Annotated in this window: 44 protein-coding genes, 1 tRNA gene and 1 pseudogene (2 of these 46 cut by a window edge); 29 read left to right on the top strand and 17 right to left on the bottom strand. The window is 72.7% G+C overall.

Features of this window, described 5'->3' with window-relative positions:
• The 8 genes from tssC to E8M80_RS08020 all read left to right on the top strand — a co-directional run.
• On the top strand, window positions 1-1,215 hold the 3' portion of the coding sequence (gene tssC / locus E8M80_RS07985; protein WP_137125154.1) for a type VI secretion system contractile sheath large subunit. Its footprint begins 348 nt before the window's first position; only the last 1,215 of its 1,563 coding nucleotides appear in the window; its start codon lies off the left edge, out of view; it ends in the stop codon at window positions 1,213-1,215.
• On the top strand, window positions 1,212-1,997 hold the full coding sequence (locus E8M80_RS07990) for a type VI secretion system accessory protein TagJ (protein ID WP_137125155.1): 786 nt from the start codon (window positions 1,212-1,214) through the stop codon (window positions 1,995-1,997). Before tssC ends, E8M80_RS07990 begins: the two co-directional genes overlap by 4 nt.
• Before the next feature lie 79 nt (window positions 1,998-2,076).
• Window positions 2,077-2,571 carry a type VI secretion system baseplate subunit TssE gene (gene tssE, locus E8M80_RS07995; protein ID WP_137125156.1) on the top strand — a complete coding sequence of 165 codons (495 nt, stop codon included), beginning with the start codon at window positions 2,077-2,079 and terminating at the stop codon, window positions 2,569-2,571.
• Window positions 2,572-2,575: 4 nt separating this feature from the next.
• Window positions 2,576-4,402: a type VI secretion system baseplate subunit TssF gene (gene tssF, locus E8M80_RS08000; protein ID WP_137125157.1), complete on the top strand. Its 1,827-nt coding sequence runs from the start codon at window positions 2,576-2,578 to the stop codon at window positions 4,400-4,402.
• Window positions 4,399-5,490, top strand: coding sequence for a type VI secretion system baseplate subunit TssG (tssG, locus tag E8M80_RS08005; RefSeq protein WP_137125158.1), 1,092 nt, complete (start codon window positions 4,399-4,401; stop codon window positions 5,488-5,490). The genes tssF and tssG overlap by 4 nt, the downstream gene beginning before the upstream one ends.
• 55 nt (window positions 5,491-5,545) lie before the next feature.
• A complete protein-coding gene (locus E8M80_RS08010) occupies window positions 5,546-7,051 on the top strand; it encodes a class I SAM-dependent methyltransferase (RefSeq protein ID WP_170979272.1) in 1,506 nt (501 codons plus the stop codon).
• Window positions 7,052-7,181: 130 nt separating this feature from the next.
• A complete protein-coding gene (locus tag E8M80_RS08015) occupies window positions 7,182-7,874 on the top strand; it encodes an OmpA family protein (RefSeq protein ID WP_137125160.1) in 693 nt (230 codons plus the stop codon).
• 10 nt (window positions 7,875-7,884) lie between these two features.
• Window positions 7,885-8,880, top strand: a complete 996-nt coding sequence (locus tag E8M80_RS08020) for a hypothetical protein (RefSeq protein ID WP_137125161.1) — start codon at window positions 7,885-7,887, stop codon at window positions 8,878-8,880.
• Between the two features lie 56 nt (window positions 8,881-8,936).
• Here the strand turns inward: E8M80_RS08020 and E8M80_RS08025 are convergent, their stop codons facing one another.
• The 6 genes from E8M80_RS08025 to E8M80_RS08050 all read right to left on the bottom strand — a co-directional run bounded on the left by E8M80_RS08025 (window position 8,937) and on the right by E8M80_RS08050 (window position 31,683).
• Window positions 8,937-11,408: a serine/threonine-protein kinase gene (locus E8M80_RS08025; protein ID WP_137125162.1), complete on the bottom strand. Its 2,472-nt coding sequence runs from the start codon at window positions 11,406-11,408 to the stop codon at window positions 8,937-8,939.
• A 125-nt stretch (window positions 11,409-11,533) separates the two neighbouring features.
• Window positions 11,534-14,539, bottom strand: coding sequence for a CHAT domain-containing tetratricopeptide repeat protein (locus tag E8M80_RS08030; protein WP_137125163.1), 3,006 nt, complete (start codon window positions 14,537-14,539; stop codon window positions 11,534-11,536).
• A gap of 4 nt (window positions 14,540-14,543) precedes the next feature.
• The gene (locus E8M80_RS08035) at window positions 14,544-26,162 is read right to left on the bottom strand and encodes a filamentous hemagglutinin N-terminal domain-containing protein (RefSeq protein WP_137125164.1); all 11,619 of its coding nucleotides are present in this window, start codon (window positions 26,160-26,162) and stop codon (window positions 14,544-14,546) included.
• A gap of 3 nt (window positions 26,163-26,165) precedes the next feature.
• Complete coding sequence (locus tag E8M80_RS08040) at window positions 26,166-27,839, bottom strand: ShlB/FhaC/HecB family hemolysin secretion/activation protein (RefSeq protein WP_137125165.1); 1,674 nt, start codon at window positions 27,837-27,839, stop codon at window positions 26,166-26,168.
• Window positions 27,840-28,160: 321 nt separating this feature from the next.
• The gene (locus tag E8M80_RS08045; RefSeq protein ID WP_170979273.1) at window positions 28,161-28,721 is read right to left on the bottom strand and encodes an OmpA family protein; all 561 of its coding nucleotides are present in this window, start codon (window positions 28,719-28,721) and stop codon (window positions 28,161-28,163) included.
• 67 nt (window positions 28,722-28,788) lie between these two features.
• The gene (locus E8M80_RS08050) at window positions 28,789-31,683 is read right to left on the bottom strand and encodes an FAD-dependent oxidoreductase (protein WP_137125167.1); all 2,895 of its coding nucleotides are present in this window, start codon (window positions 31,681-31,683) and stop codon (window positions 28,789-28,791) included.
• 73 nt (window positions 31,684-31,756) lie between these two features.
• Here E8M80_RS08050 and E8M80_RS08055 point away from each other — a divergent pair, with 73 nt between their 5' ends.
• The 5 genes from E8M80_RS08055 to hydA are packed head-to-tail and all read left to right on the top strand — an operon-like array spanning window position 31,757 to window position 37,163.
• Entirely contained in the window at window positions 31,757-32,668 is a 912-nt protein-coding gene (locus tag E8M80_RS08055; RefSeq protein ID WP_137125168.1) for a dihydrodipicolinate synthase family protein, read from the top strand.
• Between the two features lie 15 nt (window positions 32,669-32,683).
• Entirely contained in the window at window positions 32,684-33,511 is an 828-nt protein-coding gene (locus E8M80_RS08060; RefSeq protein WP_240789942.1) for an ABC transporter substrate-binding protein, read from the top strand.
• Window positions 33,512-33,537: 26 nt separating this feature from the next.
• Window positions 33,538-34,227 (top strand): amino acid ABC transporter permease, encoded by a 690-nt coding sequence (locus E8M80_RS08065; RefSeq protein WP_137125170.1) that lies wholly within the window; start codon window positions 33,538-33,540, stop codon window positions 34,225-34,227.
• A 37-nt stretch (window positions 34,228-34,264) separates the two neighbouring features.
• Window positions 34,265-35,617 (top strand): cytochrome P450, encoded by a 1,353-nt coding sequence (locus tag E8M80_RS08070; RefSeq protein ID WP_137125171.1) that lies wholly within the window; start codon window positions 34,265-34,267, stop codon window positions 35,615-35,617.
• 58 nt (window positions 35,618-35,675) lie between these two features.
• On the top strand, window positions 35,676-37,163 hold the full coding sequence (hydA, locus tag E8M80_RS08075; RefSeq protein WP_137125172.1) for a dihydropyrimidinase: 1,488 nt from the start codon (window positions 35,676-35,678) through the stop codon (window positions 37,161-37,163).
• On the opposite strand, the gene E8M80_RS08080 is transcribed toward hydA, so the two are convergent.
• The 4 genes from E8M80_RS08080 to E8M80_RS08095 all read right to left on the bottom strand — a co-directional run bounded on the left by E8M80_RS08080 (window position 37,153) and on the right by E8M80_RS08095 (window position 40,811).
• A complete protein-coding gene (locus tag E8M80_RS08080) occupies window positions 37,153-37,875 on the bottom strand; it encodes a hypothetical protein (protein WP_137125173.1) in 723 nt (240 codons plus the stop codon). The genes hydA and E8M80_RS08080 overlap by 11 nt on opposite strands.
• Window positions 37,876-37,956: 81 nt before the next feature.
• Window positions 37,957-38,994, bottom strand: a complete 1,038-nt coding sequence (gene arsB, locus E8M80_RS08085) for an ACR3 family arsenite efflux transporter (protein ID WP_137125174.1) — start codon at window positions 38,992-38,994, stop codon at window positions 37,957-37,959.
• A gap of 4 nt (window positions 38,995-38,998) precedes the next feature.
• Window positions 38,999-40,159 (bottom strand): aminotransferase, encoded by a 1,161-nt coding sequence (locus E8M80_RS08090; protein ID WP_137125175.1) that lies wholly within the window; start codon window positions 40,157-40,159, stop codon window positions 38,999-39,001.
• A 46-nt stretch (window positions 40,160-40,205) separates the two neighbouring features.
• A complete protein-coding gene (locus E8M80_RS08095; RefSeq protein ID WP_137125176.1) occupies window positions 40,206-40,811 on the bottom strand; it encodes a DNA-3-methyladenine glycosylase in 606 nt (201 codons plus the stop codon).
• A gap of 291 nt (window positions 40,812-41,102) precedes the next feature.
• Here E8M80_RS08095 and E8M80_RS08100 point away from each other — a divergent pair, with 291 nt between their 5' ends.
• Together E8M80_RS08100 and E8M80_RS08105 are read left to right on the top strand one after the other, a co-directional pair.
• Window positions 41,103-41,819 (top strand): response regulator, encoded by a 717-nt coding sequence (locus tag E8M80_RS08100; protein ID WP_137125177.1) that lies wholly within the window; start codon window positions 41,103-41,105, stop codon window positions 41,817-41,819.
• Window positions 41,812-43,197 (top strand): ATP-binding protein, encoded by a 1,386-nt coding sequence (locus E8M80_RS08105; RefSeq protein ID WP_240789943.1) that lies wholly within the window; start codon window positions 41,812-41,814, stop codon window positions 43,195-43,197. Before E8M80_RS08100 ends, E8M80_RS08105 begins: the two co-directional genes overlap by 8 nt.
• A gap of 290 nt (window positions 43,198-43,487) precedes the next feature.
• Here the strand turns inward: E8M80_RS08105 and E8M80_RS08110 are convergent, their stop codons facing one another.
• Complete coding sequence (locus tag E8M80_RS08110; protein ID WP_170979274.1) at window positions 43,488-43,940, bottom strand: TadE family protein; 453 nt, start codon at window positions 43,938-43,940, stop codon at window positions 43,488-43,490.
• A gap of 344 nt (window positions 43,941-44,284) precedes the next feature.
• Between E8M80_RS08110 and E8M80_RS08115 the strand changes: the two genes are divergently transcribed.
• Both E8M80_RS08115 and E8M80_RS08120 read left to right on the top strand, forming a co-directional pair.
• Complete coding sequence (locus E8M80_RS08115; protein ID WP_137125179.1) at window positions 44,285-44,851, top strand: LemA family protein; 567 nt, start codon at window positions 44,285-44,287, stop codon at window positions 44,849-44,851.
• Window positions 44,852-44,866: 15 nt separating this feature from the next.
• On the top strand, window positions 44,867-46,000 hold the full coding sequence (locus E8M80_RS08120) for a M48 family metallopeptidase (RefSeq protein WP_137125180.1): 1,134 nt from the start codon (window positions 44,867-44,869) through the stop codon (window positions 45,998-46,000).
• 21 nt (window positions 46,001-46,021) lie between these two features.
• On the opposite strand, the gene E8M80_RS08125 is transcribed toward E8M80_RS08120, so the two are convergent.
• The 4 genes from E8M80_RS08125 to E8M80_RS08140 form a co-directional block, all read right to left on the bottom strand.
• Window positions 46,022-46,228, bottom strand: a complete 207-nt coding sequence (locus E8M80_RS08125) for a DUF1059 domain-containing protein (RefSeq protein ID WP_137125181.1) — start codon at window positions 46,226-46,228, stop codon at window positions 46,022-46,024.
• Window positions 46,229-46,317: 89 nt separating this feature from the next.
• The gene (locus E8M80_RS08130) at window positions 46,318-46,968 is read right to left on the bottom strand and encodes an aspartate/glutamate racemase family protein (protein WP_137125182.1); all 651 of its coding nucleotides are present in this window, start codon (window positions 46,966-46,968) and stop codon (window positions 46,318-46,320) included.
• Entirely contained in the window at window positions 46,965-47,405 is a 441-nt protein-coding gene (locus E8M80_RS08135) for a hypothetical protein (RefSeq protein ID WP_137125183.1), read from the bottom strand. Before E8M80_RS08135 ends, E8M80_RS08130 begins: the two co-directional genes overlap by 4 nt.
• A 69-nt stretch (window positions 47,406-47,474) precedes the next feature.
• Window positions 47,475-48,704 (bottom strand): MFS transporter, encoded by a 1,230-nt coding sequence (locus tag E8M80_RS08140; RefSeq protein WP_137125184.1) that lies wholly within the window; start codon window positions 48,702-48,704, stop codon window positions 47,475-47,477.
• Between the two features lie 32 nt (window positions 48,705-48,736).
• Between E8M80_RS08140 and E8M80_RS08145 the strand changes: the two genes are divergently transcribed.
• Window positions 48,737-49,540, top strand: a complete 804-nt coding sequence (locus E8M80_RS08145) for a hypothetical protein (RefSeq protein WP_137125185.1) — start codon at window positions 48,737-48,739, stop codon at window positions 49,538-49,540.
• Between the two features lie 114 nt (window positions 49,541-49,654).
• A tRNA-His gene (locus E8M80_RS08150) sits at window positions 49,655-49,730 on the top strand.
• 4 nt (window positions 49,731-49,734) lie between these two features.
• Here E8M80_RS08150 and E8M80_RS27015 read toward each other — a convergent pair.
• Window positions 49,735-50,202, bottom strand: coding sequence for an HNH endonuclease (locus E8M80_RS27015; protein ID WP_370287288.1), 468 nt, complete (start codon window positions 50,200-50,202; stop codon window positions 49,735-49,737).
• Between the two features lie 204 nt (window positions 50,203-50,406).
• Between E8M80_RS27015 and E8M80_RS08160 the strand changes: the two genes are divergently transcribed.
• The 10 genes and pseudogenes from E8M80_RS08160 to E8M80_RS08195 all read left to right on the top strand — a co-directional run bounded on the left by E8M80_RS08160 (window position 50,407) and on the right by E8M80_RS08195 (window position 56,419).
• Complete coding sequence (locus E8M80_RS08160; RefSeq protein ID WP_137125187.1) at window positions 50,407-51,192, top strand: SDR family oxidoreductase; 786 nt, start codon at window positions 50,407-50,409, stop codon at window positions 51,190-51,192.
• Between the two features lie 84 nt (window positions 51,193-51,276).
• Entirely contained in the window at window positions 51,277-51,813 is a 537-nt protein-coding gene (locus E8M80_RS08165; protein ID WP_137125188.1) for a hypothetical protein, read from the top strand.
• Between the two features lie 315 nt (window positions 51,814-52,128).
• Window positions 52,129-52,998, top strand: a complete 870-nt coding sequence (locus tag E8M80_RS08170) for a CmpA/NrtA family ABC transporter substrate-binding protein (RefSeq protein WP_240789944.1) — start codon at window positions 52,129-52,131, stop codon at window positions 52,996-52,998.
• Window positions 52,965-53,147, top strand: a complete 183-nt coding sequence (locus E8M80_RS26555; protein WP_240789945.1) for a hypothetical protein — start codon at window positions 52,965-52,967, stop codon at window positions 53,145-53,147. The genes E8M80_RS08170 and E8M80_RS26555 overlap by 34 nt, the downstream gene beginning before the upstream one ends.
• An 18-nt stretch (window positions 53,148-53,165) precedes the next feature.
• On the top strand, window positions 53,166-53,339 hold the full coding sequence (locus tag E8M80_RS26560; RefSeq protein ID WP_240789946.1) for a hypothetical protein: 174 nt from the start codon (window positions 53,166-53,168) through the stop codon (window positions 53,337-53,339).
• A gap of 352 nt (window positions 53,340-53,691) precedes the next feature.
• Window positions 53,692-53,952, top strand: a pseudogene (locus tag E8M80_RS27020) (ABC transporter permease); the annotation flags it as partial.
• Window positions 53,953-54,016: 64 nt separating this feature from the next.
• On the top strand, window positions 54,017-54,691 hold the full coding sequence (locus tag E8M80_RS26565; RefSeq protein WP_137125189.1) for an ABC transporter ATP-binding protein: 675 nt from the start codon (window positions 54,017-54,019) through the stop codon (window positions 54,689-54,691).
• A gap of 26 nt (window positions 54,692-54,717) precedes the next feature.
• Window positions 54,718-55,200, top strand: a complete 483-nt coding sequence (gene cynS, locus E8M80_RS08185; protein WP_137125190.1) for a cyanase — start codon at window positions 54,718-54,720, stop codon at window positions 55,198-55,200.
• A 40-nt stretch (window positions 55,201-55,240) separates the two neighbouring features.
• On the top strand, window positions 55,241-55,558 hold the full coding sequence (locus tag E8M80_RS08190) for a hypothetical protein (RefSeq protein ID WP_137125191.1): 318 nt from the start codon (window positions 55,241-55,243) through the stop codon (window positions 55,556-55,558).
• 33 nt (window positions 55,559-55,591) lie between these two features.
• Window positions 55,592-56,419 (top strand): aspartate dehydrogenase, encoded by an 828-nt coding sequence (locus E8M80_RS08195; RefSeq protein ID WP_137125192.1) that lies wholly within the window; start codon window positions 55,592-55,594, stop codon window positions 56,417-56,419.
• A gap of 132 nt (window positions 56,420-56,551) precedes the next feature.
• Here the strand turns inward: E8M80_RS08195 and E8M80_RS08200 are convergent, their stop codons facing one another.
• A protein-coding gene (locus E8M80_RS08200) for an alkaline phosphatase (RefSeq protein ID WP_206035592.1) crosses the window boundary here: on the bottom strand, window positions 56,552-57,671 show its 3' portion. The gene runs 482 nt beyond the window's last position; only the last 1,120 of its 1,602 coding nucleotides appear in the window; its start codon lies beyond the right edge, outside the window; its stop codon occupies window positions 56,552-56,554.

Genomic DNA, 57,671 nt, shown 5'->3' on the forward strand with positions numbered 1-57,671 from the left:
CTGACGGAGCGCGTGCCGTTCGGTGCGCGCATCCGCATCCGCATCATGTCGGCCCGGTGGGCCGAGCTCTGCCGGGACTTCGAGCGATCCATCGAGTTCGACCAGTCCGCCCTCTTCAAGGTCGTCTACGAAGGCGAATTCGGCACGCCCGGCGGCGAGCCCTTCGGCATGCTGCTCGCCGACTACGAGGTCCGCCATGCGCCCGGCCCGGGCAGCCCGACCGACGACATCGCGGGCCTCGACGGCCTCTCGACCGTGGCGGCGGCCGCGTTCGCGCCGGCGGTCATCGCGGCGCATCCCGCGCTGCTCGGCTTCGACACCTGGGCCGGCGTCAACCCGGCGGCCGACCTGACCGACGTGCTGCGCGCCGCGGACCGCGGGCGCTGGCGTGCGCTGCAGGGGCGGGACGATTGCCGGTTCCTTTCGGTCGTGCTGCCGCGGACGCTGGCGCGCGCCCCCTGGCCAGACAGCGGTACGCGGGAGGACCGCTTCCGCTACCGCGAATATGCGCCCAACTCCAATTCGCGCGTCTGGATGAATGCGGGCTTCGCATTGGCCGCCGCGGCGATCCGCGCCTTCGCGCGGACCTCGTGGCCGGCCGACGTGCGCGGGGCCGCCGTCTCGCGCGACCCGCAGGGCGGCGTCATCGAGGGCCTGCCGGCCGAGCGCCTCTGCGGCGACCCGCGCGACGCGCCCCTGCGGCCGCCGGTCGAGGTGGCGCTGACCGACGAACAGGAACGACAGGCGGTCGAGGCGGGCCTGCTGCCCTTCATCGGCCTCGAGCTCCTGCCCGAGGGCTCCTTCGCCGCGACCCCCTCGATCCACCGGCCGCCGCGCATGCAGGGCGACACCGCGACAATCGCCAACGCGAACCAGCGGCTGTCGGCCCAGTTCAACGCCATGCTCTGCGTCAGCCGCTTCGCCCATTGCGTGAAGCTGATGGGGCGGGACATGGTGGGGTCGTTCAAGACGCCGGAAGACATCCAGAGGCGGCTGCAGAAATGGCTGCAGGGCTTCACGAACATCTCGGCCGGCGGCGGCGACCAGGGGGCGAAGTACCCGCTGCGCGACGCACGCGTCGAGGTCGCGGAGAAGCCCGGCGCGCCGGGCGTCTATGGCTGCACCATCCAGTTGCAGCCGCACTACCAGTTGGACGAGGTGGGGGCGGCCTTCCGCCTCGTGACGGATCTCCAGGCGGCGAGGCAAGCAGCATGAGCACGGCAGGCGACGCATTCAAGGCGGGTGACATCGAAGGGGCGGTGGCCGCGGCCACCGCGGCCGTGAAGGCCGCCCCGCGCGAGGCGGGGCCGCGCTGGCTGCTCGCCGAGATGCTGGTCTTCGCAGGCGAACTCGAACGCGCGGACCGTGCGCTCGACGCCGTCATCGAGGAGACACCCTCGCCCACGGTCATGGAGTTCCGCCAGCTCATCCGCGGCGAGGTGGTGCGGCGCCAGGTCCTGCTTGAGGGCCGCGTGCCGAAGTTCCAGGGCGAGGACCCGACCGAGGCGCAGAAGGCCGGCGCGCGCGCCATCACCCTGCTGCGCGGCGGCGACCACGCGGGCGCCGCTGCGGCGGCCGCCGAATGCGAGCAGCTCCGCCCGCGCGTGGCCGGGAAGATCGACGGGGCCGGGTTCGACGATTTCCGCGACGCCGACGACATCTTCGCCGCCATGGTCGAGTGCCACACGGCGGGCGGGGAATATCTCTGGGTGCCGACCGAGCGGCTGCGCATGCTCTCCTTCGATGCGCCGAAGCGCCCGCGCGACCTTTTCTGGCGCCGCTGCACCATCGAGATGAAGGACGGCCAGGAAGGCATCGTCTACGTCCCGACGATCTACCCCTGGACGACCAAGGACATGCCGAACCCGCTGCGCCTCGGCCGCGGGACGGAATGGCAGGACGATGGCGGGCTGGTCCGTGGCCTCGGCATGCGCGAATTCCTGGTGGGCGAGGAGGCGAAGTCGCTCACGGAGATCGAGGAGATCGCCTTCGATTGACCCCGCGCCGCGCCATCGCCGCGATTTCCGCACCGGCCCCCGGCGACTGCCGCGCGCCTTCGCGACCGGAGCCAGCGCCATGAGCGACACAAGATCGAGCCCTCGCATCCGCCTGCCGTTGCTCGACCGGCTGCTCGACGCGGACCCCGACAGCCCACGCGACCCACCGCTGTCGCAGATGATCGCGGTGGAGCAGCTGCGCACCGCCGTGCGGCGCGACCTCGAGGCGCTGCTCAACGCGCGGCGACGGCGCCTGCCGCCGCCGCCGGGGCTCGCGGAGCTCCCGGTCTCCCCCGTCGGCTACGGCGTGCCGGACCCGACCGCGGGTTCCTTCACCGAGGAGGACCGCCGCACCGCCCTCTCGCGCGAGGTCCAGGCGACGATCCAACGCTTCGAGCCGCGCCTGACCAACGTGAAGGTGCAGCTGCGCAAGGACGAGCGCGATTCCGTCGACCGCGTGCTGCGCCTCAGGATCGAGGCGATCCTGCGCACCGACCCGGTGCCCGAGCACATCTCCTTCGAGACGCTGGTGCGGCCGACGACGCTCGACGTCGCCGTGCGCGAGGCCCGCTGACCGCATGTCCGAGAGCCTGCTCCCCTACTACAACCGCGAGCTTTCCGCGATCCGCAAGCTGGCGGGCGAGTTCGCCGACGCCTACCCCAAGGTCGCCGCCCGCCTGCGCGTGACGCCCGACGCGGTGGACGACCCCTATGTCGAGCGCCTGCTCGAAGGGGTCGCCTTCCTGGCCGCGCGGGTGCAGCAGCGCCTCGACGACGAACTGCCCGAGTTCAGCGAGACGCTGCTCGAGATGCTCTCGCCGCACCTGCTCTCGCCGGTGCCGTCCATGACGACGCTGAAGTTCGGCGCGGCGCCGGATGCGCAGGGCCCCACGCGCGTGCCGCGCGGCCTGCTGCTCGAGACCGACCCCGTGCGCGGCGAGCCGGTGCGCTTCAGCACGTGCCACGATGTCACCATCTGGCCGCTCGCGATCGAGACCTTCCGCCTCGGCGGCCAGCCCATCGCCGCGCCGGCCAACAACCGCGTGCAGGGCGCGATGGCGTGCCTGCGCATCGGCCTGCGCACCACGACGCCCGACCTGCCGATCGCGAAGCTCGGCCTCGACCGGCTGCGCCTGCACCTGCGCGGCGTCGGCGCCCAGCCGGCGCTGCTGCACGAACTGCTCTGCACCTCGACCGTCGGCATCGCGCTGGCGGACGGGCCGGCCGACCCGCGCCCCACGCTGCTCGACCCGGAATGCCTGCAGCCCGGCGGCTTCGCGGCGGACGAATCCGCGCTGCCCTGGCCGAACCGCTCCTTCGCCGGCTACCGGATGCTGACGGAGTGGTTCGCCTTCCCCGAGAAGTTCCTCTACATCGATCTCGCCGGCCTCGAGGCGCGTACGATGCTGCAGGAGAACGGCAAGCTCGACATCTTCATCTACCTCAACCGCGCGATGCCGGAACTCGAGCGCGTGCTGGCGCCGGAGAACGTGGCGCTCGGCTGCACGCCCGCGATCAACGTCTTCCCGCATCGCTGCGAACCCATCCCGCTCGACGGCACGCAGTCCGAATGGATGGTGATGCCCGATGCCCGCCGCCCCGCCGCGCTCGAGGTGTATGCGATCGAGCAGGTGCGCGAGAGCCGGCCGGACGGCACGCGGCGTCCGGTGCTGCCCTTCTACCGCCTGGGCCGGGAGCACGAGGACAGCGACAGCGTTGCCGCGGCCAACTTCGTCACCTTCCGCCGGGGCGCGACGCCGCCGATCGGCGGCACCCAGACCTGGATCGAGCTGCGCGATTCCGGCTTCGACCCGATGCGCCCGGCCGATGGCGTGCTGACCGTCGAGGCGCTCTGCTGCAACCGCGACCTGCCCGTGCTGCTGCCCTTCGGCGCGGGCCAGCCGCGGCTGCGCGTCACGCAGGGCGGCATGCCGATCGCGTCGGTGGACTGCCTTTCGCCGCCGACGCCCACACTCCGCCCGGGGCTGAACGACCGCGGCGCCTGGCGGCTCATCTCGCATCTCGCGCTCAACCATCTCTCTGTCACGGGGGGGGAGGCGGGGGCGGCGGCGCTGCGCGAGATCCTGCGCCTGCACGACCTGCGCGACACCGCCGAGACGCGCGCGGCGCTCGGCGCGCTGGTCTCGGTGGACACGAAGCCCGGCGTCGCGCGCCTGCCTGGCGGGCGTGCGGGGTCCTTCGCGCGCGGCCTCGACGTGACGCTCACCTTCGACGCGCAGGCCTGGTCGGCTGCCGGACTCTATCCCCTCGCGCAGCTGCTGGAGCGCTTCCTGGCGCTGCAGGTCTCGGTCAACGGCTTCTCCCGCACCCTTGTCGCGCTGCGCGGCCGGCCCGGCCATGTCGCGCGCTTCGCGCCGCGCAGCGGCACCCGGACGCTGCTGTGAGCGACCGGCCCGAGGCCGAGGAGCCACCGGTCGAGGCGCTGCCCGACATCGAGACGCTCGAGGTCGCGACGCCCGAACGGGCGGAAGCCGCCCGACCCGCGCCGGAACCGCCGCCCTCTCCCGTCCTGACGCCCCGCGCCCCGGCCGACCGACTGCGCGAGGACCCGACCCGCTTCGACCTTGACCAGGCGGTCGCCGTCACCCTCGCCGCCAACGGCAAGGCCGCGGGACCCGAGGACCTGCTGCTTCGCAGCGCGCCACGGCTTGGCATGCCGGGCGGTCCCGTGGTCGCCGCGCGGCCCGAGGAGGGCGACCTCACCCTCGGCACGCTCGGCCTGGTCGGCTCCGGCGGCGTCCTGCCGCGTCACCACACGGCCATGGTCGCGGCCGAACAGCGCAAGCGCTCGACCGCGCTCGCCGCCTTCCTCGACATGCTGGCGCGCCGCACGGTCGGCCTCTATCCCAAGGCCGGCACCAAGTACCGCCCGACGCGGGACCCGGATCCGACCTCGCGCGCGCTGTCCGCCGCCATCGGCATGGGCACGCGCCATCTCGACGGGCGGATGCCGATCCCGCACGAGGACCTGCTGTTCCACGCAGGCAACCTCGCCTCCCGCACCCGCAGCGCCGAGCGGCTGCGCTCGATGCTGGAGGCCGAGACCGGCCGGCCCGTCGAGATCGAGGAATTCGCCGGCGGCTTCGTCCGCCTGCCGGAAGCCGAGCAGACGCGCATGCCGACCGGGCGCGGGGTGCCGCAGCACTGCGCCCTCGGCGTCTCGGCGACCGCGGGTTCCATGGTGTGGGATCCGCAGGCGCGCTTCGTCATCCGCTTCGGCCCCTTGGCGCGCGCGGAATTCGAGGCGCTGCTGCCCGGCACGCCGGCCTGGCTGACGGTCACGCAGCTCGCGCGGCTGTTTGTCGGCCCGGACACCGCCTTCGCGGTCAACCTCGTGCTGCGGAAGGACGAGGTGCCCGAGGCTTCGGCCGGCGGTGGCGCCCGGCTGGGCTGGTCCACCTGGACCGTCGCGTCCCGGCCGCGGGCGAAGGATGCGCAGGACGCGCTGTTCGAGCCGCGCGAGGTCGTATGACGCCGCCGCGCCGCCCGCCCGCACGCCCGAGGTTGCGCAACTGAGGAGAGCCGAGGTGTCCGAGGCCAAGACGCACTATTCCGCGGCGGATGTCCGCTACGTCGCCGCCTTCGATGCGAACGCCTCGCCGGCGCGGCTGCACTTGGCGCTGGCGCTCGCCGACACCGCCTGGAACCCGGCCGACAGGGACCGCCTGACGGTGGTCGACATCGGGTGCGGGCGCGGCCTGACGCCCTGCGTGCTGGCCGCCGCCAATCCCGGCTGGGACGTCATCGGGATCGACCTGCAGCCCGTCCATGTCGCGGAGGCGCGGGAGATCGCGGCCGAGGCGGGTCTCGACAACGCCCGCTTCATCGAGGCCGATCTCGCGGAGCTTGACGAGGATGGCTGCGCCGGCCTGGTGCCCGAGATCGACATCGTCATCTGCCACGGCGTCTGGACCTGGGTGCCCGATTCGGTCCGGCAGGGCATCGTCCGGTTGCTGAAGTCCCGCGTGCGCGCCGGCGGCATCGTGCTCATGGGTTACAATTCGCTGCCGGGCTTCTCCGACTGCATCGTGCTGCAGCGCGTGCTCCGGGAAGCCGCGCGCGGCGTCGCGGGCACCGAGGCGGAACGCGGCGCCCACGCGCTCGGCGTGCTGGAATGGCTGCGCGAGGCGGGCGCGGCTTACCTGCCGGACCCGAATGTGCTCGACAAGATCATCAGGACCGCGCGCGTGGCCCCCGCCTACATGGCGCATGAATGGTTCAGCGAGTTCTGGCGCCCGGTGTTCCACGCCGATCTCGCGCGCGACCTGGCGGCAGCGCGGCTCGACTACGCCGGCCCGGTGCGGCCTTCGGCGGGCCTGGTCGAACTGCAACTGCGCCCCAGGCAGCAGGCCGCGCTGGCGAGCCCCCCGGCAGGCATGGACCGGGAGACACTGGTCGACTGCTTCCTCGACCGCCGCTTCCGCACCGACATCTTCGTGCGCGGCCGGCGCGCCGGCGGGCTGCAGGCCCTCGGGGACATCCGGTTCGCGCTCGGCGTCGATCCTGCGGGGGCAGCGGTCATGAGCCTCGGCACCCAGGTCGGCGTCGCGAGCCTGAGCGAGGCGCAGCACCGCGCGATCGTCGGCGCGCTGACCGACGGCCCGAGGCGCCTGCGCGACCTGGCTGCGCTGCCCGAGGCCGCCGGCCTCACCCCGTCCGACATCGCCCTGATGCTGTCCGAGACCTTCACGGCGCATCCGCTCTGGCGTGACCCGCCGTCGGACCCCGAGTTGGCGAGGCGCGCCGCGCGCTGCAACGCGACGCTGGTGCGACGCCTGCTGCGCGAGGCGCAGGCGGGTGCCGCGCCGCTCGGTGCGGTGGTGCCCGCCTTCGGCAGCGGTTTCGCCATGCCGGCGCCGGACCTCGCCCTCGTGGTCGCCCTGCAGTCCGGCGCGCCGGCCGACCCCGATCACCTTGCACCGCGCCTTTCCCCGCGGCCGGACGACCCGGAAGCGGTTGCGGTTCTTCGGGCCGCGATCGCGGGGACGCTCGACCATCATCTGGCGCCCTGGCGGGCACTGGGACTCCTGTGACCGCCCCGCAGCGAGTCACGGGCGGCCTGCCCGCGCGGCCGCGCCCGCCGCCCTGTCCCGCCATGAAGCGCTTCCGATGCGCCGCCGGCGCCGCCGTGCTATCCCTCGTCATCATGAAGGAGGTCTCGCCATGACCCGTTCGCTTCTCCTCGCCGGCGCCGCCGTTCTCGCCTTCGTCGCAGGCTCCCCTGCCGCGATCGCGCAGTCCGACCCGGCGGCCCTGCAACTGATCGAGCGGCTGCGCCCGCAGGCCGGGGGCCAGACGCGCGGCATCCGCGTGCCGGGCGCCGCCCCGGCCGGCGCCGCGCCGAGCGCCCCGGTGCAGCCCGCCCCGGTCTTCACCGCCCCTTCCTCCGGGAGCACGTCGGGCGCTTCCGTCGCCGGGCCCGGCGCACCGACCGCGCGCCCGCCGGAGACCGCGCGGCCGAGCCAGGCCGTGGCCCGCCCGCCTGTGCGCGAGACCACGGCGGATGCGCCCTCCGCCTCGATCACCGTGACCTTCGCCTCGGGCTCGGCGGCGCTGACCCCGCAGGCGGAACAGGCACTGGCCCCGCTCGGCCGCGCACTGACCTCGCAGGATCTCTCGGGCTTCCGCTTCCGGATCGAGGGGCATACCGACACCGTCGGCAGTGCCGAACTGAACCAGGCCCTGTCCGAGCGCCGTGCCGCCGCGGTGCGCGACTTCCTGATCCAGCGCTATGGCGTCAGCCCGTCGCGCATCGAGGCGGTCGGACTCGGGCAGACGCAGCTCCTGGTGCCGACGCCCGACAACACGCCCAATGCGCGCAATCGCCGCGTGCAGGTCGTGAACATCGGCAGCTGATGGCCTCGGCGTGACGGCGGACCCGGACGCGACCGTCGCCCTGCCGCGGCCGAGGGCGGTCGCCGCCTCGGCCGCGCAACCCGGCGCGGCGGCGGCGCAGGGCCGCAGGCGGGCAGGGCCAATCGCGGCCATCCTGGCCGGGCTGGCGGTGCTCGCCCTGGCAGTCGGCGCGGCGCTCTGGTGGTGGGTCATCCCGCGCGAAGGGCCGGCCGAGCCGCCGCCCAAGCCCGAAACGCCGGCACTCGTCCGGCCGCTGCCGGCGCCGGAGGCACCGCGCCTCGCTTCGGCCGACGCCATCCTCGGCCATCGCGCGACGGCGCCCACGGTGTTCCGGCTTGCCGATAACCCGGGCGTGCTCGTCTTCGACTTCCCCGACCTCGACCAGCAGGGCGCGATGTTCAACCGCGCCGCCGCGCTGATCGAGAAGGCGGGACAGCCGCGCGACCGCGTGCTCGACGACGCCGCCCTGGCCGCCGCCATCGCGCGCAGCGGCGACACGCCGGGCACCTATTACTTCGGGCACAACTACCGCGGCCGCGACCTCGACCGCTTCTTCGCCCTGGCCGAGCGCGACGGCATCGCGCTCGGGCCGGCCGAACGGCGCCTGCGGGAGGAACTGCAGCGCATGCGTCGCATCATGCCGACGGGGGAGGATTTCGCCGTCATCAGCGTCCCCGGCCTGGAGGCGCGGGTCGATGCCGCGATGCGCCGCGCGATCCTCCACCACGAGATCGGCCACGGGCATTTCTTCACCATGCCCGCCTTCGCCGCGCATGTGGCCGAGGTGTGGCGTGACGTCTTCACCGAGGCCGAGCGCGCGGCTTTCCGGGTCTTCCTCGAGCGCGAGGGCTACGACCCCTCGATCGAGGAGGTGATGATGAACGAGGCGATGGCCTACCTCATCTATACGCCCGACCCGCGCTTCTTCACGCCCGCCCATGCCGGCCTGACCGACGCGCGGGCCGAGGAATTGCGCGCCGCCCTGCGCCGCGCCGCGCCGCGGTAGGCCGATCGCAGCCGGCCCTGCGTCGCGGCAGGGCGGGCGGCGCGGGCCGCCGGGTCTCAGCGCTGCTGGATCGTCTCGACCACCACGGGCCTGACCACGACCCGCGTGCCGCTCGCCCGCGCGTTGCGCAGCGCGGCGCCCAGGGCGGCGAGATAGTCCCCCTGCGATTCCACGATCGGCCGCGAATTGCCGAAGAGCGGCCGGTCGGAGGCGATGATGACGGCAAGGTCGGTGCCGAAGGGTTCGTCCACCTCCCAGCCCGTGAAGGTGCCGGCGGGCTCGCCCAGCCGTATGCGCGCGCCGGCCTGCTGGAGGGCCGAGGGCACGAGGTTCGCCACCTCCCCCGACTTCATGAAGTAGGCGACATAGAGATGCGCCGGCCAGTCGGGCATCTGGATGTCGAGACGCATCAACTCCCCCTTCTGGAGCGGCGTCTGGCCGACCACCTCGACGGAAGGCGCGGCACCGGCCGGGCCGAGCGCCGGGCGCAGCAGGTCGAGCGCAGGGCAATAGGGGCCGTCGAAGGTGGTCAGCGTCAGGCGTGCCGCGTCCTCGGGCACGCCGCGCGCGGCGAGGTCCCGCCGGATGGCCGCGTCGTCCCCGCGTCGCACCACGCCGGCCAGCGTCATGGTCCGGTCGCTGGCCGACCAGGCGATCAGCGAGCAGGGCGTGCCGGTGGCGAGAGCCTGCGCGGCGGCGCGCAGGTCGAGGCGGGCAAGGGCCAGCTGCTGCCGCGCCGCCTCCTCGCGCGCCGCCTGGTCCCGCGCCGCGGCGTCGCGTGCGGCCTGGTCGCGGGCAGCCTGCTGTTCTCGCGCCGCCTGGTCGCGTGCGGCCCGTTCGCGTGCGGCCTGGTCCCTCGATGCGGCGTCGCGCGCCGCCTGCTCGCGGGCGGCCTGTTCCCGCGCCGCCGCCTCGCGCGCCACCGTTTCGCGCAGGGCCTGCTCGCGCGCTGCCTGCTCGCGGGCGGCCGCCTCCCGCGCCGCGGCCTCGGCGGCGGCCCGTTCGCGTTGCGCCTGCTCGCGCGCTGCCTGGTCGCGCAGCGCCTGTTCGCGCGCTGCCTGCTCGCGGCCCGCGGCTTCCCGTGCCGCGGCCTCGGCGGCGGCGCGCTCACGCTGTGCCTGCTCCCGCGCCGTGGTGTTGCGGGCGGCGGCCTCGCGCTGTGCGGCCTCGCGTGCCGCGGTTTCGGCTGCGGCCTGTTCGCGCGCCGCCTGGGCCTGCACGGCCGCCTGCCGGGCCTGGGCGTCGGCTGCGGCCTGTTCGCGCGCCGCGGCTTCGCGCGCGGCCTGTTCCCGCCCGGCCTGCTCGCGTGCGGCGGCCTGCTCGCGCGCTGCGGCCTCGCGCGCTGCGGCCTCGCGCGCGGCCTGTTCCCGTGCCGCCTGTTCGCGCGCCGCGGCTTCGCGCGCCGCGGCCTCCCGGGCGGCGGTCTCGGCGGCGGCCTGCTCCTGGCGCTGGCGCTCGAGCACCGCGGGATCCGGTCCGGCGCCGGGCCCGGCGACGAAGAACCAGGCGGCGCCGGCCGCGACCAGGAGCGCGCCGGCGCCGCCGGCGATCAGCCCGATCGGCGCGCCCTTGCCGCCGGATGCCGCCGTCGTGGGCGAGGGCGAGCGCGATGCGGTGGCGCTGCTGCCGGACGGCGCCGGCGGGCGGGCGCTGACGATCGTCGCGTCCTCGTTCAGCCCGGGCAGCCCTGTGGGCTCGGGCGCGGCGGGCGCCGTGACCGCGGCGCGGATGGCCTCCGCGAACTCCGCGGCGGAGCGGAAGCGGTCGTCCGGCCGCTTGGCCAGCGCGCGCGAGATCACGGCATCGAAGCCGCGCGGGGTCGTGACGGACAGTTGCGACGGCGGCGGCGGCTCGGTGTGCAGCGCCTTGTGCATCACGGCCGAGAAGCCGCCCTCGAAGGGCTTCTCACCGGTCAGCAACTGGTAGAGCATGACGCCCGAGGCCCAGATGTCGGCGCGCAGGTCGACCGGCTCGCCACGGAACTGCTCGGGCGCCATGTAGGAGGGCGTGCCGATCAGCGTGCCGACCTGCGTCATCGAGGAATTCTCGAGCCGGGCGATGCCGAAATCGGCGATCTTCACCTGGCCGTCGGTCGTCATCATGATGTTGCCGGGCTTGATGTCCCGGTGCACCACGCCGCGCTGGTGGGAATAGTGCAGGCCGGCGCAGACCTCGCCCATGATCCGCACGATCTCGGGGATCGTGAAGCGTTCCTGCTTGTCGAGCCGGCCCTTGAGGCTGCCGCCCTCCACCAGCTCCATCACGATCCAGGCCTGGGAGGCGTTCTCCCCGTAGTCGTAGACGCCGACGATGTTCGGGTGCGACAGCCGGCCCGCGGCCTGGGCTTCGCGCCGGAAGCGGGCATGTGCCTCGACGGCCTCGGGGTCGGTATCGGTCGGGCGGTTGACGACCTTGATCGCGACGCGCCGCTCGATGATGCGGTCGACGGCGTCGTAGACGGTGCCCATGGCGCCGGCGCCGAGCGTGCCGCGCACCTCGTATTTCTGGTTCAGCTCGGCTGGCAGCATTGGTTCTCGCAGTCTCCGGCATCCGGCATCCGCACCGGGGCGATGCTACAGCCTCCCTGCGCGGATGTCGTCATTGCGCATCGGGTCTGTCCCGGACCGGCGGCAGGCCCCGCCGGCATCGGGCGTCAGAGCCGGGCCGGAGCCGGGCCCGCGGCGGTGCCACCGGCCGGCGCGCCGCTGCGCCGGCCGTCGCCGATCAGGACGAAGGGCGCCCAGTAGTAGGGATGCGCAAAGGCCGCCGGCAGTGCGCGGCCCGCTTCCTCGACCATCAACATCTGCGCCCCGCGCAGTGCCGCGGCCGAGGTCGCGCCCGCCTGCTGGCGGCGGAGGGTGTCGGCGACCGTGAGCGCCGCCGCGGCATCGTCGACCGCCCAATGCGTCACCATCAACCCGCGTGCGCCGGCATAGAAGAAGGCGCGCGCCAGGCCCGACAGCGCCTCGCCACCGCCCTCCCCGCTGGGGCCGCCCGTGTTGCAGGCGGACAGGATCACGAGGTCGGCGTCCATCTTGAGGTCGAGCACCTCGCTCGCCTTGAGGAAGGCCGGGTCGGCCGAAGGCGCGCCGCCCGGGGGCGATGCCACGATCGCGGGCTCCGGCAGGCAGGAGAGCTCGCCCGGCAGCAGTGCATGCGTCGCGAGATGCACGATGCGATACTGGTCGAGCCGTTGCCGCCGGAGGGACGGCAGCGTGAACTCCGCCCCCAGGATCGCCCGGTCGGCCGCGGCGCCGAGCAGCTGGCGGGAGGTCAGCACCTCCGCCCGCGTGCCCGGCAGGCGGCCGAGCTGCGCCGCGAGGCGCGCATCCTGCCCGCAGCGGTCCGCCGGGAAGGATCGGGCGTACTGCGCTGCCGATGGCGGCACGAAATCGCCAAAGCCGACATAGGGCAGGGGGGCCGAGGACCCCGGGCCGGCCGCACGCAGCGTGACCAGCGTCTGCGGGCTCGGGACATGCACGATGGCGTGGTTGCGGATCAGCCAGGGCGCGCCGACCAGCGCGTCGGCATCGGTCGGCGCGGCCAGCAGCATCCCGAAGGGCAGGGCCAGCAACGGGCCGTCCGGCGCGACGATCAGCGTCTCCGCGCCCTGCAGCATGGGCAGGAGCGGCGCGACCAGAAGGCGATGCAGCTCGTGCGCCGCCGCGGTGTCGAAGCGCGGCACGCCGGCCGCGCCGATCTCGCTCGAGCGCCGGACGCGGGTCACGAGAGCGGCGACCGCCTCCTCGCCGGCCGGGATACGCCGCGCTTCCACGCGACCGCCCCGCACGGCCAGCACGAAGCCCTCGCGCGGGCCGAGAAGCATGGTGAGCAGCGCCTCGTCGCCGCCGAGGATGCGGGCGACGCTGTCCGCGTCCACCGCCGCCAGCAGCAGCTGCCGGTAGCCCGGCGCCGCGGAGGCGACCTGGCTCTCGGCATCCGCCCGGCGCTGCTGCGCGGCCGCGATGCGGTCGTCGAGCGCCGCGTTCTGCGCGCCCGAGGCGTCGCGTTCGGCGAACAGTTCCCGCAGTTCGCGGTCGGCGTCCTGCAGGCCACGTACCGCGCCCTGGACCGCAGGGTTGCCCTCCGACGCGCCGAGGCGGGCCGAGGCCTGCTGCACGTAGCGCGCCGTGCTGCTGCGCTGGGCGAGCTGCGCGGCGCCGAACATCTCGGCCCGCAGCGCCGCCGCCTGACCCGGGTTGGCGGCGACCTCCCGGTCGAGCGCGTCGAGGTAGGGCACAACCAGCGCGACCGAGAGGCCGATCTGCCGTGCCCGCAGGATCGCTGCGCCCGCACGGAAGGCGGTCAGGGCCTGTTCGCGGCGGCCAGCCCGGAGCCGCTGCTGGCCAGCGAGGAACAGCGTCACGGCCTCGGGCCGCTCGCCGGGGGCCGCGACGCCGAAGCGGTTCGCCGCCCGTTCGAGGAGCTGTGCCGCCGCCTCGGTCCGGCCGCGGCGGATGTCGGTGCCGGCCTCGGTGCGCAGCGCCCGGCCGATCATCATGTTGGGTTCGAGCCCGGCGCGCCGCAGGACGTCGCGCGATTCGTCGACCAGCGTCGCGGCTTGCTCGGCCTGGCCGGCGCGGGAGAGCGCGACGGCGCGGTTGCGCTTCGCCTCCGCAAGCCCGAGCACGGCCGACTGCACCAGCGGGTCGGCGACCAGGAGCAGCGTGTCGCCTTCGCGCGGCTGGTTGCGGTTGGGCACGAGCGCCTCGTAGCCGGCCTCCGCCTGGAGCAGCAGCGCCGCCGCCGCCCGGGGGTCGTCCGAATTGAGCGCGTGGAGGCCACGGTAATGCAACACGCGGGCCGGGGTGGCCGGGTCTGCCGCGCGCGGGGCGAGCGTCCCGGCGCGGTCCAGCAGCACCTGCGCCTCCGCCAGCCGCTTCTGGTTGGACAGGTTCACGGCGAGGTGGAGCATCGCGGTCGCGACGTTCGGGTTGTCGCGGCCTAGCACGCGTTCCTGCACCGCCAGCGCCGCACGGTAGGCGTCCTCGGCGGCGGCGAAGTTCTCGGTCTGGTTCAGGTCGCGCCCGAGCGCCATGAGCTGCTCGTAGCGGCCGACATCGGTGGCGCCGAAGGCATCGGCGGACAGGCGCGCGACCGCGAGCTCGAGCGCGGCCGAGCGCCCGCCGCCGCCGCCGCCACTCCCCGCCGAGCGCCCGGCGGCGAGCCGTTCGATCACCGGCATCGCGGTCGCAACGCCGTCGGCCACGACCGGCCCCGAGGGGCCCGCGGTCACGACGGCGACATGCGGCCAGCCGCCCGCGCGGCGCGTGCAGGCGAGCAGCCGGGCCGGGGTGCCGCCCGCTGTCGTCGTGCGCGTCGGCGGGCCGCAGGCGACGCGCTGGTCGAGCCAGTTGCGCCAGAGCCCGGAGGAGGCGATGGCGTCGAGGTCGGCCTCCGTCGTGCCGCCCGCGAGTTCGAGGATCCGCGCCGCGGGCTGCGTCCAGCCGCCGCAGAACACCTCCCGGGCCCGCAGCACCTCGCGGTCGGCCGGAAGGGGGCGGCCGGGCTGGACCTGGCAGGGCTCGTTGCGGGCATCCGTGCCGGCCGGCTCGCCCGCCGTGGCGGAGGCCGAGCGGGTGACGTAGGCATCGGGCGGGGGTTCCCCGCAGGCCGCGAGGCCGAGGAGGGCGATGCAGGCGGCGACAGGGGCGCGCACGGCGTCAGTAATCCTCTTCGGCGATATTCGGGATCTGCACGTCCGGGTCCGTGATGCGGCCGCCGAACAGCCGGAGATCGACCACCTGCGGCGGCGCCTGCGGGATGGTCACGGCCTGGCTGACCACGATGCAGTTTGCCGAGGAGATGACGCAGCCGTTGAAGCGGAAGCGGGTGAGCGCGTTGCTCGGCGCGGGGCGGCCGCTATCCGTGAGCGCGCTGGCCGCGATGCCGGTCAGCCTGGTGCCGCGGAAGTCGATCAGCGTGCCGGTCAGGTCGACCGTCCCGCCGGAGCCGAACACCGCGACGCGCCCGGCCGTCTCGATGTCGCCCACCGCGTTGCCACCGTCGATCAGCAGGAAGATCGCGCTGCGGTTGGCGTTGATCGTGAAGTTCAGCGTGCCTGCCGGCGCGCTGGAGGGAATGCCGAAATCGCCCGGCGCATCGGAGTTGGGCAGGCGGACCTGCGTCTGCTGCTGGTTCGCCGGAACGTTGGGCAGGTCGGGCACGATGACGTCGAGCGGGTCCGGCGTCGAGCCGGCCGCGCGCGTGTCGAAGGCGACGCCGGGATAATCGGTCCCGCCCGCCTGCACGAGGACGCGGCCGATGGTCGAGATGCCCGTCGGGCTCGCGAAGACGACGACGTCGTCGATGATGTAGAGCCCGCGCTCGAGCGTCAGCGCGCCGCCCGACCGGATGCCGACCGAGGCGGCGTCGAAGGTCGAATCCCGCACCGTCATCGTGCCGCCGGCGAGGATGCGGATCGCGTCCTCGGCGGTCATCACGGTGTCGGCGATCAGGATGTCGCCGACCGCGGTGATGCGGATGACCAGCGGGTCGATGTTCGCCTGGTTGATCGCGAAGCCGTCCGCGGCGAGGCTGATCTCGCCCGCCGCGTCGATCTTGCCGCGCGTGATGGTCGCGAGCCCACCCGCGGCGAGCGTGACGTCGCGGCCCGCGACGATGGTCGCGTCCGTGAAGCCGGCCGCGCCGCCGACGGTCATGGCCACGTCCCGGCCCGCCGACAGCACGGCCTGCTGGATGGCTAAGGTGCCGGCGCCGATCGTGACGTCGGTTCCCGCCGACACGCTGGTGCCGGGCTGCACCTGCACCGCCCCCGCGGCGGACAGGCCGAGCGTGCCGGCGGCCGTCAGGACCGGTGCGTTCAGTGTCAGGTTCCCGGCCGTGGCGGTGAACTGCAGGTCGCCGCCCGCGGCCACCTGACCGCCGGTGACGATCGTGGTCGCGCCGGCCAGCGAGGCGTTGCCGCCCGCCGCCGTCGTAATCGTCGTGGCGTTGATCTCGGTCGTGCCGCCCTGGCCGTTCACGGCGAAGCCGGTGGCCGCGGAATGCGTCCCTCCGAGCAGGCGCACGCCGCCGCCGCCGGCGATGGAGGTCGCCCCGCCCGCCGTGGTGCCGGTGGCCGACACTGTCGCGAGCCCCGCCGCCTGGAGCGTGATGGCGCCGCCCGAGGCCAGCGTTCCGTTGGTGGTGGTGACCGCGCCGCCGGTGCCGGTCAGCGCGATGGCGGTCCCGGCGGTGAGGCTCGCGCTGGTCATCGTCGCCGTGACGCCGGCAAGGGAGAGCGTGCCGCCCGTCGCCGTCAGCGTCGTGGCGAGCGCTTCCGCGGCCCCGCCAGCCGAGGCCAGCGTGATGTCCTGCGCCGCGACATGCACTCCGCCCGAGATGCGCGCGACCGTCTGGCCCTGCAGCGCGATGCTGCCGCCTGCATTGACCGTGTCGTTCGTCATGGTGGCTGCGCCGGCGCTGCCGGTCAGGGCGACGGTGCCGCCGGCGGTGACGCTGCTCGCGTCGATCGCCGCCGCGGTGCCGGACAGGGTCACGCCTCCGGCGATGGCACGGATCGTCGTGGCGCTGAGGATTGCCGTGCCGCCGGCGCTGGTGAGCCGGACCTCGCCGGCCGCCTGGTGCGTGCCGCCGCTGATCAGGGCCTGGGTCTGGCCCTGCAGCGTGATGTCGCCGCCCGCGGTGACGCCGCTGCCGCTGCCGATGGTGGCCGCACCGGTCGTGCCGGTCAGTCCGACAGTGCCGCCGGCGGTCACCGTGCTGCCGGCGATGGTCGCGGCCGTGCCCGAGAGGGTCACGCCGCCGGTCGTGGCCTCGATCGTCGTGCCAACGAGTTCCGCCTGCCCGCCTGTGGCGGTCACCTGGACGGCCCCGTTCGCCCGGTGGGTGCCGCCGCTGATCAGCGCCTGGGTCTGGCCCTGGAGCACGATGTCGCCCGCGGCGGTCACGCCCCCGCCGCTGACCAACGCGAAATCGGTGGTGCCGGTCAGCCGGACATCGGCGCCGGCGGTCACCGTGCCGCTCATCGAGGCGAAGGTCGCGCCCGACAGCGCCACCGTCCCGTTCAGGGAGCCGATGGTGGTGCCGGACACCGTGGCGCCTGCGCCGAGCGAGGTGACCTGCACGCCGCCGGTCGCCTGGTGCGTGCCGCCGCCGGTGACGGAGGTGGCGCCCTGGCCGCGCAGCAGCAGCGTGCCGCCGGTCACGGTGCTCGTGCCGCCCACGATTGCCGCCGTGCCGCCGGAGGTCAGCGAGGCCCCGCCGACCCCGGCGGTCAGCGCGACGCCGGAGAGCGAGAGGCCCGCCGTGCCGGCCGCGAGGCCGACCGTGTCGCCGCCCACCGTGCCGCCGGTGATGCCGAGCGCGCCGGCCGCGGACAACGACAGGACGCCGTCCGCGCCGAGCGCGCGGACGGTGCTGGCGTCGATCGTGATGCCGTCCGGGGTGATGGTGGCGGTGACGGTCTCGGCCGTGATGGCCGCGCCGCCGTTCACCAGCAGCGACGCCCCATCGATGGCGATGAGGCCGCCCGTGCCGGCGCCGCCGCCGGTGACCGTGCCGCCCGCGATCGCGACCTGGCCGCCGGCCGAGAGGTTGACCGTCTCGCCCGTCGCGGTGCCGCCGATCGTCAGCGTCGTCCCTGCCGTCAGGTCGAGCACGCCGCCGGCATTGGCCACCTGCGCCGCGCCGCCGGCGGCGATCTCGAGCGTCGTGCCGGCGGAAAGGGTCAACCGGTCGTCGGCCGCGGCGGTGCCCGTCAGCCGAAGGCCGTCCTGCACCGAGACGCTGGCGGTGCCGCCGGCCGTGAGCGAGCGCAGTTCCGTCACCTGGTTCTGCGTGTCGCCGAGGCCGATGGTCCCCCCGGCCTGCACCTGCAGTGCATTGGCGACGATCAGCGTGCCGGTCGCGGGCTGCACCACGTTGCCCGTCGCGGTGAGGCTGACGAGGCCGCTGGCACCGGTCGCCCGCAGCACCGTGATGCCATCGCCGCCCACCGAGGGCGCGAGCACGACATTGGCCGGCGGCTGCGTCCCAGGGGCCGTGGTCCGCAGGTCGATGTCGCCCGCGGTCGCCGTCAGGTCCTGCGTGACGGTCAGCGTGCCGGTGGCGGAGGCACGGATGCTGCCCCCGGCCGTGACCGGGCCCGCGATGCCGAGGGTTGCCACGCCGTTGCCCGTGGCGGGGCCGGCGGTCAGGGTCGCGTCGCGCGCCGCGCTCACCACCGAGGCTGTGTCGAGCGCGAGGCCGGTGAGTCCGGTGAGCGCCACGTCGCCCGCCAGGCCGGAGGCCGTCGCCGCCCCCTGCACGAGCAACGTGCCGTCCGAGGTGATCGCGAGCGTGCCGTTGGCTGCCGAGGCGGTCACGCCCAGCGGAAGCGTCAGGTCGCGGCTGCTGCGCAGCGCAGCGCCGCCGCCGGCGGAAAGCGCGCCGATGCGGTCCACCGCGTTGTCGGGCGAGGTGAGCGACACCTGCCGCGCCACCGCCGAGAGGGTCGCGACATTGATGCCGCCGGTCGCGCCGGTCTGCACGATGTCCCCGGACGCCGTCGCCGCGCGGAGGTCGAGCGCCAGGGCGCGCACGCCGCCGACCACGCCGGAGGCATCGGTCGGAGCGTCGCGGAAGGAGACGTCGCCCTGCAGCGATATCGTGGCCGAGGTGGCGTCGCCGATCCGGACCAGCGCCAGCGGGTTCGTGGTCTGGCCGATCCTTCCGATCTCGGCGGAAGACAGGCCGAGCGTATTGGCGACTTCCGTGCCGAGGCTGATCGCGCGCCCGGCGGCGACACCCGAGATGTCGACGGTCCCGTTCGGCACGGTGATGGCGCTGCCGGCCCCGATCGCGAGGTCGTTGACGCGGAGGGTGATGACGCCCCCGTCCAGGGAGGAGGCGACCGGGCCGCTCAGCGTCAGCAGCGGGCTCGCCGAGGCCAGGCTGATCGCCCCGCCGGCCGAGACGCCCGTGATCTCCGGGATGAGGTTGCCGGCATCGTTCACCGAGACGAAGGAATTCGCCGTCGCGCCGAGTCGCGCCACCGAGATCGGCCCTCCAAACTGCGAGACGAACCCCGCCGGGGCCGAGATGGCGAGGGTCGTGCCGGGGGCGAAGGTCGCCGTCGTGAGGTAGAGGCCCTCGGTCGCATTGGCGGTCGTGACCGTGACCGTGCCGGCCTGCAGGTTGGCCACTTCCCCCGACTGCAGGACGAGGTAGCCCCCGAATTCGGTCAGGCCGCCGAGCACGACGGGCCGCGTCGCGGTGAGCGGCGCGATCGCGATCGTCCCGTCCGTGCGGTTCGTGGCCCCCGGCCCGCGCGTGTCGATCGCGGCGTTGAGCGCCATGTTGTCGGCGGTCAGCGTGATCGTCACGCCCGTGCGCGCCGCGTCCCAGCCGGCACGGATGGGCGATGCCACGCCGAGCGCGGTGGTGCCGTCCGCCGTCAGCGTGACGTTGCCGCCTGCCACGATGCCGGCGGCAGCGGCCGCGCCGCCGGCATCCGCGCCGGCGACGACGGTGCCGAAGGTGTTGCCGATGGCCGCGAGGGTGATGTTCCCGCCGGGTGCGGAGGCCGAGAACTGCGTCGTCTCGATGGTGCCGGCGTTCTGGACGATGCTGCCGCCGGTGGCGCTGCCTGTGGCCGGGTCGAAGTCGGCGCCGGTGCGCAGCAGGACGCGGCCCGCGGTGAGCGTGCCGCCCGTGGTGCCGAGGCCGAGCGCGATCCCCGCGCCCTGGAGCTCGATCGAGGTGCCGGAGATGTCGGCGCCGACCGTCATCGCGCCGCCCCCCGTCAGGCGGATCGTGGTGCCCGTGACGTTCGCGCCGATGTCGAACAGGCCGGCCGCGGTCGCCGTCACGGTGCCGCCGGCGACGATGGCGCCGACGTCGATGGCCCCGCCGCTTTGCAACGCGATCGAGGTGCCGGAGACGCCGGCGCCGAGATCCAGCGCGCCGCCGCTCGTGAGGCTGATGGCGGTGCCGGAGATGGCCGCGCCGACATCGAGGATGCCGGTCCCGTTCACCGTGACGGAGCCGCCGGTGATCCCTGCGGTGACGTTGACGTCGCCGCCGCCCTGCACCGCGACCGATGTGGTGCCGGAGAGGGCGCCGCCGACGTCGATCGCGCCGCCTGTCGTGAGCGAGAGCGCCCCGCCCGAGATGCCCGCGCCGACATCGATGATGCCGCTGCCGGTGCCGAGGAGCGTGACGCTGCCGCCGGCACCGCCCGTGATGGCCGCCGTCGTGGTGATGGCGCCGCCGCTCTGCAGGTTGATCGAGAGGGCGGAGAGGCCCCCATCGACGTCAAGCGCGCCGGTGCTGCGCAGGTCGATCGTGCCCCCGGCGCCGCCGGTGATGGCGCCCGCGACCGTCAGCGCGCGGTCGCTGAACAGCCGGACGTCGGCGGCGGCATTGCTCGCGAGCAGCGTGCCGACGGAATTCGCGATAGCGCCGTTCAGCAGGATGGATCCGCCGGGCGCCACCGCCGTCAGGCTGTCGGCCGCGATCGACCCGCCGGCCTGCTGGACGATGCTGCCGATGCGCGAGACGAGCGTCGCCGCGCCCGTGGTGCCGCCGGCCGCGCTGCCGACCAGCACCTGACCCGTGATCGACAGGTCCTGGAAGGTGCGCAGCACGAAGTCGCCCGCCACCGTGCTGGCGCCGAGCCCGCCCAGCACATTGGCCGCAACGTTGACGTTGGTGGCCGGCACGGCGCCGTTGTTCAGCGTGACCGAGCCCGACGGCGCCGAGACCCGCAGCGTGTTCGCCTGGATCAGCGAGGAAGGCTGGGTGATGTTGCCGCTCTGCGAGTGCAGCGTGACGTCGCCGGCCGCGGCGTTGACGAAGGTGTTGAGCGCGAGGTCGCCGTCGTTGCGGATCGTGATGCCGTTGTTCGCGCTGAACGCGACGGCGAGGCTGTCGATGCGGTTCAGGTCCGCCGCCAGGCTGCTGGTGGGGGAGCCCCCGTCCAGCACCAGCGCGCCCGCCGGCAGGCTGACCTCGAACGCCGCCGTGTCGATCGGCGACCCGGCCGCCTGGGTGATGCTGCCGGTGTCGGCCGCGAGCGTGACGCGCGCCCCGGCCGCGATGCCGCCCGAACCCGCCGGGCCGACCTGGAAACCGTCCAGATTGCGGAAGGCGAAGGTGCCGAGCGCCGATCCGCTGAGCGAATCGACGTTGTGCGCGACGGTGTTGAGCGTGACGCTGCCGGACGGCGCGCTGACGCTGAGCGCGCCCGCGGTGATGACGCCGTTGCTCGCGACGGCAGCCTGCTGGGCGATCGACCAAACGGCGCCGTAGGGTCCAGCATTGAATCCCGGGAAGAAGAAGTTCGTCGGGTCGTAGAGATACTGCGTGACGATCTGCGTGAAGGTGCCCGAGGACAGCACGCCGCCCGTCCCGGCGACGATCTGCACGTTGCGTCCCGGTGCCGTGACGTCGGCGCCGATGATCACGGTGCCGCCGAGCAGCCGGAAGGTGCCGAAGGTGGCGGAGGGCGCAAGGTCGCCGATGACGAAGGTGCGCCCGGTCTGGTCCGCGCGGCCCACCTGCAGCGTCGCGTTCGTCGTGCCGCCCGCGATCAGGCTGTTCAGGTAGGCGCCGCTGATCCAGTAGGTGTTGCCCGAGGTGTCGGGGACGATCGAGAAGGTGTAGGGCGCCAGCTGCGGCACCGGCAGCGCCGGCGGGCTCGTGAAGAGGTCGCCGACCAGGATCTCCGTCGTCGGGTCGTCCGCCGCGAGGCCGAACACGCCGCCGTCACCGATCTCGATCGGCTGGCCGTTCGTGTTGATCGTGTCGGCGATGAGGACGACGGTCCCCGGCAGGGCGGCATCGGCGCGCGACAGCCCGGCACCGAGGCCGAGCGTGATGTTCGGCGCCTGCAGCGTGATGGCGTTGCTGACGACGCCCACGGGCGCGGCGCGCAGCGTGTTGTCCGGCATCAGCACCTGGCCTGCCGCCGCCACGGTCGTGAGGTCGAGGCTGCTGCGGACGCTGATGCCGATCGTCGCGTCGGTCGCCGCCGCTGTCGCCGCCAGCCGCGAGATCTCGTTGCCCGCCGCCGCCAGCGTCGCGTCGCCGCCGGCGACGATGCGCAGCTCGTTGGCGCGGATCACGCTCGTGGCGTCCTGCGTGATGGTCCCGCCGGTGCCCGAGGTCAGCACGCCGACCGTCCCGGCCCCGCCTGCGCCGAACACGGACCCTGCGCCCAGCACGATGCCGGTCCCGCCCGCGAGCGTGTTCGTCTCGGCCGCCAGCGTGGTCGCGCCGAGCCCCACCGAGAAGGGCGCGAGCGTCAGCGTCCCGCTGGTCACGAGCGCCGTGAAGCCGCCCGCGCCCGCGGCGCCGAGCGTCCCGGCCACCGACAGGTCGCCCGCGTTCAGCAGCGAGACATTCGCCGGCACATCGGCCACCAGCGCGCCGATGGCGTTCCAAGCGGCCGGGCTGCCGCCCGCGCCGAGCGCGAGGCCGGCGCGCAGGTTCACCTCGGCGTCGGCCGTCACCTCCAGCGTATCGGCCACGATCCGCGCGGCGGTCGTGGCCTGCGTGATGCCGCCCGTCCGCGCATCGAGCTCGACCGTCCCGCCGCTGGGGGAGGCTTCGTCGCCCGCGCGGATCAGGGCGTTCTGGGTGATGCCCGTGCCGGTCAGGCGGATCGTGCCGTTGTCGGGCGTGGTCAGCGCCGCGCCCACCGTCAGCGCGCCGGCTCCGCCGGCGGTCAGCGCGAGGGTCGTGCCCGCCCGGGTGTCCCCCGCCACGGTCAGCGTGCCGGCCACGGCAAGGCTGAACGCGCCGCCGGCTGCCGAAGCCTCCAGCGTCTGCACCGTGTTGCCGGCGCCGGTCAGCGAGATATCCCCCGTCCCCGCCACCGCGAGGCTGGAGGCGAGGATCGGCGCCGCGAGGACCGTTGACTGGAGAATGTTGCCGCCGGGGCCGCCGCCGCCGTCGGCGACCAGGGTCACGGACCGCGAGGCGCCCGAGACCGCGATCGGCGCCTCGAGCGTGATGGCGCCGGCCGTCAGCGCGGCGAAGGGTCCGCGCGCATCGACCGCGCCCTGGACGACGAGCGTCCCCGACGTGGCGAGCGCGATCGCGCCCGAGGCAAAGAGGCCGCGCGACGTATCCGCCAGCAGGCCGTTGTCCGGCGCCGTCACGTCCGCGACGATGGCCGCGATCTGGTTGCCAGAGCCCGACAGCGCGAGGTTGCCGCCGGCCGCGGAGGCCGAGAAGGTCGCCGCCAGGATCGCGCCACCGGTGCCCTGCAGGATGCCGGCATCGCTGACGAGGCGCACATTCGCCCCCGCCGCGCCGACCGTCGCATCCCCCAGCACGAGGTCGGTCGCCGTGAGCCGCACGTCGCTGCCGCTCGCACGCAGGACCGTCAGGACGGGCGCCTCCGAGTTCACGACCAGGCTGCCCGTGACCCGCGCATCCAGCGTGTCGATCACGTTCGCCAGGTCGAGCGCCGCGCTGGCCGCACCCGTCGCATCGGTCGCGCCGCGGATCGCCAGGGTGCCCGCGTCGAGCACGGTCGCTGCGGCCTGCGTGATCGCCCCGGTCGCGCCGAGTGCCAGCGTCCCGGCGATGGTCAGCCCGGCCTGGAAGTCGATATCCCCGCCCGCGATGGTCCCGGCCGCGCCGGCCAGCGTCGTCCGCCCGAGCCGGAGCGTCGCCGTTTCGGCGCCGGTGACCGCGGTGACGGAGGCGCCGTTCAGCCACAGCGCGGCATCGTTGTCGGTGCCGCCGAAGCGGAGCGCGCGCCCGGCCGTCGCGGGCCCGACCTCGACCAGGCCAAGGGACGTGTTCGCCCCGGTGCCGTCGAATGAGGCGCCCGTCAGGTCCATGCGGTCGGCGCGTAGCCGGACCGCCTGGCCGTCGCCCGCCGTGACCGCGCCCGCGATGGTCAGCGACGTCGCAGGCGTGGTGGCCGCGGCTGCCTCGGTCGCGCTCAGCACCACGTCCCCGGTCGCGGCGGCCGTGCCGTTCGGTAGGTTCAGCCGCGGCGCGGCAAGCGACACCGACCCGCCCGCGGCGAGCGTGACCAGCATTGTCGGGTTGGCCGCGAGCGCCAGTGGCACGTCCTCGGCGAAGCCGAGCGAGGTGACCGCGAGGGCACCCGTCGTGCGCGCGTCGAGTGTCGCAATGCGGTTCGGCGCCACGTCGAGCACCGCGCTCGCAGCGTCCGTGCTGCCGCCGCTGCGGCCCCGGATGCGCAGCACGCCCGTCGCGTCGCGCGCCGTCGTCAGTGTTCCGGCCGCGCCCTGCGTGATGGCGCCGTCCGCGTTCAGCGTGATGCCCGCGGCCGAGGTGACAGCCGCGTTGATGGCGATGGTCCCGAGGACGGAGGCGTTGTCCGCGCGTTCCGAGGTGAGCACGACGCTGCCGCCGCTCGACGCCCCGGCGACGGCGAGCACGCCCTCGACCGCGCCCGCACCGTTGGTGTTGTTCCCCGAGCGGATCGCAACCGCGCCCGGCGCGCTGAAGGTGACGGAGAGGCTGCCATTCTGCTGCCGGTCGAGCGAGATGCCACCCGTGGCCGTGGTGGCCGCCAGCGTCAGCGCCGTGCCGGCACCCTGGCGATGCCGGATGTTCCCGCCGGACTGCGTGATGCCCGTCCCGGCGGTCATGGTTAGGCTGGTCGCGCGCAGGTCCGCGCCGATCGCGATGCTGCCGGTCGTGCCGGTCAGCGTCAGCGCCCCGTCGACGCTGATCGCCGCGCCAATTGTCACGTTGCGCCCGGCGATGAGCCCGAGCCCGCCCTGGTTGTTCGCCTTGGTGACCGCGTCCTCGACGATGATGTCGCGCGCCGCGTTCAGGGTGACGGTGCCGTTGAACCCGGTGATGGCGCCGGTCTCGACCTGCAGCCAGTCTGTCGCGTCGCCGGTGGTTGCGTTGAAGGCGGCGCCCGGGGTTGTGACCTCCCCGCCGACCACATTCTCTCCGCCCGGCACGCCGGGGCTGTTCGCGTTGCTGACGATGATGTTCTGCGGGTCGATCAGCAATTCGCCCGGCGTGCCCGAGGGCGCGGCCAGGTCGATGAAGCCCGAGATCAGCAGCGCCTGCTGGCCCGAGACCTCCACGAAGCCGCCGTCTCCGCCCGCGGCACCGCCGCGCGCCGAGAGCGTGCCGCGCATCTCAGTCCGCGTCGTGCTGTTGACGAGGATCTCGCCGCCCTGTCCGGCCTGCGTGGCGTCGGCGCGGATGACGGCGCCGGCCTCGACCGTCGTGCGCGCGGCCATGCGCTGGTCGCGCCCGCGCCCGGTGGTGCCGACCAGCACGCGCCCGCCGCCCGCGCCGCCCGAGGCGTCAACACGCGCGGTGCCCGCGACGGTCACGGCGCCGGTCGCCTGCAGCGCCACCGACCCGCCGCGCTGACCGGCGCCGCCGGTCGCGTCGATCGCGCCCTCGACGCGTACGCCGCCGCCTTCGGCGCGCAGTGCCACCTGGCCCGTGCGGTCGCCCACCGTCTGCGCGGCGATGGTGCCGGTCTGGCGGACCAGGTCCTCGACCAGGCCCGAGGCGGCATGGGCGCTCAGCAGCACGGAGCCGCCGGGGGCGTCGATCACGCCGCTGTTCGTCACCAGCGCGGCGCCGCCCTCGGGCGCCGTGCGCACCGCCTGCGTCACGTCGATGCCGATGAGGCCGTCGCCGGCGAGGTCGAGGACGAAGGTCTCCGCCGCGCCGAGCGCCACGCGGCCGAGCCGGGCGCGGATCACGCCCGAATTGGCGACGCCCGGGCCGACGAGTGCCGCAAGGCCGCGGTCGGCGACGGTGATGGTGCCGTGGTTCTCGACCCGCGCGCCGGGCCGCGGCGCCTGGTCGAACACCATGCGCCCGGCCATGAAGTTCTGGTTCGTGATCCCGGCGGCCGAGGCGATCAGGCTGCCGACATCCACCTGCGCGCCGCCTGCGAAGACGACGCCCGACTGGTTGACGATGGCGACGCCGCCATTGGCCTGCACGCGGCCCGCGATGACCGACGGGTCAGGCCCGACCACGCGGTTCAGGGTCCAGGAGGTCGGCGCCGGCTGCACGAACTGCACCGTGTGCTGGCTGCCGACGTTGAACTGCTGCCAGTCGATCGCCGCGCGGTCGGTGCCCTGGGTGACGGTGGTGCGGCCGGGGGTGCGCGCGATGCCGGCCTGGCCGGCGACGACCTGGCCGCCGGTCGGTCCTGCAGCCGGCGCCGGCTGCGCCATGGCCTGGCCCGCCGCGATCGGCAGCAGCGCCGTCGTCGCGAGCAGCCAGCGGCGGTTCGGCGCGCGCCTCGGCGGCGCGGGCAGGGGGTGCGGGGACCGCGCCGGGCCGTTCTTCGTGCCGCGTGCCATGGCCTAGAACCTCACCAGCGTGCGAAAGATCAGTTGCGTCGCGCGGAGCGGCTCGACCGCCTCGCCCTCGGGCCGCGTCGTCAGGCGCCGGGCCAGTTCCAGGTCGAACTGCACGGTTTCCGCAATCACCGTGCGCAGCCCGCCACCCCAGGAGGACAGGCGCCGGTCCACGTCGACATCGGCGTTCTGGTAGGCCCAGCCCATGTCGCGGAACACGTAGAACTGCGTCGTTCCGCGGTTGTTGCCGAGCGCCGGCTCCGCCGGGATCTCGTAGGCGAGGTCGAGTTGGAGCTCGACCGCATAGCCATAGCCCCAGTCGCCCGTGACCTGCCCCGAATAATAGCCGCGGCCGAGGCGCGATCCGCCGAGGTAGTACTTCTCGGCCGGCGGCAGCACGTTCCCGGACCACTGGCCTGAGACGAAGGCCTGGATGTTCACCATGGCGCCGTCGAAGGGCGAGAACAGGGGCTGAACGCGCTGGTACTCGGCGGTGTACTTGGTGAAATCGAATTCGCTTTCGAGCCGCGTCGGCGTCGGGTCGTCGGCGCGCGTCCCACCGAAGACGCCGACGCCCTGGTGGATCCGGACGAGCGCCTGGTTCGTGGCCGGCGCGGTGAACGGCACGAAGCTGTCCAGCGCCTGCATGTCGAAGCCGCCGCGCGCGGCGCGGATGCGGTCGCGCCCCACGAGCGAGCGCCCGCCCTGCAGCCCCGCGCCCGTGTTGATCGTGCTGTTCAGGGCGTCGAACTGCGCCACCGCCCAAAGGTTTCCGGGACGCGTGCGGATGATCGGGTAGGTGAGCACGGCGCCCGCCACCTCGGTCAGCCCCTCGTAGCCGATCTCACGGAGCTGGCCGGTCGGCAGCGTGTTGCCCGTGCCGGCATAGAGCCGCAGGCGCAGGCCCGATCCGCCGATGAAGGTCTCGAAGCTCGCCTGCGTGAACCACTGGCTGCCCTGCTCCGTCCCGAAGACGGAGACCTCGGTCCGCTCGCCGAATTCCGTGAAGGAGTTGAGCCCGGCGACCAGCAGGCCCTGCCACGGCCCGGTGTAGCGATAACCCCGGTTGTCGAGGTTGAAATAGCCGCTGACAGCGGATCGGCTGAGCTGCGCGATCAGGCGAAGCGCGCCGGGCTCGCCCTGGATGGGCTGCAGCACCCCGCGCACGCGCACGCCCGGGATGTCCGAGACGAGCAGCAGCGCGCGCTCGACCGCGGCGGTCGAGATCGGGCGCCGGTCCCGCAGCCGCTCCAGGAAGCGAAGCGCCTGCGTGCCGGCCGGGCCGATGTCGCCGTCGAGGCGCACCTCGGCCACGTAGCCCTCGGTGACGGTGAAGCGCGCCTCGTTCCGCCCGTCCGGCTGCGGGACCAGCGCGGCGGCGACCGAGACGAAGGGGTAGCCCGCACGCCTGTAGGCACCGAGCACCTCGAGCCGCGTCTCCTCGATCCGGGCGAGGGTGACGCTGCTGTCCTCGATCGGCGCCATCAGCCGACGGATCTCGGTGTCCGGCAGGACCGTGTTGCCCTGCACGACGGCGGTGCCGACCGCGACCTGCTGCCCTTCGCCGGGGCCGCGCCGCGCCTCGGGCGGGGGCGGCTGGGTGCGCGGGCTGAGGGCGGGCGCCGCGGCCGGCGCCGTGCGCTCGATGATGCCGGCGGCGGACGGGGGCGGGCGCGGCACGCCGGCCGGGACTTGCGCCAGGGCCAGGCCCGCCGCGGACAGCGTCGCGCCGCCGGCAAGCAGGATCGACCGGAGGAGCCATGCGGGCCGCGATGTTCGACGCGCCGTACTTCCCCGGGGCGGCGCCCGATCGGCGTCGGTCTCCGACGGCAGGCATGACGGCGGATTGCTCGCCGGAACGTCCATCTATGCGTTTCCGACTCTGATCACGAACATGAGAGATAGGTTAGCGGTTTCCTCGGTGGAATAAATAGCCGGCACGCGGCTCCACCACCGAAATCCGGTCCGCGTATGGATTCGGCAACACTATTTCCGGGGTGTTTAGTTCCCCAGGTTTACGACTTGCACGCGACGGTTGCGTGGCTCGTCGCGTTCATCCGCGGTCGGCACCAACGGGCGCGTTTCGCCGTAGCCGATCGTCTGCAGGCGCGCGGGTGCCACGCCATGGCGATGCACGAGGTGGTCGCGCACCGCAGCGGCCCGGGCCTCCGACAGCGCCTGGTTCATGGAGCCATCGCCCACCGTGTCGGTGTGCCCCTCGATTCTGAAGCGCGCATTGGCCAGTTCCGGTGCCGCGAAGGCCCGGGCGAGGGAGGCGATCAGCACCTCGGCCTCCGGCGTGAGGGCCGCCGACCCGGTCGCGAAGGTCACCATCAGGGAGACCGCGGGGCGGTCGCCCGGATCGGTCGTGGCCGACTGCACCGGCCCCTGCGTGTCGAGCGGCGTGATCGGCGCGGTGACGGAATCGCTGCCCGGCGCCGGCAACCGGATGCCGCGCGTGAGGTTCCTGATGATGGTGTCCGCGACCGGGTCCTGTGCCGCGGCGGGGAGGGCCGGCATGGCCACCAGCATGGCTGCGACGAGCGGAACGGCAATGCGCATCCTGCGGTCCTCCTGATCCGATGGACCCAGTAAAGCACAGGCCGGCGCGCGCAGGGGCGCGGAACCCTTAGCCGAAGCGTGAAATGGAGAAGGCGTCCGCAACCCTTTCGCGGCCGAGCACCGCATCGGCCGTCATGCGACCGGCGACCGGGCCGAGCGTGTAGCCGGAGGATGTGACGGCCGCGAAGAGCCCAGGGCAGCCGGGCGCCTCCCCCAGGATGGGCGCGCGGTCGACATGCACGTTCATCCCCGTCCAGGCGCGCAGCACCGACAGGCCCGCCAGCGCCGGCACGACATGGCCGGCGACCCACAGATTGCCCTCGATGCTCGTGCGCCGGTTCCGGGTGGCGCCGGTCGCGGAATCGTGCTCCCCGGGCCAGGCGCCGCCGATCAGCAGATGCCCGTTCGGCCCCTGCTTCAGCGACAGGTGCCGCCCGGCATGGGCGACGAGGTGCGGGATCAGCGGGCCGGTCGCCTCGGTCGCGATCACCTGCTGCACGAGGCCGCCGACCGGCAACTGCACGCCCGCCAGCGCCGCGATCCGCCCTGACCAGGGCCCTGCGGCCACGACGATGCGCCCGGCGCGGATGGTGCCGCCCTCGGTCGTCACGGCGAACCCCGTTCCCTCCCGCGCGATCGCCGTGACCTCGACGCCGCCGGCGACGCGCGCGCCCGCGCGCCTGGCCAGCGACAGCAGCGCCGCCGTGCCGCGCAGAGGGTCGATCTGGCCCTCCGCGGGGCAGAAGGCGGCGCCGAGGAAGCGCGGCGCGAGATAGGGCGCCAGGTCGCGCAGCTCGTTCGCGCCGAGGATATGCGTCTCGATCCCGGCGCCGCGCTCGACCGCCGCCTTGCCGCGCAGCCAGTCGAATTCCTCCGCCGTCTCGGCCAGCATGACGCCGCCCTCGGTGCGGATGCCGCAGCTCTCGCCCGCGTCGCGCGCGATATCCTTCCAGAGCGCGATGGAGCGCGGGCCGAGCGGCAGCGTCGCCGCGGCCGGACCGGCGGTGCCGAGCGCCTCCGCCTTGTCGCCGAAATCATAGGGCAGCAGCTGGACATGGAGGCTGCCGGCATTGGCCGTGCTGGCCGCGAGCCCGGGTTCCGAACGGTCGGCCACCAGCACGTCCGCACCCTCGCGCGCGAGATACAGCGCGGTGGAGAGGCCGAGCACGCCGCCGCCGATCACGAGCACGTCGCAGGCGCGGTTACCGGGTGCGAGCGGCGCGGCGGCGCTACGCCAGGCAAGGGGTGAGGGGTCGTGGATCACCGGCGCGTCGAAGCCCTCGGGCACTTCGCGCATCAGCGCCACGGCCGGGATCGGCCGGATGGGCGCGCGCGGGGCGGCGAAGGCGGCCTCGGCTGCGGGGGCGCCGGCCAGCCGCGCGACGGTCGCGCCGCACATGCGCCCCTGGCAGCGGCCCATCCCCGCGCGCGTATCCTTCTTGAGCGCGGCGAGGCTGCGCGCGCCGCCCGCCATCGCGGCGCGCAGCGCCCCGGCGGTCACGTCCTCGCAGCGGCAGACCATCGTGGCGTCGGCGATCGCGCCGGCATCGAAGGCGGGCGCCGCGAAGACGCGCCAGAGCGCGCCCTGGAATGCGAGCGCGCGCGCGAGGTCGCGCCGGGCCTCGTCATCCTGGGCGACGGCGTGCCCGAGGTCCCGCGCCGCGGCGGCCCCGGCCAGCCGCCCGCGCGCGAAGGCGACCCGCGACCCGCCGATGGAAGCCCCGTCGCCGATCGCGAAGACGCCGGGGACGGAGGTGCGGCCCTCGTCGTCGGCAACGGTCTCGAGCCGGCCGATCTCCGCCCCGGGCCCCTCGGTCGCGAAGCGCTGCGCGCAGCCGAGCGCACGGGCCAGCCCGGTTTCCGGCTGGAAGCCCATGTTGAGCGCGGCCACGCCGGCCTCGATCAGGCGCTCCCCTGCGGGTGTCGCGACGCGCAGCGCGGCGAAGCGGTCGTCCCCCTCGCAGGCCAGGATGCTGCTGCCCCAGAGCACCGGCACACCCGCGCGCCGCAACTGCGCCAGGTACCGGAACCCGTCCCAGGCGAGGTCCGGCGAAGTGCGCGCCAGCGCCAGCAGGTCCCGCCAGGCGCCGAGGCCCGGGCGCGGCGCCGCCTCGACCACGGCGGCGACCTCGACGCCGCCGGACAGCAATTCGCAGGCGAGCTGCAGGTTGAGCGGCCCGCTGCCCGCGATCACGACGCGCCCGGCCGGGCTCACGCGCTGCGCGCGCGCCAGCGTCTGCAGCCCGCCGGTCGTCATGACGCCGGGCAGCGTCCAGCCCGGCACCGGCACCGGGCGTTCATGCGCGCCCGGCGCCAGGACCAGCCGCCGCGGCCGGAAGGTCAGCGCCGCGCCATCGACCAGCGCCGCGATCTCGTCCGGCGCGAAGCCGCCCCAGACCGTGGCGCCCTGGTGGATCGCGACGCCCGCCGCGCGCGCCTCGGCGAACAGGGCGGCGCCGCGGCGGAACTGCGGATCGGGCGCGGCGTCGGCATGGCTCCTGGCCAGCGGCTTCAGGTATTGCCCGCCGGGCTCGGCGCGCTCGTCCAGCACTTCGACCGTGGCGCCGGCGCGCGCGGCGGCGATGGCGGCCGAGAGGCCGGCCGGGCCCGCGCCCACCACGAGCACGTCGCAGGCATGATCGGCGATCGCATCCGGCCTGACGGCAAGCGGCGCGGGATCGGCGGGCGGCGCGCCCTCGACGCGCAGCCCCGCCTCGGCCTTCACCAGGCAGGCGCGCTGGCCCGCGCGGCCATCCACCGTCACGATGCAGTCCCAGCAGGCGCCCATGCCGCACCAGAGGCCGCGCGGCGCGCCCTGCCCGGTGCGGCGGAAGGCGAGGATACCGGCGGCGGACAGCGCGGCGGCGATGCTCTCGCCCGGCAGCGCCTCGATCTCCTGCCCTTCGAAGGTGAAGCGGATGGGCGGCGCGGCGACGGTTATCCGGGAGTGGTTGAGACGCATGGCCTTGCCGGGAAGGGGAAAACGGGGTCGGATCATCGCACGCGTCCCGCGCGCGTCCATCCCCGGAGGCCTTATGTCCCGCGAGCCCTTCCGCGGCACCTACACGGTGCTCGTCACGCCCTTCACCGCCGACGGCGCCGCGGTCGACCTGAAGGCGCTCGAACGCCTGGTCGAATACCAGGTGAGCGAGGGCGTGCGCGGGCTGATCCCGCTCGGCTCGACGGGCGAGTTCCTCTCGGTCTCGCGCGACGAGCGCGCGGCCATCGTCGAGACGGTGGTCGCCGCCGCCAGGGGCCGCGTGCCGGTGGTGGTCGGCACCGGCACCGAGGACACGCGGGAGGTGGTGGCGCTGTCCAAGGAGGCCGAGGCCCAGGGCGCGGACGGCGTGATGATCATCCCGCCCTTCTATTCCGTGCCGACGCTGCCGGAGTTGATGCACCACTACGACACCGTCGCGCAGGCGATCGGCATCCCGATCATGGTCTACAACAACCCGGCCACCGCGAATGTCGACATGACGCCCGCGATGCTGGCCGAGATCAGCCGCATCCCGAACTGCCGCTATGTCAAGGAAAGCACGCTCGAAGCCACGCGCGTGCGCGACATCGTGGCGCTCTGCGGCGACCGGATGGAGGTCTTCGCCGGCGTGCTGGGGTACGAGAGCGCGTGGCTGGGCGCCATCGGCTGGGTCGCGGTGTGCAGCAACGTGGCACCGCGCCTGTCGTCCGAGATGTTCGAGTCCGCGGCCTTCGCGGCGGACCGGGACACGTCGCTCGCGCTCTATCGGCGGCTCGCGCCGCTGCTGCCCTGGGTGGGCGGGCCGCGCTACGTCTCGGGCACCAAGGCGGCGTTCCGGCTGATGGGCATGGACATGGGCCCGCCGCGCCCGCCGCGCCTGCCGTTGCCGGCCGAGGATATCCCGGCGCTGGCGCGGGTCTTGCAAGGTATCGGGCTGATGAGCATCGCCGCGCAGGCGGCCGAATAGCAGGGAGACATGAAGATGAACCGCCGCATCCTTCTCGCCGCCGCCGTCGCGACCTTCGCGGCCGGGCCTGCCTTCGCGCAGGCGCCGGCCTGCACGCCGGCCGTGCCGGATTCCGAGCTGGTCAAGCCGCGCACGCTGGTGATGTCGACCAACCCGACCCTGCCGCCGCTGCAATTCGTCGACAGCTCGGGCCAGCTGCAGGGCATGCGCATCGAACTCGGCACCGAGATCGCGCGCCGCCTCTGCCTGACGCCCGAATACGTGCGGATCGAGTTCAGTGCGATGATCCCGGGCCTCGCGGCGCGGCGCTGGGACATGATCAACACCGGCATCTTCTACACCGAGGAACGCGCGCGGCTCATGCACATGATCCGCTATGAGAACAACGCCGTCGCCATCTCCGCCGCGCGCGGCAACCCGCTCAACATCCGCGGCCAACAGGACCTCGCTGGCAAGACGGTCGGCGTCGAGATCGGCGGCTTCGAGGAACGGCGCCTGCGCGAGATCAGCCAGGCGGTGCAGGCGGCGGGCGGACGGCCCATCAACATCCGTACCTTCGACAATTTCGCGGTCGCCTTCCAGGCGCTGCGCGCGGGCCAGGTCGAGGCTGTCACCTCGATCGACGCCGTCGCCGCGGAATTCGACCGCCGCGGCGAATTCCCGCGCGTGCTGAACAACCTGTTCCCGACGCCGGCCGCGCTCGCCTTCCGTTCCCGTCCGCTGGCCGACGCCGTCTCCCGCGTGCTGGTGCAGATGAACGCCGACGGCAGCCTGAAGACGCTGTTCGACCGCTACGGCGTGACGCTGGCCGAAGGCGGCTTCGCCGTCGTCGGTCCGCAGTGACCGCTTCGCGCCCGTGACCTGACCCGATGCAGGTCTGGTCCTGGCAGGGATTCTTCGACTACCTGCTGAACCCCTACCTGATGGAGGGCGCGCTCACGACGCTCTGGCTCACCGCGGCGTCGCTCGCCGCGGGGCTGGTGCTGGGCGTCCTGCTCGCGCTGATGCGGCTGTCGGGCAATCGCGCCGTCTCGGGCCTGGCCGCCTTCTACTGCTGGATCTTCCGCGGCACGCCGCTGCTGGTGCAGCTGCTCATCATCTATACCGGCCTGCCGCTGTTCGGGCTGCGCTTCTCCGTGGTGCAGGCGGCGTTGCTCGGCCTGTCGCTGAACGAGGCCGCCTATCTCAGCGAGACGGTGCGCGCCGGCATCCTCTCGGTCGCCAAGGGGCAGCGCGAGGCCGGCCTGGCGCTTGGCCTCCGCCGCACGCAGGCGTTCCGGCTGGTCGTCTGGCCGCAGGCGATGCGCATCATCATCCCGCCGCTCGGCAACAGTGTGAACGGGCTGCTCAAGACCACCTCGGTCGCCTCGGTCATCAGCATGGAGGAATTGCTGCGCCGGACGCAGATCCTGATCCAGGAACGCTTCCTGGTGCTGGAACTCTTCGTTGTCGCGGCGCTCTGGTACCTGCTGATGACCTCGGCCTGGGACGTGGTGCAGCGCCGGCTCGAGAAGCGCTATGGCCGGGGCCACGGCACCGAGGCGGCGGACCGCCGATGACAGGGCCGCGCGGGCGCGGTAACGCTCGCGCGCCCGCATGAGCCCGCCCGCCGACGACTTCGTTCCGCCCATGCCGGCCGCCCCCGCCCGGCCGCTGCCGATGCTGGCCGGGCTGCTGCGGGCAAGGCGCGATCTGCTCTCGATCTTCCCGGCCGATGCCTACCGGCGCCAGGTCTTCACGACGCGCCTTCCGGGCCGCCTCATCCTCGTGGCCAATGCACCCGAGGTGGTGCGCGACGTCTTCGTCGTGAAGCACGCGACGTATCAGCGCAAATCCCGGTTCCTCGAGGATGCGCTGCGGCCGGTGATCGGCGGGTCCTCCTTCATCGCCTGGGGCGACGACTGGGCCGAGAAGCGGGGCGCCATCGCGCCGCCGCTGCACCCTTCGGGCCTCGCGCGCTTCCACCCCTGCTTCGTCCAGGCGGCGGAGGAACTGGCCGGGGATTTCGCCGGTGCCGATGGCCCCGTCGACGTCGCCGCCGCCTTCGCCGCCGCCATCACCCGCGTGCTGCTGCTGGCGGTCTTCGGCCCGTCGGTCCCGCGCGCCGAGGCCGCCGCCATCGCCGCGACCTTCACCGCCTACCAGGAGGCGGCCGAGGTCGTGGACCTGCTCGGCATGATGGGCCTGCCCGACATGCTGGGCTGGCTCACGCGGCGCCGGGCCGGTCGGCTCGCCGCGGCGCTGCGCGCGCGCGTCGCGGCGCTGCTGCGCGCGGCCGGGCCGGCCGGCGGCACGGCGCTGCTGGCCGCGCTGCGCGATGCGCGGCGGGACGACGGCACGCCCGTTCTGGCCGGCGAGCGGCTGCTGGACGAGGTGGTGATGTTCCTCCTGGCCGGTGCCGAGGGCGCCGCGATCACGCTCACCTGGACCGCGATGCTGGCCGCGCTGCATCCCGCGACGGCGGACCGGATGGCGGCCGAACTGCCCACCGCGCCGCCCGGCTTCGACGACCTGACGGGCCTCGTCTTCACGCGTGCCGTCGTGCAGGAGGCGATGCGCCTCTATCCGCCGGTCGCGGTCTTCGCGCGCCAGGCGCTCGGCCCCGACCGCATCCGCCGCTGGGACATCGCGACGGGCGACATCGTGCTGGCCGTGCCCTGGCTGCTGCACCGCCACGAAGCGCTGTGGGACGCGCCGCATGTCTTTCGGCCCGAACGCTTCCTGGGCGACGCGCCGCGGCGGCGGCCGCGCTTCGCGTACCTGCCCTTCGGCATCGGCCCGCGCATCTGCGCCGGCGCTGCCTTCGGCATGGCCGAGGTCATGGCGGTGGCGTCCGTCGTGTTCCGCCGCTTCCGCTTCGCGCTGGCCCCCGGCTTCACGCCGCGCCCGAACTGCCGGCTGGCGCTCCGGCCCAAGGGCGGCATGCGGCTTCTCGTGTCGCGCCGCTGACGCTGGACGGGCGGGCCGCCGCACCGCAATCTTCGCAGCGCAGCATGGGAGAGCGACGATGGCGGAATTCGACCTGGCGGTGCGCGGCGGCGAGGTGGCGACGGGCTACGGCACCACGCGCTGCGACATTGGCGTCAAGAACGGCCGCATCGTGGCATTGGCCGAGCGTATCGCCGACGCCGCCCGCGTCATCGAGGCCGACGGCCTGCTGGTGCTGCCCGGCGGCGTCGACAGCCATTGCCATATCGAGGAACCGTCGCGCGGCGGCTATGCCAGCACCGGCGCGGCCGAACCGCCGCTGACGGTCAACGAGGAAACCTTCGCGACGGCCAGCGCGGCCGCCTTCGCCGGCGGCACCACCTCGGTCGTCTGCTTCATCCCGCAATGGAAGGGCTTCGGCGTCTGGGACCGCTACCTCGACTACCGCGCGCGGGCGGGGCGGGGAATGATCGACCACGCCTTCCACCAGATCATCAGCGACCCGACCGACGCCGTGATGGACGACGAGGTGCCGCGCGTCGTCGCCGAGGGCGTGCGTAGCCTCAAGGTCTTCCTGACCTACGAGCCGCTGCACCTGTCGGACGGGCAATACCTGCGCGTGCTGACCAAGGCGCGCGAGCTCGGCTGCCTGGTGACCGTGCATTGCGAGAACTACGACGCCATCAACTGGCGCACCCATGAGCTGCTCAAGCGCGGCATGACGGCACCGAAGTACCACGCCTGGGCGCGCCCGCCGGTGGTGGAGCGGGAAGCCACGCACCGCGCCATCGCGCTGGCCGAGCTCGTGGACCAGCCGATCCAGGTCTTCCACGTGAGCTGCGCGGAGGCGGCGGAGGAGATCGCCCGCGCCCAGGCGCGCGGCGTGAAGGTCTGGGGAGAGACCTGCCCGCAATACGTGGCGCTGACCGCCGCCGACATGGACCGCCCGGGCTTCGAGGGCGCGAAGTTCATGTGCAGCCCCGCGCCGCGCACGACGGAGGAACATGCGCGCATCTGGGAGATGATCCGGCGGGGGACCCTCGACGTCGTCTCCTCCGACCATTGCGCGTTTTCCTACGAAGGCGACCGCGGCAAGCGGCAGAACGGATCGGACGCGGTGTTCCGCGACATCCCGAACGGCATCCCGGGCTTCGCCGCGCGGCTGCCTATCATGTTCAGCGAGGGCGTCTCCAAGGGACGCATCACGCTGGATCACTTCGTGCGCCTGACCAGCACGAACCCCGCGCGGCTGATGGGCCTGGCACCGCGCAAGGGCATGATCGCGGTGGGCAGCGATGCCGACCTCGCGCTCTGGGATCCCGGCAAGAAGGTCACCATCACCAACGCGCTGATGCAGCACGCGATCGACTACACGCCCTACGAAGGGATGGAGGTCACGGGCTGGCCCGTCGCCACCATCCGCCGGGGCGAGGTGGTGATGCAGGACGGCAAGGTGCAGGCCGAGCCCGGCACCGGCCGCTTCCTGCCGCGCGCGCCCTACGACATGATCCGCCCGCGCGGCATCGTGCCGGACGGCTTCGACCCGGCGCCCCCCGCTATCCGCTGAACTCGATCGCATCGCCGACGGACCAGATGCCGGTCGCGTCGTAGTCGATGCGCGTCGCGTCGGTCAGCGACGCGCCGGCGAGGATCGGGCGCAGGCGTTCGCGCGCGCGGTCGACGCGACGGCGGATCTCGCCGGCGTCCCGCGGCGTCGGTGGCGCCGCCAGGATGCCCTGGCCCGTCCAGCGCAGCCGGGTCGTCCAGCGCTCGCTGCGCTCGGGGCCGATGCCGATGCGCCCGGTGGTCGCATGGTGCAGCAGCAGGGCGTCGCGGCGCGCGCTCGCCTCGATCCGCCCGTCCAGGCGGCGTCGAGCGTTGCTGACCTGCGCGTCCCGGAAGGAGAGCGTCTCGATGCCGAGCACGCGCAGCGCCCCGTCATCGTCGCACCCGATCGCCGCGACCAGTTTCTGCGCGACGCCTGTGCCGCGATTGCCCTGGAACTCGGCCAGCAGCACCTCTCGCCCGGCAACCGGTACGGCTTGCAGGATACGGCCGTCGCCGTACCAGGTGGGCAGGCGGATCTCGTCCTGCGGCGCGCCGTCGCCCGAGAAGGCGATGACGAAGGCCTCGCCGGCCGGCAGCGTCTCGGTCCGCACGCGGATCGCCGCGCGCGGCTGGCCGGGGCGCAGCGCGATGGTGGTGGTCGCGGCGCGCGCGGCCGCCTGCGTGGCGAGGAGGCCCGCGGTGGCGAGCATCAGGGCGCGGCGTGACGTCATGGCGTGCGGTCGTGGGCCCTCGGCGGGTCGGGAATGTCCCGCAAGGCCAGCATCACGCGCGCGGGGCGCCAAGGAAGGGTTTCACGCTGCGGCGTCGTCCGCGGGGAACCAGCCGCGCGTGCGGTTCGCGAAGGCGACGAGGGAGAGCATGACCGGCACCTCCACCAGCACGCCCACCACCGTGACCAGCGCCGCGCCCGAATTCAGCCCGAACAGCCCGATCGCGACCGCCACGGCGAGTTCGAAGAAATTCGACGTACCGATCAGCGCGCAGGGCGCGGCCACGGGAAAGGGCACGCGCCAGAGATACGCCCAGCCATAGGCGATGGCGAAGATGCCGTAGGACTGCACAAGCAGCGGCACGGCGATCAGCCCGATCAGCAGCGGCTGCGCCAGGATCACGCCGCCCTGGAAGCCGAACAGCAGCACGACCGTCGCCAGCAGCCCGAGCACGGACAGCGGCTTCACCCGCGCGATGAAGGCCGCGACCGGCGCGCCGTCCCGACTGCCCCGCGTCAGGCGCAGCCGCGTCGCGACCCCGGCCGCGAGCGGGATCACGACATAGAGCCCGACCGAGAGCAGCAGCGTCTCCCACGGCACCGCGATGTCGGTCACGCCGAGCAGCAGAGCCACGAGCGGCGCGAAGGCGAAGACCATGACGACGTCGTTCAATGAGACCTGCACCAGCGTGTAGGCCGGGTCCCCCTTCGTCATCTGCGACCAGACGAAGACCATGGCGGTGCAGGGCGCGGCCCCCAGCAGGATCAGCCCGGCGATGTATTGTGGCGCCTCGGCCGGGTCGATCAGCGGCGCAAAAAGGTACTGGAAGAACAGCACGCCGAGCGCCGCCATGGTGAAGGGCTTCACCAGCCAGTTCACCGTGAGCGTGATGACGAGGCCCTTCGGCCGTTCGTGGATGCGCGCGAGGCTCGCGAAATCCACCGCCACCATCATCGGGTAGACCATGAACCAGATCAGCACCGCGACGACCAGATTGACCGACCCGGCCTCGAGCGCGGCAAGCGCACCGAAGACCTCCGGCACCAGGCTGCCGAGCGCGATGCCCGCCAGGATGCAGAGCGCGACCCAGAGCGAGAGATAGCGTTCGAAGACCGGCACCGGATCAGCCCACCAGCCGTCCCGGCACGGCGGCGATCACATCCGCCTCCGCATTGGCGAAAGCGAGGCGCAGGTGCCGATCCTGCCCCGGCCCGAAGAAGGGGCCCGGCAGGCCGAGCAGGCCGCGCTCCACCGCCAGCCGCTCCGCGGTCGCCACCGCCTCGGGCGCGTCCTCCGGCAGTCGCAGGTAGGCGAAATAGGCGCCGAGCGCATCGAGCCGCCAGCCAGGCAGTTGCGCGGCGGCGCGGCGGAAGGCCTCGGCGCGGGACGCCATGACGGCGCGGTTGCCCGCGCGCCAGTCGCCGAGCGCATCCACCCCCCAGGCCAGCGCCGCCTGCGCCGCGCGCGGCGCGCAGATCTGCATGGTGTCGAGCGCCTTCATCAATTCGGCCCTGAAGGTCGGGCCGGACGCGATGGCCGCGACCCGGTGCCCCGGGACGCAATAAGCCTTCGAGAAGGAATAGAGGTGAACCACGTTGTCCCGCCAGCCCGCGTCCGCGAACAGCCCGTGCGGCGGGGATTGCTCGGGGCTGAGGAAGTCGCGGTAGGTCTCGTCCAGCACCAGCCAGGCGCCATGCCGGCGCGCGAGGTCGGCGAAGCCTGCGATCACGTCTGGCGGATAGACCGCGCCCGTCGGGTTGTTGGGGCTGACCAGCACGATTGCGCGCACGCCCGCCATCAGCGCCGCGGCGCGGCCCGGGTCGGGGATGAAGCCGTCCTCGGCGCGGCAGTCCAGCGGCACGCAGGGGATGCCGAGCGCAGTCAGCGCCATGCGGTGGTTGAAGTACCAGGGGGCGGGCAGCATCACCGCCTCCCCAGGGCCGGCCAGCACCGTCATCGCCATGGTGAAGGCGAGGTTGCCACCGGCGGTGATCGCGACATCCGCCGCCCCGACCGGCGCGCCATAGAAGCCCGTCATGTCCCGCGCCAGCGCATCCCGCAGGTCGGGCTCGCCGTCGATCGGGCCGTAGGAGGCGCTGGCCCGGCTGCCTGCGTGCTCCGCGAGCCGCGCGAGCAGGTCGGCATGCGGCGGATAGCCCGGCACGGCCTGTGTCAGGTCGAGCACTGGCCCCGCCTGCCCGCCGTAGCGGGCGGCCCAGGCGCGGACGGACGGGATGGGCGGTGTCTGCGTCGCGCGGATGCGCGGGGAAAGCGCGAAGTCCATGGCGGCGAAGGAACCATCCCGCGCCGCTGCCGTCCATCCGCGCCGCCTATTCGGCCTCCCCCGCCGGGCGCCCGGTCACGTGCCGCCAATGGTGCCAGAGCAGACGCGCCGCCAGCGACCGCCAGGGGGACCACGCCTCGGCCATCCCGGCCAGCGCCTTCGGCTTCGGCCGCTCGGCCAGGCCCTTGAGATGCGCGAGGCCCGCCGCGAGCGCGAGGTCGCCCGCCGGGAAGACATCCGGCCGCTCGAAGCCGAACAGCAGGTGGATCTGCGCCGTCCAGGGGCCGAGGCCGGGGATGGATGCGATGGCCGCGACCGCCTCGTCCTCCGGCGCGGAGCGCAGCGCCGGCAGGTCAAGCCGCCCTTCCGCGATCGCCACGGCGAGCGCGCGGACATGCAGCACCTTGTTGCGCGACAGGCCGGCGCCGCGCAGCGCCGTCTCCTGGATCGTGAGCAGCCCCAGGGGGTCCAGCGCGCCGGGGAGGGCCGAGAGCCGGCCCCAGATCGCGGTGGCCGCCTGGTTGCTGATCATCTGGCCGCAGATCGCGCGCAGCAGGCCCGGGAAGCCGGGGTCGCGCCGTCGCCAGGGGAGCGGGCCGGCCGCGGGCTCGATGCGCGCGAAATCCGGGTCCTGCGCGATCACCGCCGCCACGCCCTGCCGCGCCCAGGCCGGGACGCCGCGGCGGAGCGGGGCGGGAGATGGGGGGGAGGCGACGGGGGCCGTGGGAGGAGGTGTGGGCACCCCCGCCGCCTCGGGGCTGCGACGACCCCGGGGGAAGGTAGGATCGTCGCCGCCATGATCGTCAGGTGGTGCGCTCACGACGCCCACGAAGCCCCGCCCGCGCCGGTATTGCAACGCCCCGCAACGGAGTGCGCGGCCGATACAAGAAGAAACACGGCCGTTCCCGTGAACCGCACCGCCGATGCCCTATTGTAACAGTGCATGGAACCCGCCCCGCACATCCTGGTGGTCGATGACGACCGCGAGATCCGCGACCTCCTCTCCCGCTTCCTCGAGAAGCAGGGCATGCGCGTCACCGCCGCGCGCGACGCGCGGGAGGCGCGCAAGGTCTGGCCCCTCGGCCGCTACCATCTCGTGGTGCTGGACCTGATGATGCCGGGCGAGCCCGGGCTCGACTTCGCGCGCTGGCTGCGCGGACAGTCCGACGTGCCGATCGTGATCCTGACCGCGATGGGGGAGGAGACGGACCGCATCGTCGGCCTCGAACTCGGTGCCGACGACTACGTGGCCAAGCCCTTCAACCCGCGCGAGTTGCTGGCGCGCATCCGCGCCGTTCTGCGCCGCGCGAGCGGCGAGGGCGCGGCCAAGGAGCCGCCCGCCAAGGTGATCCGCTTCGCCGGCTGGACGCTCGAGCCCGGCCGCCGCAGGCTGCTCAATCCGGATGGCGCCGAGGTGCCGCTGACGGGGGGCGAATACGAGTTGCTGCTGGTGCTGGTGGAACGGCCGAACCGTGTGCTGACGCGCGACATGCTGATGGACCTGCTGCGCGGCCGCCAGGCGGGCCCCTTCGACCGGGCGATCGACGTCGCCGTATCCCGCCTGCGCCGCAAGCTCGAGGATGACGGGCGCAACCCGACCCTGATCAAGACCGTGCGCGGCGGCGGCTACGTCCTGGCGGCGACGGTCGAGCGTGGCTGACGGCACGCCCGTCGCGGCCCGGCCCGCGGCGCCGGCCGAGCCGAAGCGCCGCTTCCGCCTGCCCGCAAGCCTCGGCGGCCGCACGGCCTTCCTGCTGATCGTGGCGCTGATGGCGGTGCAGGCGGCGGGGCTGACCATCCATGCGCTCGACCGCGTCGACCTGCAGCGCCTGTTCCAGGCGCGCGAGATCGCCGGGCGCGCCATCGTCGCCTGGCGCACAGCGGTGCGCAGCCCACCTGAAATGAGGGCGCAACTGCTGGCCGAACTCGACCTGCCCGAGGGCCTGACGGTCGAACTGGACGACGAGCCGCGGGTACGTCCAGGCATGCCGCCGCCGCCGCCCGAGGTCGCGCGCCTGTTCCGGCTCGACCTGCTGAACCGCGCGCCGCCGCGCGACCGCCCGCGGGAGGTGCGGCTGGCGGGCCGGGGCCCGTCGGGTTTCGCGGCCTCGCTCCGCCTGCCGGATGGCGGCTGGGTGAACTACCGGATCTTCCTGCCGCCGACGCGGCCCTGGCATTCCGAGACCTTCCTCTCCGCCTTCGTGGTCATGACGGCGGCGGCGGTGCTGCTGATCCTCTGGGCGGTGGCGCGGCTCATGCGCCCTGTCCGGCTGCTGGCCATGGCGGCCGACCGGCTGGGCCGCGACGTCAATGCGGCGCCGCTGCCCGAGGAAGGGCCGTCGGAGGTCGCAACCGCCGCGCGCGCCTTCAACCAGATGGCCGACCGGATCCGCCGCTTCGTGGCCGACCGGACGCAGATGCTGGCGGCGATCGGCCACGACCTGCGCACGCCGATCACGCGGCTGCGGCTGCGCGCCGAATTCATGGACGACGACGAGCAGCGGCGGAAGATGCTGTCCGACCTCGACGAGATGGAGCAGATGATCGCGGCGACGCTTGCCTTCGCGCGGGACGACGCCGCGGCCGAGCCGGCCGCGGCCATCGATCTCGCGGCCTTGTGCCGCACGGTGGCGGACGAGGCCGCCGATGCGCGGCCAGAGATGGCCGAGGCGATTTCCTACGATGGTCCCGAGCGGCTGGTGCTGCGGGCGCGCCCGGTGGCGCTGAAGCGGGCGCTGGCGAACCTCGTGAGCAACGCGGTGGCCTATGGCGGCGCGGCGCGGCTGCGGCTTTCGCCGGCCGAGGGCGGCGTGGTGCGCCTGGTGGTCGAGGATGACGGGCCCGGCGTGCCGGAGGCGGAGCTCGAGGGCGTCTTCACGCCGTTCCGCCGGCTGGAGGCAAGCCGGAACCGGGAGACGGGCGGCACCGGCCTCGGCCTGACCATCACGCGCAACATCCTGCGCGCGCATGGCGGGGATGTTGTGCTGCGCAACCGGCGGGGCGGTGGGCTGAGCGCGGTGATGACGCTGCCCGCGTGAGGGCTCGCGGCTACTGGGCGATACGAAGGTTCGCGAGCTGGCCCGCGATGGACCGGAACGCCGCGTTCAGCATATCGCGCGTCGGTGCCGGAAAGAAGTTTTCCGGCCGCCTGGCGCAGCCGCGATATAGGTTCGTGATCTCGGTGGACGGGTTCCCGGACCGGTGCGGGCGGGACCGGCGCGGCCGGCGGCTGCTGCAACCGCCCCGGCTTCGAGGCCCGCGAGAGGAAGAACGAGATGCCCTGCAACTGGGCTGGAAGCGCGGTGCCGATCAGCCCCGCGCTGATGGTTCAGGGCTGGACCACCGCGAAGACTTCCGTCGCGAGCAGCGTCTGGCCGGCCGGGATCGTGAAGGGCGTGCCGTCCTGGCCGCGCAGGATCGGCGTCGGCGCGCCGGCATCGCCGAAGCTGCTGCGGGTGCTGGCATTCCCCGCGCGCCGCCGCCAGTCGAGCCGGTTCAGGCCCCCGATCGAGGTCGAGACGAGCCAGCGCACCGCCTCCGACCGGGACCCTGGCAGTTCGGCGGGTGGCCGCCCGCCGGTTTGCCAGGCCGGCACCTGGCTGGCGCCGGTCGCGCCGAAGTGGCTTCCCTTCAGCGCCGCATGGTCGAGCGCCACGCCGTTCGCGAGTTGCCAGCAGACCTCCATGATCCCGACGATCACGATGAAGAATGGCAGGGCGATCAGCACGAACTCGACCGCCGCGGCGACGCCGCGCGACCGCTCTGCGGGTCTCAAGAGCATCGGTCGGCCGCGTCGGAACGGCGGCTGTACTGCGCAGGCGGACATCGGGGGACTGGTCCTGCATCAACAATACTCAAAATGACCCTCGAGATCTCCTTCAGATTTCAATTAAATTACGACATATGAATTTTATTGCTTGTTCATTAAATACTGCGGTGAGCTGTCTCTTGAGCTTGCCGGGCACGTGTATTGCTGGAATTCACAACCGATGCGTGTGTCTGTTATGTCCGCCTGGTCGGGTCGGGCCGGGTGCGGCGCCTCTCATCGCCGTCGCCGGCAAGGCGAGGTTTGCCGTGCAGGGGCGACGCGCTAGCCTCCGGCGGTTAGGCAGGGAAGCTCACGGCATGGAATGGATCATCCTCGGCGCCGTCGCGGTGCTGATCATCTGGCTGGTCGTCATCTACAACCGGCTGGTCGCGCTGCGGCAGGTGACGGGCCAGTCCTGGTCCGATGTCGACGTGCAGCTCAAGCAACGGCACGACCTGATCCCGAATCTTGTCGAAACCGTGAAGGGCTATGCGGCGCACGAGAAATCCACGCTCGATGCCGTGATCCAGGCACGCAATGCCGCCGTGACGGCGCAGGCGCAGGGCCCGGCGGCGGCGGGCCCGGCCGAAGGCCAACTGGGCGCCGCGCTCGGCCGGCTTTTTGCGCTGTCGGAGGCCTATCCGGACCTCAAGGCCAACCAGAACTTCCTGTCCCTCCAGGCCGAGCTGTCCGACATCGAGAACAAGATCGCGGCGGCGCGCCGATTCTACAATTCGTCCGTCTCGGAATACAACGCGATGACGGAGAGCATTCCCGCGGTCTTCTTCGCGAAGTCGATGGGCTTCCAGCAGCGCGGCTTCTTCGAGTTGCCCGAGGCCGAGCGCGCCGCGGTGCAGTCGGCGCCCCAGGTCCGCTTCTCCTAGCCGGAGCAGCGCGCGATGCAGGCCTATGGGCTGCGCACCCACAGCTGGAACACGGGCCTGCGCTCGATCCTGCTGCTGGCCGGCTTCCCGATGCTGCTCGCGCTCACGATGCTCGGGCTGGGGCTCATGTTCGGCTCCGAACAGCACGACCTCGGCCGAGCCTTTCGCAACGCGCTGCGCAACCTGCCGCTGCTCTATCTCGCGGGGTGCGGCGTCGCGGCGGTCTGGTTCGCGATCGCCTACATGGCGCACAACAGGATCCTGGACTGGGCCACCGGCGCGCATCCCGTGACGCGGGCCGAGGAACCGCGGCTCTGGAACCTGACCGAGAACCTCTGCATCTCCCGCGGCATGCGCATGCCGCGGCTTGCCATCATCGAGACCCCGGCGCTGAACGCCTATGCCGCGGGGCTCACGCCCGACAAGGGCGCCGTCACGGTCACGCGCGGGCTGATGGAGGCGCTGGACGACCGGGAACTGCAGGCGGTGGTCGCGCATGAACTCGCGCATATCCGCAACGGGGACGCGCGGCTCGGCCTGATCGCGGTCGTCTTCGTCGGCATCATCTCCCTCGGCTTCGACATGATGACGCGCACGCGGCGCGTGGCGCGCGCCTCGGGCTGGCGCTACCGCGGATCGGGCTCGGGTTCGGGCAACCGCAACGCCGGCGCGGCGGCGCTGATCGGGCTCGCGATCATCGCGCTGGCCTGGGGGCTGGCCGTGGTGCTGCGCATGATGCTCTCACGCAACCGCGAATTCCTGGCCGATGCCGGGGCGGTCGAACTGACCTCGGACGCGGATGCCATGATCTCGGCGCTGCGCAAGGTCGAGGGAAATGCCGCGATGCCCGAGGTCTCGCCCCAGGTGCGCGCGCTGTTCCTCGAGGATGCGGGGGACAATGCGCTGTCATCCCTGATGGCGACGCACCCGCCCATCCCGAAGCGGGTGGAGGCGCTGGTCACCTATGCCGGCGGGCGCGATCCCGGGCCGATGCCGCCGCGCGGGGCCTGGGACGCGCCCGACCCGGCAGACCCGGCGGCGGACAACGATGCGACCATACGGGTCGCGCCTGCGCCGGCGCCCTGGTGGCAGGGTCCGGCGCAGGGTGCCACGGGCGCCGCGCCGTCACCCTGGGGGCCGCGCCGGTAGACACCCCGCGCGGGCCGGCCGTCAGCCCTTGGCGGCGCCGGCGTCCGCGGCCGTGTCGTCCCTGATCGCGCTGCGCATCCGCGTCCTCAGCTGCTGCGAGAGCTCGGTCGCATGGTGCTGGGCCCGCGCATGCTCCATGGCCTTGGCCATGACCTCGTCGTCGCCATCGCCGTGGATGGCGACCTCGCAGCCCGGGAAGACCGAGCCGCATTCGAGAACCTTGCCCATGAATGCCTCCTTCCTGCGAAGCCGGGATCCGGCATGGTCAGTCAGGATATGGGGTCGCGGGCGCGGCGTGCCAAACGCCGCCCTGCCCGTCAGCCGCCGAGCAGGCGCCGGAGCTTGAGCACCGCCGTGTCCGGCGTCGTCAGCACCGGCTTGCCCGTCGCGCGCTCCACATGCTGCTTCGCCCGCGCCAGGCTGAACTGGCCGAGCGCGATGGCGTCGCAGTCGGCGAGGTCGCGCGCCGCTTCCTCTGCCAGGCGGTCATGTGTCTCGAGGTCGCCGGCGTCGAGCGCCGCGAGCCCGCCCTCGGCCACCTTCGGCACCACGGTGATGCCGGCCGGAAATTCCGGCGTCATGGACGGGATGGTGCCCGGGAAGGTCACGAGCAGCCCGATGCGCCGCCCCTTGGACGCCGCCTCCTCGATCATCGCCTCGTTCGGCTTGAGGACGGGCATGGGCGCGAGGTCCGCCGCGCAGGCCTCGATGCACGGCCCGAAGGCCGAGCAGGTGAACAGGATCGCATCCGCACCCGTGCCTGCGGCATAGCGCGCGAGCGTCAGGAACCGCTCGGTCATCCGGGGCGTCAGCCGGCCTTCGCGCGCGAGGTCGGCGGACAGGCTGTCGTCCATCAGGTTCATCAGGATCTGGCCCGGCCAGAGCCGCGCGAAGGCGGCCTCGATCGGCGGCGGCGAATGGCGCAGCGCGTGGATCAGCGCGATGCGGCGGGGCGCGTCGCCGCTCAACGGTTGGGGCTCCCGCAGCGGCGCAGCGGGGAGGGCATGTCCCGGCAGTTCGGGAAGACGATCTCGTCCGGGCCGAGGCGCTGGACATCGAGCGAATTCGGCCCGTCCGGGCAGCCGAAGCCGATGTCGGGCGGCAGCAGGCCGGCGCCGGCCGGGGTGAAGCGGAAGCTGGCGCCATCCGGGCGCCCCGCCACCGTCTCGATCACGCGCTGCCGGTAGGCGGGGTCGAGGATGCCGACGCGCAGCACCAGGTCGCGCGTGAATATCACCGTGGGCTGCGCGGTGCAGCGGGGGCCCACGGTGTCGGTCGGGGGGAAGAAGCCGCCGGTCCAGGATCCGAACAGCCATTCATGCGGCGGTCCTGGGCGGTCCTGCGCCAGGGCGCCGCTGGCCAGCAGCGGCGCCGCGAGGATCAGGCAGCGGGCAAGTCGTCGCATGCGTCTGTCATCCTTTACTGGCGCGTCCGGCCGGTATGGACCGGGCGGGGTGGCGGGGGCAAGCCGCGCTCAGGCCGGCACGGGCAGCGGGCGCGGCCCGTCGCGCACCGGCAGGTGGATCAGCGCCGCGAAGGCCGCGGCGGCGATGCCGATACTCCACATCAGGTCGTAGGACCCCGTCGCGTCGAACACGACCCCGCCCAGGAAGGCGCCGGCGAAGCCACCCAGCTGGTGGCCCAGGTAGATCAGCCCGAAGATCGTGGCCAGCCAGCGCGTACCCCAGTTGCGCGCACAGAGCGAAATGGTGGGCGGGATGGTGGACAGCCACAGGATGCCCATCAGCGCCGAGAAGACGAGGACGGTCGTCGTGGTCTTCTCGGCCACCATGAAGCCGGCCATCACGACGCCGCGCGCGGCGTAGATGCCGACCAGAAGTTCACGCCGCCGCCAGCGCTGCGTCAGTTCGCCCGAAAGCAGCGATCCGCCGATGTTGAACAGCCCGATCACCGCGATGGCGCCGGCGCCGACATAGAGCGGCAGGCCGCAAGACTGGACGAAGCCCGGCAGGTGCACGGTCAGGAACGAGACATGCAGCCCGCAGACGAAGAAGCCGAAGAACAGGTACCAGAAGGACGGTTCGCCCAGCGCGCGCGACAGCGCCGCGCCGGCCGTGTCCTCGGTCCCCGCGGGCGCATTCGCCGGCGCCGGCGCGGGGCGGTCGGACAATGGCCAGGCGAGCGGGATGACCAGCAGCGCCGCAAGCGCCATCGCGACCAGCGCCCATTGCCAGCCCAGGCCCGCGATGCCGAGCCCCGCCAGGGGCACCACCAGGAACTGTCCCGCCGAGGAACCGGCGGTGCCGAGGCCGGCCGCGCGCCCGCGCATCGTCTCGGGCAGCATGCGGGTCAGGCTGGCGATGAAGACCGGCATGCCTGCGGCCGAGACCGCCACGCCCATCACGACGCCGGCGAAGAAGGTAAACAGGGGCAGCCCGTCCGAGGCGGCCATGCCGAGGATGCCGACGGCGTAGAGCAGCGCGCCGCCGATGATGACGCTGCGGCCGCCGAAGCGGTCGGCGAGTTGCCCCACGATCGGCTGGCTGACGCCGTTCAGCAGCACCTGCAGCGCGATGGCGAAGGCGAAGCCCGACGCGGTCCAGGCATGCGCCTCGGTCATCGGGCCGAGGAAGAGCCCGAAGGAGGACCGGATGCCGTTCGCCAGCAGCACGCCCGCGACGACGCAGGCGATCAGCAGCCCGGCGGGCAGGGCCGCTCGGGCGGCGGCAGTCGGCAGGGACATGGCAGACTCCTTTTCGGAACCAGCATCCCGGCATGACCATCCATAAGGCAATGCGGGCGCGGGGCGGGGCAGCCATGCGGCGTTCCCCGGCGCTGCTCGCGGCCGCGTGTTGCCAGGCCCGTCCTGCGCTGTCATCGTCGTTTCGAGACAAGTCCGGTTTCGGACCGGCTTCGGCGACGTCCGGTGCTGATCAAGGAAATCCGGCGCCTGCGATGGCGTGCCGGCTGAGAGCAGGGAAATCTCGTTGGATGGCAATATGTTTCCTTGAGGATCCGACCCGCGATCCCGACCATATCCTTGCGAGATCACAAGGAAAGGTGCGCAATCCGTATTTTAGCGGCCCGCAATCGCGGGATTTTCTTCTAAGAAAGAAGAATTTTGTAACGGAATATCGTTACCATGGTGACGGAACGAAGACAAAAGGACTTTTTATTTTCGATAATATTGATGGTGTTCGAGGATCATTTGGTGGATCGAATACACCGAAGCTTCATATCGGAGGTAACCACAGTCGTACCTACGTCGATAGCTACGCGCTTTTCGTGATTGGTGGCAGAAACGGTATCATCCGCATGTTTCAGTCGGGGGATTTGGAGCCAGAAATGGTGATCAAAGCCCCCGTATTCCTCGGAATTTGCCGATGGCGGAACATCGTCTCCGACGACAAGTACGGCATACGCGTCAGGAGCGGCGGGCCCGCGTCGCCGCGCCAGGATTCGAAGAAGCCCCATTTCTGGGACACCGACATCACGCGACTTCTGGGCGGCACCGGCGACTACGTGCACACCCATCCCGGGTCGCTTGCACTGCTCGTGAAGAACGCTCTCGACGGGTGAAGCCGGACCCGCCGGTGACCGTTACCAAACGGGGCGTCCCGTCGCAGGCCCGGGATCCGCACGGCCTTGGTTGACGACCAGGCGGCTGCCAACGTATTCCCCCCGCCTTCGGTGGCGGCCATAGCTCAGCTGGTAGAGCGCCAGGTTGTGGTCTTGGATGTCACGGGTTCGAGTCCCGTTGGTCGCCCCACCCCCTACTTGGCTGCGTCGTAATGCTCATCGGCAGTATGAGCATCGCGGCACGACAGCCGGCCGGACGCATGCCACTTCCCCAGCGCGAGCCGTGATCGGACCCGCCGCCGATAGGCCTTCCAATCCGGCGGACACGGTTGCGCGTGGCGCCGTCGATTGCAGGTCAGGCAGGCGGCAACGATATTCGTGGGTGTGTCGCGCCCACCGTCACATCGCGGATGGAGATGTTCGGCAGTGCAGAGCATTCGGCGCGCCTGGCGGCGCGTCAGGCCGATGCGCCGTGCGAACTCGGCGTCCGCTTCCTCGGTCGGCTCCCACAGTGGCTCCCCACAGTAGAAGCAACAGCCGTTCTGATCGCGGTTGGCATGGCGACGAAGTCTTGAGATGCTGGGCGGCATTGAAACGTCTCGGCATATGGGCGGCGGCTTGGTAGCCGCCAGTTCCGTGGAACCTCCCGTTGCCTGGCTCATGCTACTTCGCTGCGGCGCTCAAATCGCCTGCAGCAACGAGAGGACCTGCCGCGAATATCGACATTTCCACTAAAATGATAATAGCATTTTCTTCCAGAGCCAAGGAAATTATACACATAATTTCGACCGACGCAGGAAATACAGCCATCTTCCCGCTCCTGCCGTTCGTCGCCAGGATGTCCTTCGGATAAGGGGAAAGCATCCATGCACCTGTCACTCAACGGCCGTGCCGCGCTGATCACCGGCGGCTCGAAGGGCCTCGGCCTCGCCATGGGCCGCGCCTTCGCCGAGGCCGGCGGCCATGTCGCGCTGGTCGCGCGCGGCGCCGAGGCCCTGGCCCGCGCCGAGGCCGAGATCCGCGACGCCGCGCCCACCGCCAAGGTCACGGCGATCGCCTGCGACATCCGCACGCAAGCGGGTTGCGAGCAGGCCTACAACGGTGCGGTCCGGGCGCTCGGCCAGGTGGACATCGTGGTGAACAACGCCGGCACCTCCCAGCGCGGGCCCTTCCTCGAGGTGACGGACGCGCTCTGGCAGGACGACCTCGACCTCAAGCTGTTCGCGGCGATCCGGCTCTCGCGGCTGGCGCTGCCGGGGATGCGGGACCGCAGGTGGGGCCGCATCATCAACGTGCTCAACATCGGTGCGAAGGCGCCCAAGGGCGGCAGCACGCCGACCTCGGTCTCGCGCGCCGCCGGCATGGCGCTGACCAAGGCGCTCGCGAACGAGTTCGCGCCCCACAACGTGCTCGTGAACGCGATGCTGGTCGGCATCATCGAGAGCGACCAGTGGGTCCGCCGCCACGCCCAGGACAAGCGCAACATCACCTGGGAGGAATGGAAGGCCGAGCAGGGCAAGCCCGTCCCCCTCGGGCGAATCGGCCGCGCGGAGGAATTCGCGTCCATGGCGCTGCTGCTCGCTTCCGACATGGGCGGCTATGTGACCGGGACGGCGATCAACGTCGATGGCGGGTCGAGCCCCGTGGTGTGATGCGGCCGACCTGAACCGTTTCGTACCCGATCGCGGCAAGGCGGCGCATCCTGGTCCTGACACGCTCTTGGCAGGAGGCCGTCGATGATCACGATCCCGCAGCCCGCTCTGGCGTTGAACTCGACCGAGTTTCCCTCGGAGAGCCACTACACGATGCGCCACACGCACCGCGTGACGCGCGGGACGCCGGTCGACGCCATCGTCACCCTCGTCGCAGGTGCGCTGGCAGCGTCGGGCGGGAGGCTCGAGGCGGTGATCATCAATGCCCATGGCATGTTTGCGCCGGATGGCGTGGCGCTCGGGACAAGGCTGCACCTCGGCAATGCGCATCTCTGGGGGAGGGTCGCGGGCGCCATCCGCCGGATCTGGCTCTGCGCCTGCCAGGTGGCCGATACCCAGGCCGGCCAGGATTTCTGCCAGGCGCTGTCGGCGGCGACCGGGTCGGAGATGATCGGGGCGCTCGAGGAGCAGGTCGCGCGGTCCGGTGATCGGGAATGGGCCTTCGACCCCAACCATCTCCGCTTCGCCCGGATCCCGCCGGGGCAGATCGATGAGTTCGAGGGCGTCGTGTACGCCTGGACGGCCGGCGCCGGGAGGCTTGACTTCAATCCGCACTCCTGACCGACGGCCAATTGGCTGGAGGCACAAGCGACCAAAATTCAAGCAATTGCCGTATGTTTCGGCGTTTCGTGCTGAGGTGTCGCCCCATGTGCCGATCCGGTGACCGGTACGTGCGTTGCTGACCACGCCGTGCCGGCCATCTCGCGCCGGCATCGGGAGGCACCCATGGCACGCATTTTCCAGAACCCCGTCTAGGCCGAGAGTCGCCTCGACGCCTGCGGCTGCCGCGGCAATCACGCTGCCGGGCTGGCCTGCGAGGGTGCCGCGCCGGCCGACGGCACCGCCGCCCTGGGCGAAGCCGCGGACGTCGCCGTCATGAAGGCGGTCTTTCCCGAGGATACGACGCGGCGCGCCATGCTGCGGCTGTTCGGCGCGGGCACGCTGCTGGCGGCCATCGAGAGCGTGTTCCCGTTCGCCGGCGCGCGCGAGGCGATGGCGCAGGCCTCCGGCGCGCCCGAGAAGCGCGACCTCAAGATCGGCTTCGTCCCCATCACCTGCGCCACGCCGATCATCATGGCGCATCCGATGGGCTTCTATTCGCGCCACGGGCTGAACGTGGAGGTGATCCGCACCGCCGGCTGGGCGGTGGTGCGCGTCAAGGCGATCGACGGCGAATACGACGCCGCCCACATGCTGAGCCCGATGCCGATCGCGATGTCGCTCGGCGTCGGTGTCGCGCAGCCCATCCCCTGGGCGGTCGTGGCGATCGAGAACACCAACGGCCAGGCCATCACGCTGGCCAACAAGCACCGGGAGAAGCGCAACCCGCGCGACTGGAAGGGCTTCCGCTTCGCCGTGCCCTTCGATTTCTCGATGCACAACCACCTGCTGCGCCACTACCTGGCCGACCACGGCGTCGATCCCGACCGCGACGTGCAGATCCGCTCCGTGTCGTCGGCTGAGATGGTTGCGAACCTGCGCGCCGACAACATCGACGGCTACCTCGGCCCCGATCCCTTCAACCAGCGCGCGGTCTTCGACGGCGTGGGCTTCATCCACATCCTGACGAAGGAGCTGTGGCAGGGGCACCCCTGCTGCGCCTTCGCCGTGCCGCGCGCGATGATGACCGAGGCGCCCAACACCTTCGCCGCCCTGATCGCTCCATCGTGGAAGCCACCGCCCATTCCAACAAGGCCGAGAACCGGCGCGAGGTGGCGCAGGCCATCGCCGGGCAGAACTACCTGAACCAGCCGCCGACGGTGGTCGAGCAGGTGCTGACCGGCACCTTCGCCGATGGCCTGGGCCGCGTGCAGCGCGTGCCGGACCGCATCGGCTTCGATCCCTTCCCGTGGCATTCCATGGCGATCTGGATCATGACGCAGATGCGCCGCTGAGGTCAGCTGCAGCGCGACGTGGACTACGCGCAGGTGGCGGAGCAGACCTTCCTCGCCCTCGATGCCGGAAAGGCCATGCGCGAGCTCGGCCTGACCGTGCCCGCGAGCCCCATCCGCACCGAGACGATCATGGGCCGCAGCTTCGACCCGGCGGGCCCCGCCGCCTGGACCGGGCGCGCGATCCGCACCTGACATGCCTGTGCAGGTCCCCTTCTGGCGCGCGGCGACGCTGTCGCTGCTGATCCTCGCCGTCTTCCTGGTCGCCTGGGAGATCGCGGTGATGCCGCGCGGCGGCGGCGGCGCGGTGCTCGACCCGGAATACGCGGCACTTCTGGGCCAGGCGGCGGCGCAGGGCGGGCAGACGCCGATGCCCGGGCCGTCGGCGATCTGGACGCGCCTGGTCGAACTCCTGTCCGACCCCTTCTACGTGCGCGGCACGAACGATCAGGGGATCGGCGTGCAGATCTCCCATTCGCTTCTGCGCGCGGGCGCGGGCTTCGGCCTGGCCGCGATCGTCGCCATCCCGCTCGGCTTCCTCATCGGCATGTCGCCGCTGCTCAATGCCGCGCTCAACCCCTTCATCCAGGTGCTGCGGCCGGTCAGCCCGCTCGCCTGGATGCCGCTCGCGCTCTACACGATCAAGGACAGCAACATCTCCTCGGTCTTCGTCATCTTCATCTGCTCGATCGGGCCGATGATGCTGAACACCGCCTTCGGCGTGGCGAGCGTGCGGCGGGAATGGCTGAGCGTGGCGCGCACCCTGGAAGCGGGCACCTGGAAGACCGCGATCCGCGTCATCCTGCCGGCCGCGGCGCCGACCATCGTGACGGGGATGCGCATTTCCATCGGCATCGCCTGGCTCGGTCATCATGGACGGGACCGAGATCTCCGGCCCTTCGCTCGACCGCGCGGTGATCTTCCAGGGCCATGCGCTGATGCCCTGGATGACGGCCACGGCCAACGTCGCCTTCGCGCTGTCCTGCCGGCACCGGTCGTGGTCGCGTGCGCAGCACGACAAGGCGGCGCGCGAGGCGCTGGCGCGCGTCGGCCTGTCCCAGGCGGCGGACCGCAAGCCGGCGGAGCTCTCGGGCGGCATGAAGCAGCGCGTCGGCATCGCGCGCCCGCTGGCGCTCGCGCCCAAGATGCTGCTGATGGACGAGCCCTTCAGCGCGCCCGATGCGCTGACGCGCGGGGCGCTGCAGGATGAGGTCGCGCGGCTGGTCACCGAAACCCAGCAGACCGCCTTCATGATTACCCAAGACCTGGACGAGGCGATCCTGCTCGCCGACTGCATCCTGCTGATGTCGAACGGCCCCGGCGCGCGCATCGCGGAGGTCGTGGTCAACACGCTGCCGACGCCGCGCACGCGCGCCAACCTGCACCACATGCCGGGCTACCACGCGCTGCGCGACCACGTGCTCGACTTCCTGATCACCCGCTCGAAGGACTTCGGCGCCAAGGCGCCGCCCGCGGGCTGGTCGCCGCGCGCCGTCCCCGAAGTGAGCCCCGCCCTTTCCATCCCGCCGCCGCTCGCGGCGGAATGACCCCGGCCTACGCAGGAGAAACGCCGATGACCCGTGCCGACCTCACGGAGAAGATCCTCGACATCAAGCGCGCCAAGGGCTGGACCTGGAAGCACATCTGCACCGGGATCGGCGGCATGTCCGACACACTGATCGTCGGCGCACTGCTCGGCCAGATGAAGCTCGTGACGCCGCTCGCGAAGAAGGCCGCGACGCTGTTCGGCCTGAGCGAGGTCGAGGAGCGCATGCTGAACGAGGTGCCCTATCGCGGCACCGCCATGCCGCCGACCGACCTGCTGATCTACCGCTTCTACGAGATGGTGATGGTCAACGGCCCGGCCTGGAAGGCGCTGATCGAGGAGGAATTCGGCGACGGCATCATGTCGGCCATCGACTTCGACTTCCACTTCGAGCGCATGGCGCACGAGAAGGGCGACCGCGTGAAGATCGAGATGACGGGCAAGTTCCTGCCGTATAAGTATTACGGTGCCGAACAGGGCGTCCCGGCCTACGACTTCAAGGAGGACTAGCGCGGCGCCGGGGCCGCGCCCGCAGGGAAGGGGCCCCAGCATGCTGGAACTCGTGGCGCTGGTCTGCGCCGCCGCGCTGATCGTCTGGACGCCGATCGAGGCGCGGAAGGTCGCGGGCGGCTGGGTGCGCAAGCGCCACAAGGGGACGCCCGAGGAATTCCGCGCGCAGTATCGCCGGCAACTCGGGCTCTTCGTTTGGCTTGGCATCGGGATCGGTGTCGTGAACATGGCGCTCGGCGTCTGGCTGGAGACCGAGGCCGCGCGCGCGACCATCCGGCTGGCGACGGGCGGGCTTTGGCTCGGCGTCGCGGCCTCGGCGCTGTTCGGCCGCAGCATCCTGGACAAGGCGGCGCGCTGACTCCGGCCGCCGGCCGTGCTACCGCCGCCCGGCATGGACACGGAGGCACGCATGGCGGGGGAACTGACGGTAGGGATCGCGGGGCTGGGCGCGATCGGGCTGCATCTGGCGCGCGCTCTGGACGCCGGCGTGCAGGGGCTGCGGCTGGCGGCCGTGTCTGCACGGGACCTCAAGAAGGCGCAGGCCAATGTCGGCGGCTTCAAGGTGCCGCCCATGGTCGTCTCGAACGCCGAGCTTGCCGCTTGCGACGTGGTGGTGGAAGCCGCCCCCGCCGCGGCCTTCGAGGAGATCGCGACTGCCGCCATCGAGGCGGGACGCATCTTCGTCCCCAGCAGCGTCGGCGCGCTGCTGCCGCGGATGCACCTGGTCGATCGCGCGAAGCAGACCGGCGCGCGGATCGTCGTGCCGACCGGCGCGCTGCTCGGCCTCGATGCCGTGCGCGCAGCGGCGGAAGGCGAGGTCGAGAGCGTGACGATCGAGACGCGCAAGCCGCCCCGCGGGCTGGAGGGCGCGCCCTACCTGAAGCAGAACGCCATCGACGTGCTCGCCATCACCACGCCCACGCGCATTTTCAAGGGCAATGCCTTCGACGCGGCGCAGGGCTTCCCCGCCAACGTGAATGTCGCGGCCGCGCTGGCGCTGGCCGGCATCGGGCCGGAGCGCACCATGGTCGAGATCTGGGCCGATCCCGCCCAGACGCGCAACCAGCACACGATCCGCGTCGAGGCCGCGAGCGCCCGCCTGACCATGACGATCGAGAACGTGCCCAGCGCGGAGAACCCGCGCACGGGCAGGATCACGCCGCTGTCGATCCTGGCCTGCCTGCGGGGGCTGACCAGCACGCTCAAGGTCGGGTCCTGACGGCGGGGGAGGAGGAAACTTCTCCCCCCCACGGGTCCCATCGACGCTGCCCAGCAACGACGACGGGCGCTCGTTCCCCCCCAACCTTCGCGGGCACCAGGTGCCAAAGAAGGGAGGGGGTCCGGGGGAGGTTCATCCTCCCCCGACCTTCACTTCGGCCCGCCCGGACTCCACAACGAACCGCGCCGCCGTCTCCCGCGCCGCCCCGTCCCGCGTCACGAAGGGCACCGAGACGAACTCGGTCGTCATGCGCCCGGGTCCCGCCTCGCTCACGCAGTAGCCGCGCCGGGCGTGGAAGAAGGCGATGTCGGGGTTGCGGCTGCGGATCTCCTCGCCTGCCGGTGTCGTCTCGGTGCCGTCGCCGGCGCTGGTGATCGAGGTGGCGGTGAATTCCGTCGCCACCGGCGCGCCGCCTGGCATGCGGCGGATCGTGGCGGCGAGCGCGACATGCACGTCGCCGGACAGCACGATGGGATTGGGCGTGCGGCGCTCCGCGATGCCGTCGAGCAGCCGGTGCCGCGCCGCCGGGTAGGCGTCCCACTTGTCCATGGAGATCGCGCCGCCGCGCAAGTCCCGCCGCATCATCGGCACCTGCTGGGCGATGATGTTCCAGCGCGCCGGGCTATCCGCCAGCCCGCCCAGCAGCCAGCGTTCCTGCTCCGCGCCCAGCATCTGCGCATCGGGTCGGGACACGTCGGGGCAGGCCGGCTTCGCGCCGTCGCCGCAGGGCTGGTCGTCGCGGAACTGCCGTGTGTCGAGAACGTGGACGCGCGCCATGGTCCCGAAGTCCAGCCGGCGATAGGCCGTGATGTCGGGCCCGCGCGGCATGGCGGCGCGGCGCAGCGGCATGTGCTCGTACCAGGCCTGGAAGGCGGCGGCCTTGCGCAGGACGAAGACCTCGGGCGGGACGATGACGGGGAAACGGCCGCGGCCGTCCTCCTCGCTGACGTCGCCGGCCCAGTTGTTGTCCACCTCGTGGTCGTCGTAACTGACCAGGAAGGGGTGGGCGGCGTGCGCCGCCTGCAGGTCGGGGTCGAGCCGGTACTGCGTGTAGCGTTGGCGATAATCCGCGAGGGCGATCGTCTCCTGGCCCAGATGCGAGCGCACGACCGGCCCCCAGCCGCCCTGGCCCGGCGCTCGGCCGCCGTATTCGTAGATGTAGTCCCCGTAGTGGAAGACGAAGTCGAGGTCGGGCTCGGCCGCGATGTGCCGCCAGGCGGTGAAATGGCCGTGCTCGTAGTGCTGGCAGCCG

Origin of the sequence: Roseomonas sp. HF4, from assembly GCF_005222755.1 — a bacterium.
GTDB lineage: Bacteria > Pseudomonadota > Alphaproteobacteria > Acetobacterales > Acetobacteraceae > Neoroseomonas.

Bases quoted from the DNA above. Each gene is read 5' to 3' on its own strand.
- E8M80_RS07990 (WP_137125155.1), top strand. From the start codon at position 1,212: ATGAGCACGGCAGGCGACGCATTCAAGGCGGGTGACATCGAAGGGGCG.
- tssE (WP_137125156.1), top strand. From the start codon at position 2,077: ATGAGCGACACAAGATCGAGCCCTCGCATCCGCCTGCCGTTGCTCGAC.
- tssF (WP_137125157.1), top strand. From the start codon at position 2,576: ATGTCCGAGAGCCTGCTCCCCTACTACAACCGCGAGCTTTCCGCGATC.
- E8M80_RS08015 (WP_137125160.1), top strand. From the start codon at position 7,182: ATGACCCGTTCGCTTCTCCTCGCCGGCGCCGCCGTTCTCGCCTTCGTC.
- E8M80_RS08025 (WP_137125162.1), bottom strand. From the start codon at position 11,408: ATGCTGCCAGCCGAGCTGAACCAGAAATACGAGGTGCGCGGCACGCTC.
- E8M80_RS08035 (WP_137125164.1), bottom strand. From the start codon at position 26,162: ATGGCACGCGGCACGAAGAACGGCCCGGCGCGGTCCCCGCACCCCCTG.
- E8M80_RS08045 (WP_170979273.1), bottom strand. From the start codon at position 28,721: ATGCGCATTGCCGTTCCGCTCGTCGCAGCCATGCTGGTGGCCATGCCG.
- E8M80_RS08050 (WP_137125167.1), bottom strand. From the start codon at position 31,683: ATGCGTCTCAACCACTCCCGGATAACCGTCGCCGCGCCGCCCATCCGC.
- E8M80_RS08055 (WP_137125168.1), top strand. From the start codon at position 31,757: ATGTCCCGCGAGCCCTTCCGCGGCACCTACACGGTGCTCGTCACGCCC.
- E8M80_RS08060 (WP_240789942.1), top strand. From the start codon at position 32,684: ATGAACCGCCGCATCCTTCTCGCCGCCGCCGTCGCGACCTTCGCGGCC.
- E8M80_RS08065 (WP_137125170.1), top strand. From the start codon at position 33,538: ATGCAGGTCTGGTCCTGGCAGGGATTCTTCGACTACCTGCTGAACCCC.
- E8M80_RS08070 (WP_137125171.1), top strand. From the start codon at position 34,265: ATGAGCCCGCCCGCCGACGACTTCGTTCCGCCCATGCCGGCCGCCCCC.
- hydA (WP_137125172.1), top strand. From the start codon at position 35,676: ATGGCGGAATTCGACCTGGCGGTGCGCGGCGGCGAGGTGGCGACGGGC.
- E8M80_RS08080 (WP_137125173.1), bottom strand. From the start codon at position 37,875: ATGACGTCACGCCGCGCCCTGATGCTCGCCACCGCGGGCCTCCTCGCC.
- E8M80_RS08090 (WP_137125175.1), bottom strand. From the start codon at position 40,159: ATGGACTTCGCGCTTTCCCCGCGCATCCGCGCGACGCAGACACCGCCC.
- E8M80_RS08100 (WP_137125177.1), top strand. From the start codon at position 41,103: ATGGAACCCGCCCCGCACATCCTGGTGGTCGATGACGACCGCGAGATC.
- E8M80_RS08110 (WP_170979274.1), bottom strand. From the start codon at position 43,940: ATGCTCTTGAGACCCGCAGAGCGGTCGCGCGGCGTCGCCGCGGCGGTC.
- E8M80_RS08115 (WP_137125179.1), top strand. From the start codon at position 44,285: ATGGAATGGATCATCCTCGGCGCCGTCGCGGTGCTGATCATCTGGCTG.
- E8M80_RS08120 (WP_137125180.1), top strand. From the start codon at position 44,867: ATGCAGGCCTATGGGCTGCGCACCCACAGCTGGAACACGGGCCTGCGC.
- E8M80_RS08125 (WP_137125181.1), bottom strand. From the start codon at position 46,228: ATGGGCAAGGTTCTCGAATGCGGCTCGGTCTTCCCGGGCTGCGAGGTC.
- E8M80_RS08135 (WP_137125183.1), bottom strand. From the start codon at position 47,405: ATGCGACGACTTGCCCGCTGCCTGATCCTCGCGGCGCCGCTGCTGGCC.
- E8M80_RS08140 (WP_137125184.1), bottom strand. From the start codon at position 48,704: ATGTCCCTGCCGACTGCCGCCGCCCGAGCGGCCCTGCCCGCCGGGCTG.
- E8M80_RS08145 (WP_137125185.1), top strand. From the start codon at position 48,737: ATGACCATCCATAAGGCAATGCGGGCGCGGGGCGGGGCAGCCATGCGG.
- E8M80_RS27015 (WP_370287288.1), bottom strand. From the start codon at position 50,202: ATGAGCCAGGCAACGGGAGGTTCCACGGAACTGGCGGCTACCAAGCCG.
- E8M80_RS08160 (WP_137125187.1), top strand. From the start codon at position 50,407: ATGCACCTGTCACTCAACGGCCGTGCCGCGCTGATCACCGGCGGCTCG.
- E8M80_RS08165 (WP_137125188.1), top strand. From the start codon at position 51,277: ATGATCACGATCCCGCAGCCCGCTCTGGCGTTGAACTCGACCGAGTTT.
- E8M80_RS08170 (WP_240789944.1), top strand. From the start codon at position 52,129: ATGAAGGCGGTCTTTCCCGAGGATACGACGCGGCGCGCCATGCTGCGG.
- E8M80_RS26565 (WP_137125189.1), top strand. From the start codon at position 54,017: ATGGACGGGACCGAGATCTCCGGCCCTTCGCTCGACCGCGCGGTGATC.
- cynS (WP_137125190.1), top strand. From the start codon at position 54,718: ATGACCCGTGCCGACCTCACGGAGAAGATCCTCGACATCAAGCGCGCC.
- E8M80_RS08190 (WP_137125191.1), top strand. From the start codon at position 55,241: ATGCTGGAACTCGTGGCGCTGGTCTGCGCCGCCGCGCTGATCGTCTGG.
- E8M80_RS08195 (WP_137125192.1), top strand. From the start codon at position 55,592: ATGGACACGGAGGCACGCATGGCGGGGGAACTGACGGTAGGGATCGCG.